53 protein-coding genes (2 of these 53 cut by a window edge) are annotated in these 57671 nt (G+C 64.0%); 19 read left to right on the top strand and 34 right to left on the bottom strand.

The annotated features are described in order from the left end of the window. Together H6851_18880 and petA are read right to left on the bottom strand one after the other, a co-directional pair. Positions 1 to 28, bottom strand: the 5' end (the start) of a protein-coding gene (locus H6851_18880) for a cytochrome b N-terminal domain-containing protein (protein MCB9945674.1). It extends 1268 nt beyond the left edge of the window; the window shows 28 of its 1296 coding nt (coding positions 1-28); the start codon lies at positions 26 to 28; its stop codon lies off the left edge, out of view. A 59-nt stretch (positions 29 to 87) separates the two neighbouring features. Continuing rightward, positions 88 to 636 carry a ubiquinol-cytochrome c reductase iron-sulfur subunit gene (gene petA, locus H6851_18875; protein ID MCB9945673.1) on the bottom strand — a complete coding sequence of 183 codons (549 nt, stop codon included), beginning with the start codon at positions 634 to 636 and terminating at the stop codon, positions 88 to 90. Between the two features lie 148 nt (positions 637 to 784). Here petA and H6851_18870 point away from each other — a divergent pair, with 148 nt between their 5' ends. Further along, positions 785 to 1231, top strand: coding sequence for a tRNA (cytidine(34)-2'-O)-methyltransferase (locus H6851_18870; protein MCB9945672.1), 447 nt, complete (start codon positions 785 to 787; stop codon positions 1229 to 1231). A gap of 99 nt (positions 1232 to 1330) precedes the next feature. On the opposite strand, the gene H6851_18865 is transcribed toward H6851_18870, so the two are convergent. The 11 genes from H6851_18865 to H6851_18815 form a co-directional block, all read right to left on the bottom strand. Then, complete coding sequence (locus H6851_18865; GenBank protein ID MCB9945671.1) at positions 1331 to 2092, bottom strand: glutamine amidotransferase; 762 nt, start codon at positions 2090 to 2092, stop codon at positions 1331 to 1333. A gap of 6 nt (positions 2093 to 2098) precedes the next feature. After that, a complete protein-coding gene (gene pyrC, locus H6851_18860; protein MCB9945670.1) occupies positions 2099 to 3151 on the bottom strand; it encodes a dihydroorotase in 1053 nt (350 codons plus the stop codon). Between the two features lie 113 nt (positions 3152 to 3264). Then, positions 3265 to 4182 carry an alpha/beta hydrolase gene (locus H6851_18855; GenBank protein MCB9945669.1) on the bottom strand — a complete coding sequence of 306 codons (918 nt, stop codon included), beginning with the start codon at positions 4180 to 4182 and terminating at the stop codon, positions 3265 to 3267. Then, complete coding sequence (locus H6851_18850; GenBank protein ID MCB9945668.1) at positions 4169 to 4870, bottom strand: ABC transporter ATP-binding protein; 702 nt, start codon at positions 4868 to 4870, stop codon at positions 4169 to 4171. Before H6851_18850 ends, H6851_18855 begins: the two co-directional genes overlap by 14 nt. Then, the gene (locus H6851_18845; GenBank protein ID MCB9945667.1) at positions 4864 to 5619 is read right to left on the bottom strand and encodes an ABC transporter ATP-binding protein; all 756 of its coding nucleotides are present in this window, start codon (positions 5617 to 5619) and stop codon (positions 4864 to 4866) included. Before H6851_18845 ends, H6851_18850 begins: the two co-directional genes overlap by 7 nt. Further along, on the bottom strand, positions 5616 to 6596 hold the full coding sequence (locus H6851_18840; protein MCB9945666.1) for a branched-chain amino acid ABC transporter permease: 981 nt from the start codon (positions 6594 to 6596) through the stop codon (positions 5616 to 5618). The genes H6851_18845 and H6851_18840 overlap by 4 nt, the downstream gene beginning before the upstream one ends. Continuing rightward, positions 6593 to 7507, bottom strand: coding sequence for a branched-chain amino acid ABC transporter permease (locus H6851_18835; protein MCB9945665.1), 915 nt, complete (start codon positions 7505 to 7507; stop codon positions 6593 to 6595). The genes H6851_18840 and H6851_18835 overlap by 4 nt, the downstream gene beginning before the upstream one ends. A 67-nt stretch (positions 7508 to 7574) precedes the next feature. Then, positions 7575 to 8741 (bottom strand): ABC transporter substrate-binding protein, encoded by a 1167-nt coding sequence (locus H6851_18830; protein MCB9945664.1) that lies wholly within the window; start codon positions 8739 to 8741, stop codon positions 7575 to 7577. A 106-nt stretch (positions 8742 to 8847) separates the two neighbouring features. After that, entirely contained in the window at positions 8848 to 9390 is a 543-nt protein-coding gene (locus H6851_18825; GenBank protein ID MCB9945663.1) for a 3-hydroxyanthranilate 3,4-dioxygenase, read from the bottom strand. A gap of 24 nt (positions 9391 to 9414) precedes the next feature. After that, the gene (locus H6851_18820) at positions 9415 to 10371 is read right to left on the bottom strand and encodes a dihydrodipicolinate synthase family protein (GenBank protein ID MCB9945662.1); all 957 of its coding nucleotides are present in this window, start codon (positions 10369 to 10371) and stop codon (positions 9415 to 9417) included. Continuing rightward, on the bottom strand, positions 10368 to 12572 hold the full coding sequence (locus H6851_18815; protein ID MCB9945661.1) for a xanthine dehydrogenase family protein: 2205 nt from the start codon (positions 12570 to 12572) through the stop codon (positions 10368 to 10370). The genes H6851_18820 and H6851_18815 overlap by 4 nt, the downstream gene beginning before the upstream one ends. A gap of 213 nt (positions 12573 to 12785) precedes the next feature. Between H6851_18815 and H6851_18810 the strand changes: the two genes are divergently transcribed. Next, positions 12786 to 13676 carry a LysR family transcriptional regulator gene (locus H6851_18810; GenBank protein ID MCB9945660.1) on the top strand — a complete coding sequence of 297 codons (891 nt, stop codon included), beginning with the start codon at positions 12786 to 12788 and terminating at the stop codon, positions 13674 to 13676. A gap of 21 nt (positions 13677 to 13697) precedes the next feature. Here the strand turns inward: H6851_18810 and H6851_18805 are convergent, their stop codons facing one another. Beyond that, complete coding sequence (locus H6851_18805; protein ID MCB9945659.1) at positions 13698 to 14717, bottom strand: agmatine deiminase family protein; 1020 nt, start codon at positions 14715 to 14717, stop codon at positions 13698 to 13700. 196 nt (positions 14718 to 14913) lie between these two features. Between H6851_18805 and H6851_18800 the strand changes: the two genes are divergently transcribed. From H6851_18800 to H6851_18780, 5 genes are all read left to right on the top strand, one after another. Then, positions 14914 to 15459, top strand: coding sequence for a RidA family protein (locus tag H6851_18800; GenBank protein MCB9945658.1), 546 nt, complete (start codon positions 14914 to 14916; stop codon positions 15457 to 15459). Between the two features lie 2 nt (positions 15460 to 15461). Continuing rightward, the gene (locus H6851_18795) at positions 15462 to 16604 is read left to right on the top strand and encodes an N-acetyltransferase (GenBank protein ID MCB9945657.1); all 1143 of its coding nucleotides are present in this window, start codon (positions 15462 to 15464) and stop codon (positions 16602 to 16604) included. 100 nt (positions 16605 to 16704) lie between these two features. Further along, complete coding sequence (locus H6851_18790) at positions 16705 to 17652, top strand: sugar ABC transporter permease (protein MCB9945656.1); 948 nt, start codon at positions 16705 to 16707, stop codon at positions 17650 to 17652. Continuing rightward, positions 17649 to 18512: a carbohydrate ABC transporter permease gene (locus H6851_18785; protein MCB9945655.1), complete on the top strand. Its 864-nt coding sequence runs from the start codon at positions 17649 to 17651 to the stop codon at positions 18510 to 18512. The genes H6851_18790 and H6851_18785 overlap by 4 nt, the downstream gene beginning before the upstream one ends. A gap of 28 nt (positions 18513 to 18540) precedes the next feature. Then, the gene (locus tag H6851_18780) at positions 18541 to 19860 is read left to right on the top strand and encodes an extracellular solute-binding protein (GenBank protein MCB9945654.1); all 1320 of its coding nucleotides are present in this window, start codon (positions 18541 to 18543) and stop codon (positions 19858 to 19860) included. Between the two features lie 46 nt (positions 19861 to 19906). Here H6851_18780 and H6851_18775 read toward each other — a convergent pair whose 3' ends face one another. Beyond that, on the bottom strand, positions 19907 to 21028 hold the full coding sequence (locus tag H6851_18775) for an acyltransferase (protein MCB9945653.1): 1122 nt from the start codon (positions 21026 to 21028) through the stop codon (positions 19907 to 19909). 22 nt (positions 21029 to 21050) lie between these two features. After that, positions 21051 to 21899 (bottom strand): class I SAM-dependent methyltransferase, encoded by an 849-nt coding sequence (locus H6851_18770; protein MCB9945652.1) that lies wholly within the window; start codon positions 21897 to 21899, stop codon positions 21051 to 21053. A 338-nt stretch (positions 21900 to 22237) separates the two neighbouring features. Here H6851_18770 and H6851_18765 point away from each other — a divergent pair, with 338 nt between their 5' ends. Further along, positions 22238 to 23494 (top strand): DUF21 domain-containing protein, encoded by a 1257-nt coding sequence (locus H6851_18765; GenBank protein MCB9945651.1) that lies wholly within the window; start codon positions 22238 to 22240, stop codon positions 23492 to 23494. Between the two features lie 3 nt (positions 23495 to 23497). Here H6851_18765 and H6851_18760 read toward each other — a convergent pair whose 3' ends face one another. From H6851_18760 to H6851_18735, 6 genes are read right to left on the bottom strand one after another with little or no spacing between them, the layout of a single operon-like run. After that, the gene (locus H6851_18760; protein ID MCB9945650.1) at positions 23498 to 24307 is read right to left on the bottom strand and encodes a peptidylprolyl isomerase; all 810 of its coding nucleotides are present in this window, start codon (positions 24305 to 24307) and stop codon (positions 23498 to 23500) included. Then, on the bottom strand, positions 24304 to 25017 hold the full coding sequence (gene narI, locus H6851_18755; protein MCB9945649.1) for a respiratory nitrate reductase subunit gamma: 714 nt from the start codon (positions 25015 to 25017) through the stop codon (positions 24304 to 24306). The genes H6851_18760 and narI overlap by 4 nt, the downstream gene beginning before the upstream one ends. A gap of 17 nt (positions 25018 to 25034) precedes the next feature. Continuing rightward, complete coding sequence (gene narJ / locus H6851_18750; protein MCB9945648.1) at positions 25035 to 25754, bottom strand: nitrate reductase molybdenum cofactor assembly chaperone; 720 nt, start codon at positions 25752 to 25754, stop codon at positions 25035 to 25037. After that, positions 25751 to 27274 (bottom strand): nitrate reductase subunit beta, encoded by a 1524-nt coding sequence (gene narH, locus H6851_18745; protein MCB9945647.1) that lies wholly within the window; start codon positions 27272 to 27274, stop codon positions 25751 to 25753. Before narH ends, narJ begins: the two co-directional genes overlap by 4 nt. 3 nt (positions 27275 to 27277) lie before the next feature. Beyond that, positions 27278 to 31012 carry a nitrate reductase subunit alpha gene (locus H6851_18740; GenBank protein ID MCB9945646.1) on the bottom strand — a complete coding sequence of 1245 codons (3735 nt, stop codon included), beginning with the start codon at positions 31010 to 31012 and terminating at the stop codon, positions 27278 to 27280. A 14-nt stretch (positions 31013 to 31026) separates the two neighbouring features. Further along, positions 31027 to 33756, bottom strand: coding sequence for an MFS transporter (locus H6851_18735; GenBank protein ID MCB9945645.1), 2730 nt, complete (start codon positions 33754 to 33756; stop codon positions 31027 to 31029). A gap of 251 nt (positions 33757 to 34007) precedes the next feature. Here H6851_18735 and H6851_18730 point away from each other — a divergent pair, with 251 nt between their 5' ends. Beyond that, entirely contained in the window at positions 34008 to 34706 is a 699-nt protein-coding gene (locus tag H6851_18730) for a helix-turn-helix domain-containing protein (GenBank protein ID MCB9945644.1), read from the top strand. Positions 34707 to 34739: 33 nt separating this feature from the next. Here H6851_18730 and H6851_18725 read toward each other — a convergent pair whose 3' ends face one another. After that, positions 34740 to 36437 (bottom strand): SulP family inorganic anion transporter, encoded by a 1698-nt coding sequence (locus tag H6851_18725; GenBank protein MCB9945643.1) that lies wholly within the window; start codon positions 36435 to 36437, stop codon positions 34740 to 34742. Between the two features lie 192 nt (positions 36438 to 36629). Here H6851_18725 and H6851_18720 point away from each other — a divergent pair, with 192 nt between their 5' ends. From H6851_18720 to H6851_18695, 6 genes are all read left to right on the top strand, one after another. Continuing rightward, positions 36630 to 38723 carry an FAD-binding protein gene (locus H6851_18720; protein ID MCB9945642.1) on the top strand — a complete coding sequence of 698 codons (2094 nt, stop codon included), beginning with the start codon at positions 36630 to 36632 and terminating at the stop codon, positions 38721 to 38723. 87 nt (positions 38724 to 38810) lie between these two features. After that, complete coding sequence (locus H6851_18715) at positions 38811 to 40022, top strand: ribulose-bisphosphate carboxylase large subunit family protein (protein MCB9945641.1); 1212 nt, start codon at positions 38811 to 38813, stop codon at positions 40020 to 40022. Beyond that, positions 40019 to 41392 (top strand): four-carbon acid sugar kinase family protein, encoded by a 1374-nt coding sequence (locus tag H6851_18710; protein MCB9945640.1) that lies wholly within the window; start codon positions 40019 to 40021, stop codon positions 41390 to 41392. Before H6851_18715 ends, H6851_18710 begins: the two co-directional genes overlap by 4 nt. Before the next feature lie 51 nt (positions 41393 to 41443). Continuing rightward, on the top strand, positions 41444 to 42289 hold the full coding sequence (locus tag H6851_18705; GenBank protein MCB9945639.1) for an NAD(P)-binding domain-containing protein: 846 nt from the start codon (positions 41444 to 41446) through the stop codon (positions 42287 to 42289). Between the two features lie 17 nt (positions 42290 to 42306). After that, the gene (locus H6851_18700; GenBank protein MCB9945638.1) at positions 42307 to 43593 is read left to right on the top strand and encodes a hypothetical protein; all 1287 of its coding nucleotides are present in this window, start codon (positions 42307 to 42309) and stop codon (positions 43591 to 43593) included. 79 nt (positions 43594 to 43672) lie between these two features. Continuing rightward, entirely contained in the window at positions 43673 to 44404 is a 732-nt protein-coding gene (locus tag H6851_18695) for a hypothetical protein (GenBank protein MCB9945637.1), read from the top strand. A 74-nt stretch (positions 44405 to 44478) separates the two neighbouring features. Here the strand turns inward: H6851_18695 and uvrA are convergent, their stop codons facing one another. Together uvrA and H6851_18685 are read right to left on the bottom strand one after the other, a co-directional pair. Then, positions 44479 to 47349 (bottom strand): excinuclease ABC subunit UvrA, encoded by a 2871-nt coding sequence (uvrA, locus tag H6851_18690; GenBank protein ID MCB9945636.1) that lies wholly within the window; start codon positions 47347 to 47349, stop codon positions 44479 to 44481. Then, complete coding sequence (locus tag H6851_18685; GenBank protein MCB9945635.1) at positions 47315 to 47530, bottom strand: hypothetical protein; 216 nt, start codon at positions 47528 to 47530, stop codon at positions 47315 to 47317. The genes uvrA and H6851_18685 overlap by 35 nt, the downstream gene beginning before the upstream one ends. 110 nt (positions 47531 to 47640) lie before the next feature. Here H6851_18685 and H6851_18680 point away from each other — a divergent pair, with 110 nt between their 5' ends. Both H6851_18680 and H6851_18675 read left to right on the top strand, forming a co-directional pair. Beyond that, positions 47641 to 48387: a YafY family transcriptional regulator gene (locus H6851_18680; protein MCB9945634.1), complete on the top strand. Its 747-nt coding sequence runs from the start codon at positions 47641 to 47643 to the stop codon at positions 48385 to 48387. Then, positions 48384 to 48980, top strand: coding sequence for a glutathione S-transferase family protein (locus H6851_18675; protein ID MCB9945633.1), 597 nt, complete (start codon positions 48384 to 48386; stop codon positions 48978 to 48980). Before H6851_18680 ends, H6851_18675 begins: the two co-directional genes overlap by 4 nt. A 52-nt stretch (positions 48981 to 49032) precedes the next feature. Here H6851_18675 and H6851_18670 read toward each other — a convergent pair whose 3' ends face one another. The 8 genes from H6851_18670 to rpiB are packed head-to-tail and all read right to left on the bottom strand — an operon-like array spanning position 49033 to position 54585. Further along, positions 49033 to 49914 (bottom strand): DMT family transporter, encoded by an 882-nt coding sequence (locus H6851_18670; protein ID MCB9945632.1) that lies wholly within the window; start codon positions 49912 to 49914, stop codon positions 49033 to 49035. Positions 49915 to 49954: 40 nt separating this feature from the next. Next, on the bottom strand, positions 49955 to 50905 hold the full coding sequence (gene thiL / locus H6851_18665; protein ID MCB9945631.1) for a thiamine-phosphate kinase: 951 nt from the start codon (positions 50903 to 50905) through the stop codon (positions 49955 to 49957). Next, positions 50902 to 51471: a transcription antitermination factor NusB gene (gene nusB / locus H6851_18660; GenBank protein ID MCB9945630.1), complete on the bottom strand. Its 570-nt coding sequence runs from the start codon at positions 51469 to 51471 to the stop codon at positions 50902 to 50904. Before nusB ends, thiL begins: the two co-directional genes overlap by 4 nt. A gap of 6 nt (positions 51472 to 51477) precedes the next feature. Further along, complete coding sequence (gene ribH, locus H6851_18655; protein ID MCB9945629.1) at positions 51478 to 51957, bottom strand: 6,7-dimethyl-8-ribityllumazine synthase; 480 nt, start codon at positions 51955 to 51957, stop codon at positions 51478 to 51480. Further along, positions 51957 to 52562 (bottom strand): riboflavin synthase, encoded by a 606-nt coding sequence (locus tag H6851_18650; GenBank protein ID MCB9945628.1) that lies wholly within the window; start codon positions 52560 to 52562, stop codon positions 51957 to 51959. Before H6851_18650 ends, ribH begins: the two co-directional genes overlap by 1 nt. 6 nt (positions 52563 to 52568) lie before the next feature. Further along, entirely contained in the window at positions 52569 to 53660 is a 1092-nt protein-coding gene (ribD, locus tag H6851_18645; protein ID MCB9945627.1) for a bifunctional diaminohydroxyphosphoribosylaminopyrimidine deaminase/5-amino-6-(5-phosphoribosylamino)uracil reductase RibD, read from the bottom strand. Continuing rightward, positions 53657 to 54124 (bottom strand): transcriptional repressor NrdR, encoded by a 468-nt coding sequence (gene nrdR, locus H6851_18640; protein ID MCB9945626.1) that lies wholly within the window; start codon positions 54122 to 54124, stop codon positions 53657 to 53659. The genes ribD and nrdR overlap by 4 nt, the downstream gene beginning before the upstream one ends. A gap of 5 nt (positions 54125 to 54129) precedes the next feature. Next, a complete protein-coding gene (rpiB, locus tag H6851_18635) occupies positions 54130 to 54585 on the bottom strand; it encodes a ribose 5-phosphate isomerase B (protein MCB9945625.1) in 456 nt (151 codons plus the stop codon). Between the two features lie 229 nt (positions 54586 to 54814). Here rpiB and H6851_18630 point away from each other — a divergent pair, with 229 nt between their 5' ends. Continuing rightward, positions 54815 to 55234 (top strand): SRPBCC family protein, encoded by a 420-nt coding sequence (locus H6851_18630; GenBank protein MCB9945624.1) that lies wholly within the window; start codon positions 54815 to 54817, stop codon positions 55232 to 55234. A 12-nt stretch (positions 55235 to 55246) separates the two neighbouring features. On the opposite strand, the gene H6851_18625 is transcribed toward H6851_18630, so the two are convergent. After that, positions 55247 to 57154, bottom strand: coding sequence for an ABC transporter ATP-binding protein/permease (locus H6851_18625; protein MCB9945623.1), 1908 nt, complete (start codon positions 57152 to 57154; stop codon positions 55247 to 55249). 147 nt (positions 57155 to 57301) lie between these two features. Between H6851_18625 and H6851_18620 the strand changes: the two genes are divergently transcribed. Continuing rightward, positions 57302 to 57671, top strand: the 5' portion of a protein-coding gene (locus tag H6851_18620; protein ID MCB9945622.1) for a hypothetical protein. It continues 161 nt past the right edge of the window; the window shows 370 of its 531 coding nt (coding positions 1-370); it begins with the start codon at positions 57302 to 57304; its stop codon lies off the right edge, out of view.

Below are 57671 nucleotides of genomic sequence, written 5' to 3'. Positions count from 1 at the left end.
ATACAGGTTTTTCGTGGCTTGCACTCATCGATGTTCCTCGATCGGCCGGACGGTTGATCGCCCGCCTCAAAGTTCTTGTTCCTGCCTTTAACCGATCTTGATCACGTCGTCGGACAGGAAGGTGTAAGGGGGCACCGGAAGATTCAAAGGCGCTGGACCCTTGCGAATTCGACCAGAGGTATCGAACTGGGAACCGTGGCAAGGGCAGAACCAGCCGCCGAATTCACCACGGTTGTCCGTGGGCAGGTTACCCACGGGAACGCAGCCAAGATGGGTGCAAACGCCCATCACGACAAGCCATGCGGGCTTTTCGACCCGCGACTCGTCGGTCTGGGGATCACGAAGATCCGCCACGTTGACGGTTTCGGCTTCCTCGATTTCCTCAGGTGTCCGATGCCGAACGAAAACCGGCGAGCCACGCCAGGTAACCGTGATGGCCATGCCCTCGTCGATGCCGGAGATGTTCACCTCCGTGGAGGACAATGCAAGCACGTCCGCCGATGGATTCATGCTGTCGATCAAAGGCAATGCCAGGCAGCCGGCACCTACCGCAGCCGACGACCAAGCCAACACCTCAAGAAAATCGCGGCGTGTACCGCCACCAGCATGATCCGACTGAGTAGCCGAAGCGGCCATAAGAACCTACCCCTCGTAGCGATGACGTCATATGGGGCGGAAAGTAGGGGCGCGAACGGGCTGGAACAAGCGACCTAAGGTCGCATAAAAGTGCTCTCCGGCAATGTACAACAGCCTTTTCGGGGATCCGGCCCCGCTCGGAGCGCTCATGATCGAGATTGTCATGTACCAGCCCGACATTCCGGGAAATCTGGGGGCATGCATGCGGCTTTGTGCCTGCCTTGACCTCGGTTTGCATGTTATCGAACCGGCCGGTTTTCCGCTCAGGGATGCGAGGCTCAAAAGGGCGGCAATGGATTATGCGGGCCGTGCCCGACTGTGCCGCCACGCGAGCTTTGAAGCCTTTCGCAACGACAGGCAGGGGCGGCTGGTGCTGCTGTCGACGACCGCGTCCGAAATCTACACGGGTTTCCGTTTCGAGCCGGGGGACCTGCTGTTGCTCGGTCGCGAAAGCGCCGGTGTGCCTCCAGAGGTTCACGGTGCCGCGAATGCCCGGTTGCGAATTCCCATGGCGCCGGGCGAGCGTTCCCTGAACGTGGTGATCGCCGCGGCCATGGTCGCAGGCGAGGCCCTTCGGCAATTCACATCGAAATGACCGGAAAAACGGGGGTGAGGATTCAGAGATGATGCGAGCAACTCCGATCGGGCCGGGGAATTTTCGTCCATGGTCATGTTTCGACACATGGGCGGGCATTCATCGCCATCGGCGACAGATATCCTGCCGTTGACGGAAGCGCTGGACGAAGCGGCGCAGAAGCAAATGGGCCCAGGGGGTATGTTCCTCGCGGACGGAGGCAATGAGGCGGTCGGCATCCGCGGGCGCGAAATAGCCGTGGTGACGATAGGTTTCGATGCGCAGGATGAAGCCTTCGGGGTCACCCTCGGGATGGAACTGGGTGGCGTAGACATTGTTCTTCACCCGGAACATCTGGACCGGGCAGGTGGCACTGGAGGCGAGCAGAACGGCTCCGGGCGGTGTCACGTCACAGGCTTCCTTGTGCCCGAGCAGGGCGCGGAAGGTCGGCGGGAAGCCTGCGAGCAGGGGATCGTCGCGGGCCTCATCGCTCAGCCTGAGGTCGACCCCGCCGACAGGTTCGCCAAAGCGTCGCGAGATCGTCGCACCACACCAACTGCCGAGCAGGCCATTGCCGGAACAGGCGCCGAGAAAGGGGTGGTCGTGTTCGACGATGCGGTCGAGGAGGTGGCTGAAATCCGCTTCGATGCGTTTCTGGACGGCACTTTTCTCGCGGGCCGGTGTGCTCACATCGAACGGGCTGCCGCCGACAATGATGGCACTGTATGCAAGCGGGTCGAGGTCTTCGGGGATGCCGGTGTACTCGATGCGGATCCGTACCGTCTCGCCGGCATCGAGCCCGCCATGTTCGAGGATCGCACGGTATTCGTCGTCGCTGGTGATGTCTTCAGGGCGCAACTGCAGGATGAGAAAGGGGCGCATGGAGGCTCAGGCCAGGGGTTCGGCGTGCCAGTATACAGGCATGCCGGGGTCGAAAACATGGACCCGGACATCGCCGGAACCGAGTTCGGCGGGGATGTTCACGGGTCTCGGGTGGCGGTTGAGGCGGATCCGCCCGGTGTGGGGCTGGAGTCCATAGAAGACGGGTCCGTTGAGTGAGGTAAAGGCTTCGAGGCGGCTGAGGGCGTGCTCGTCCTCGAAAACATGGGCGAGGTGGGCCAGAGCGTTGGTGGCGGTGTAGACGCCGGCGCAACCGCAGGCATTTTCCTTCGTGTGGACGGCGTGCGGCGCCGAATCGGTGCCGAGGAAGAAGCGGCGGTCGCCCGAGGTGGCGGCATCGCGCAGGGCCTTGCGGTGTTCCTCGCGCTTGAGGATCGGCAGGCAGTAGAAGTGCGGGCGAATGCCACCGACCAGCATGGCATTGCGGTTGAGGATCAGGTGGTGGACGGTCAGCGTTGCATACAGCCCATCATCGGCACTGCGGACGTAATCCACGCCGTCGCGGGTGGTGACATGCTCCATGACCACGCGCAGGCCGGGCAGCGATCGCCGTAGCGGATCGAGGACGCGGTCGATGAAAACTTTCTCGCGGTCGAAGATATCGATGTCGGGATCCGTGACCTCGCCATGCACCAGGAGCGGCATGCCACAGCATTCCATGGCCTGGAGAACGTCCATCACCCGGCCGATGTCCCGTACCCCGCTGGCCGAATTGGTGGTAGCGCCGGCGGGGTAGAGCTTCACGGCACGAATGAGGCCGCTCTCATGGCCGAGAATGATCTCCTGCGGAGACATGTCTTCAGTGAGGTAGAGTGTCATGAGGGGCTCGAACGGCCCGCTGCCGCCCGTCGAGGCAAGAATCCGCTCGCGATAGGCCCGGGCCATGTCGACGGTAGCGATGGGTGGAACGAGGTTGGGCATGATGATGGCCCGGCCGAAAAGACGCGCCGACTCCGGGGTCACCAGCCGCATCATGTCACCGTCGCGCAGGTGCAGGTGCATGTCGTCGGGACGGCGGATGACGAGTTCGTCGATGGTCATGCAAGATTCCCTCAAGGCGTGACATGCCGGCCGGCGGGTGGGTCGTGCGCCGTTTGCGATGTGCGATAGCACAGTCGAACGGGATGGCCCAAGAACTGTGCACGGGTGGAATGTCAGGCCGCCTGGTGGCCGGAAGTCACGAGATCGAGAAGGGCCCGTGCGAGCTGCGATTGCGGGTCGGCAAGATCGAGAACGACATCGAAATGGTTGCGACCGGCAATTTCCAGGAGGGAAGAGCTGACACCGGCGGCAAGCAGGGCCTCATGATAGGCCATCGACTGCCGTTTGAAGCCCTCGGCCTCGCTGGCAGCCAGCGCGACGGTGATCCGCATATGCGATGCCGCGGGCCGGACTGGGGGCTTGAGCAGAGGGCTCAGGTGGAGCACGTCCTCGCCGCTCAGCGACAGCCATGCCTGCGGGTGGCAACGGGCGATGGGACCCAGATGGAAGAGACCGCTCACCGGCAGGGCCGTGCGAACGGCGATATCCGGCAGACCGTATGCAACCTGCCAGCCCGGCTGTATGCAACTTGCCGCAAGGTGTCCGCCAGCCGAACTGCCGCAAAGGGTGATGCGTTCACGGTCGATGCCCAGTCCGGCACCGCGATGCCAGGTGAAGGCGAGGGCGGATCGGACATCGTGAACGATCTCCGCCAGGGAGGCATCGGGAGCGAGGCGATAGTCCGGAACGATGGTGGCGATACCACGATCTGCGAGCATGGAGGCCATGAAGCCCGAATGTTCCTTCGTCAGCGCACGCCAGTAGCCACCGTGGATGAACATGACGGCGGGGCGCCGTTCTCCGGGGTTCGTGCCGTAAAGATCGAGCCTCGGGCCGCCGCTGTCTTCTGAATACGGCAGATCGGCCCGCGCGAGACAGTGGATGCGGGCCGAAGCGGTCGCATCGAGATAGTCCTGCATGGTTGTGGCAAAGCGCTCGGGCGAAACTGTGGCCCGGGCATTGTATTCGATATCGAGCTGATCTGTATTCAGTTCGCCATCGAAACCGTGGAGAGGATCATATGCCGACATGGGCCTGAACGCTGTCGCGCTGTTGATGGAGATCGTTGCTGCTGCCGTTCCACACCGTGTACCCCTTTTCCAGGATATAGTGACGGTCGGCAAGATGTTCGAGCACTGCGAGATTCTTGTCGATCAGGAGGATCGACTGGCCTTCAGCCTTCAGGTGGCGGATGCAGTGCCAGATCTCGCCACGGATCACGGGGGCGAGCCCTTCCGTCGCCTCATCCAGGATGAGAAGGCGCGGATTGGTCATGAGTGCCCGGCCGATCGCCAGCATCTGCTGTTCGCCACCCGACAGTGTTCCGGCCGACTGGCCTGCCCGCTCTCGCATGCGCGGGAACAGCTCGAAGACCCGGTCCAACACCCATGGGTGCGGGTGGTTTCTCCGGTTCGCCGCCGTGGCAACGAGATTTTCACGTACGGTGAGTGTGGGAAAGACCTGTCTTCCTTCGGGAACAAGACCCAGGCCGAGACGGGCAATCCGTTCGGGGACGAGACCGGCAATCGGCTTGCCGTCAAAGGTGATGCTGCCGTCACCGGGGCGCAGCAGGCCCATGACGGAGCGGACGGTCGTGGTCTTGCCCATGCCGTTGCGGCCCATGAGCGTGACGATCTCGCCTTCACGGATCTCCAGCGACACATCGAACAGCACCCGGCTCTGTCCGTAGGCGGCTTGAAGATGCTCGATTTTCAGCATGCCCCGTCCTCTCCGCCGAGATAGGCCTCGTGCACCTGCGGATCGTTGCGGATTTCGTCGACAGTGCCCGTGGCGATGATCCGGCCGTAGACGAGCACCGATATCCGATCGGCGAGAGCGAAGACCGCTTCCATGTCATGCTCGACCAGCAGTACCGTGGCTGACCGGCGGAGTTCCTGCAGCCGGGCGACCATCTCCCGGCTTTCGGCATGCCCCAGTCCCGCCATGGGTTCGTCGAGGAGCATCAGGCGTGGGCGCCCGGTCATGGCCATCAGCAGTTCGAGCTGTTTCTTTTCGCCATGCGAAAGGTCGGCGCAAGGGGTGCCGGCACGCTCCGCAAGGCCGCTTTCAGCGAGTAGCGTGTCCGTCTCCTGCCAGAGGTCCCGGCGCCCCGCTCGACGATCCCAGATGCGGCCATTGTGGCCGAGCCGGGCCTGTACGGCCATGCCGACATTGTCGCGTACGCTCGATTGATCGAGCAGCGAGGTGATCTGGAACGTACGGCCGAGGCCCCTGCGAACCCTTTCCGCCGCAGGCAGGTCGGTGATGTCGCGGCCTTCGAGCAGGATTTGTCCATTGTCGGGGAACAGTTCGCCGCAAAGCTGGTTGATGAGCGTGGATTTTCCCGCACCGTTGGGGCCGATCAACGCGTGGATTTCCCCTTTTTCGATGGCAAGTTCGACATGGTCGGTGGCCACCAGACCGCCAAAGCGCTTCACCAGAGCCCGGGTTTCCAGCAGGAGGGTCACGATCGCTCTCCGCGCAACCGAAGGATGAGCCCCGAGAGACCGCCCCGTGTCCCCAACACCACGAGCAAAAGGACAATCCCGAGCAGCAACGACCAGTGTTCAGTCCACGAAGCGAGATAGTATTCAAGGACAAGCAATGCAGCCGCGCCAAGGATCGGCCCGAAGAAACTGCCGACACCGCCCAGGATGACCATGATCATCAGTTCGCCGGATTTGGTCCAGTACATCGCGTCGGGGCTCGCGAAGCGCAGGTAATTGGCCAGCAACGCGCCGGCCAGTCCCGCCCCCATGCCGGCGAGGATGAAGGCCGCGAGTTTGTAGCGATAGGTTGCGATACCCAGGGCGGTCATCCGGCGCTCGTTCTGGCGAATGCCGCTGATGATCTCGCCGAATGACGAATGGATCAGCCGCCACAGCGCCAGGAAGTAGACTACTGCCACGCCGAGGATGAAGTAATAGGCCACGGCCTTCTTGCGCATGTCGAGGCCGGGCACGCTGTTGGTCTGGTCGATGATGATGCCGTCCTCGCCGCCATAGGTCGAGAGCGAGACGAAGAAGAAGAACAGCATCTGTGCAAATGCCAGCGTGATCATGATGAACTGGACGCCGCCGGTGCGCAGGGAGAGTGCACCGATTGCAGCCGCGGCAAGGCCGGAGACGAGGATGGCCGAGGGCAGGGTCACGAGCATCGATCCGCTGCCGGGAATGATACCGAACAGGGCTTCTCCCGAGGCGAGATGATGTGCCAGAATGCCGACAGTGTAGGTGCCGATACCGAAGAAGGCGGCATGGCCGAACGAGATCATGCCGCCATAGCCGAGGATGAAGTTGAGGCTGGCTGCGGCCATTGCGTAGATCATCACCCTGGCAGAAAGGGTGACGAGAGAAGACTGTCCCGCGAGGGCCGCCAGTGTCGGCATGGCAGCGAACAGGGCGATGATGCACAGGGCCGTAACGAGGCGGCTCACGTCTTTCATGCCCCCTGGGCAAACAGGCCCTTGGGCCGGATGAGAAGGACGATGGCCATCAGCAGGTAGATGCCCATCGAAGCGATACCCGCTCCGAGCGAATCGGCCGAGGCCGGATCGAGGAAGGTGCGGAACATGCCCGGAAGGAAGGCGCGCATGGCGGTATCGAACACGCCCAGCGTCAATCCGGCAACGAATGCGCCGCGAATGGAGCCTATCCCGCCTATGACGACGACAACGAAAGTGGAAAGCAGGATCTGCTCACCCATTCCCACCTGTACGGCAAGAATAGGGCCGGCCATATAGCCGGCAAGCCCTGCCAGTAATGCCCCCAGTCCGAAGACAACAGTATACAGCATGCGGATATCGACACCGAGCGCGCGGACCATCTCGCGATTGGTCGACCCCGCGCGAACGAGCATCCCGATCCGCGTGCGGTTGATCAGAAGCCACAGCCCCGTGGCAACAAGCAGTCCGGCAGCGATGATCAGCAGCCTGTAGGACGGATAATAGAAACCTGGCAGGAGCTCGACCGACCCCGAAAACAGCGCAGGCAAGGGGGTGAAGATCGGCTGGCGGCCAAAGACCAGGACGATGATCTCATTGAACACGAGGATCAGCGCGAAGGTTGCGAGTACCTGGTCCAGGTGATCGCGGTCATAGAGCCTGCGTATGACCAGCGTTTCGACGAGAAGTCCGACGAGTCCCGCAGCCACCAGAGCCGCCGGCAGGCCCAGCCAGAACTGGCCGGTCCGTGTCGCCACCCAGGTGCCGGCGAAGGCCCCGATCATGTAGAGCGAACCATGGGCCAGATTGATCACGCCCATGATTCCGAAGATGAGCGTCAGGCCCGCAGCCAGCAGAAACAGCATCACGCCATATTGCAGGCCATTGAGGACCTGTTCGAGGATGAGGATCATCGACGACCATCCGCATGCCGTGGCAGGCGGGTGGTCGTTCCCGCTGCTGGTCGACCGTCCCCGTCCATTACATCTCGCACTGGTCGGCGTAGCTGTCGCCGTAATCTTCCAGCAGCTTCGACCTGGTCACGGCCTCGATCGTGCCATCTTCACCCTTGACGATGTCAAGGAGATACCAGTCCTGTATGGGGTGCTGGTTGCGGCCGAATTCGAACTTGCCTCGTACCGACTGGAAATCGGCCTTGCGCAGGGCTTCGCGCAACGCATCGAGATCGTCGACCCCGCCGGTCTGGGCGAAGGCCGAGGCAATCAGCCGGGCCGTGTCGTAGCCTTGCGTGGCGTAATAGGTGATCGGGCGGTCATAGGCCTCCTTCCATGCCGCCACGAACTCCTTGTTCGCCTCGTTGTCGAAGTCGATGTTCCAGTGGGCGGTGGCATGAATGCCGACAGCCGCATCGCCGACGGCGTTGAGGACGACGGCATCTGTCGACGGTTCGGAAAGCACCATCGGGATCTGCCCGAGCAGGCCCGCCTGCTGATACTGACGCAAAAAGGCAATGCCCAGACCGCCCGGCTCGAACTGGAAGACCACTTCGGGATTCGCGGCGCGGATCTGCGCCATTTCGGCGGCAAAATCGGTCTGATCGAGTTGTGTATACACCTCGCCGACGATCTCTCCGTCAAAAGTCCGCTTGAACCCGTTGATGGCGTCCTTGCCGGCCTGATAGTTTGGGGCAAGTGCAAAGGCGGATTTGAACCCCAGCTTGGTCGCAGCCGCACCGGCGGCCTCGTGCAGGGCATCGTTCTGCCACGAGACGACAAAATAGTTCTCGTTGCAGCCGGCGCCGGCAAGGTTGGAGGGTGCCGCGTTCGGGCTGATGTAGATGGCACCGTTGTTGACGATGTCGGGGACCGTGGCACCCGCGACGTTCGAAAACACGATGCCGGTGAGCAGCCTTATGCCCTCGTCACCCATGTATTTTTCGGCAATCTGGCGGCCGTTGCCGGGTTTCAGCCCATCATCCTCGACAAGCAGTTCGACGGGCACGCCGCCGAGTTTGCCGCCTTCCATCTGGATGGCAAGGAGGATCCCGTCGCGGATATCCTGGCCCAGATAACCGGCCTTGCCCGAAAGCGTGGTGACCATCCCGATCTTGACCGGATCCTGTGCCCATGCCGGAGCGGCCAAGAGGCCAGCCAGGCCGGCTGAAAGCAGCAGATGCCTGAATTTCATGAGGATCTCCCTTTGTGCACGCTTGTCGCTCGCGCCTGTTGAACCGTGTTTTACCGTTTCTTACAAGGGGGTAGCCGGTATCCGGGGAAGGTCCGGCATGGACCGTTCAGAGTTTTACCCAGCCTTCGGGTGGCTCCTTGCCCGGATGGATGCTGGTGCAGTTCGGACAGGTCCGTGCCTTTTGGTCGGCGTAGAATGCCTCGTAGATCGGCGGCAGGTCATCGACGATCGATTCAAGGTCGATTTCGGCGCGGTGGACGCGATGCCCGCACTCGAAGCAGTACCATTCGATGGCATCGAGCGCACCTTCGGGGCGCGGCGATTCGATGACGAGACCGATCGAGCCTTCCTGCGGCCGTTGTGGCGAATGCCGGACATGGGGCGGCAGCAGGAAGACCTCTCCCTCGCGGATGGGCACGTCGTAGAACTCCTTGCCGTCATACAGCTTGAGCAGCATGTCGCCCTTGAGCTGGTAGAAGAATTCCTCGACTGGATCGTCGTGATAGTCGGTGCGCCTGTTCGGACCACCGACCACCATGATGGTCATGTCGCTTTCCTTCCACACCGTCTGGTTGCCCACCGGAGGTTTGAGGAGATGCCTGTGTTCATCGATCCATTTCTGGAAGTTGAAAGCCGAAAGCCTGCCCATGATCTTCCTCTCCGTGCAATTTTCTCAAACCGTCTTCAGACCACTGTGTTCGAATGCCTCACGTGTGAGCCGCTTCTCATCCTCGGTCAGTTCGAGCAGCGGCCGGCGGACGTGACCGCCGCACTGGCCCAGCAGTTCCTGCCAGTATTTCTGGTGGCTGTGCGGCTTTTCCGCGGGTCGCGTGGTCTTGAGCGCGTCGCGGACCGGATCGAGGCTGCGCGAAACGGCGCGGGCCTCGTCATGCTTTCCCGCAAGGGCCAAGTCCGTATACAGCCGCATCCGCTTGTCCACAGCACTTTGCAGCAGGTAGGGCGGTGAGCTGCACAGGTAGAGCTGCCAGCCGAGTTCGATGATGTTGTCGAGCCATTCGTCTTCCGATGCCGTCGAAACGAGCAACCTGTCACCGGCCAGTTCGGTCAGCCTCGCATACATCTCGCGGGGTACGGAATACTTGATGGCCACGACCGTTTCGATATCCGCCAGCCGGTTGCACAATTCCGGGCTCATCAGGTAACCGCTGTCGGGGTGCGACCACAGGGCCATGCCGATGTCGACCTTGTCGGCGATGGTCTTGAAATATCCGGCAAGCGTCTGGTCCTGCGCCTTCTGGAAGTGCAGGATCGGGGCGTGAACGACAATCCAGTCGGCGCCGCAATGCTGGGCATGACGCGCGAGGTCGATGACCGTGTCCATGTTCTGGTCCGCGCAGGACATGATCGTCTGGACCCGTCCGGCGCAGGCATCCACCGCAATGTCGAACGCCCGCTTGCGCTCGTCGATCGACATCGAGAAAAATTCGCCCTGCTTGCCGGCGATGAAGAAGCCATCGATTCCAAGATCCGTGATCCAGTGCTCGATATTGCGGCGAAAACCGTCCTCGTCGATCGCGCCATCGGCCCTGAAGGGCATCAGTGCCGCTGCCCAGATTCCTTTCATTTGCGCAAATGCATGGGATTTTGCGTCTTTGCGACTGTAATTCATGGGTTGCTTCCTTGAGAGCGCAGGGCACGCCAGATCCTCTCGGGCGTCAATGGCAGATTGACCGTGACCGGCGACGAATGGAGATCCAGCGCATCGTGAACCGCGTTGAGCAGGGCAGCAGGCACCCCGATGCATCCCGCTTCACCGACCCCCTTGACTCCGAGCGGATTGGCCGAGGAGGGAACCGGCCGGCCTTCGATTCCGACGGATCGCGGCATATCGGTAGCCCGAGGCACGGCGTAGTCCATGAACGATCCGCTGAGCAGCTGCCCACGCTCGTCATAGACCATCTCCTCCATCAGTGTCGCGCCGATCCCCTGCGCCAGCCCTCCCCACAGCTGGCCTTCGACCAGCATCGGATTGATGATTCGCCCCGCATCGTCGATCCAGACGATTTGTTCGATGAAAGGTCGGCCGGTCTCCGCATCGATGGCCACAACGGCCAGTACGGCTCCGCTCGCCCACGCTTCCGCGGCGGTCTCGAAGCGCAACTGCACGACAAGTGGCGTTCCGTCGTTTTCCCTTCGTCGACGGGCCAGTTCAGCGAGGCTGATGAACTGCTGGCTATCGCTGAAGCCGTCGTCGTCGAGTTCCAGGTCGTGGGGCCGGCAGCCGAGCGCTTCCGCTGCGAAATTGAACAGCGTCGCCCTGAACATCCGGGCAGCCCGCAGGACGGCACTGCCGCCTATGGCGGTACTGCGGCTGGCCAGTGCACCGATCCCGTCTTCCAGGTCGGCCGTATGGGCGGTGCTGACTTCGATGGCTTCGGCGGGGATGCCGAGTTCGTCGGCGGCGATCTGCGCGGTGGCTGTCTCGCGCCCCTGGCCCTGGGCACTCGAACCTGTTGCGACACGGATCTTCCCGTCATCGGTCAGGGTGACCGAAGCCGTCTCGTAGCCCTGTCCACAGGGTTCGACATAGAGTGCGAGGCCGAGACCGACGATTTCGCCTGCCGCCCGCCGTTCGCCCAGCTCTGCATGCAGCCTGTCCAGGTTGGACACCTGCACCAGCCGGCGCAGCAGACCCTGGTAATCCCCTCGGTCGAGGATGACACCATTGCCGCGGTCGAGCGGCGGGCTGCCCGCGGGCGGGAGGTTGCGCAAGCGGATCGTGAGGGGATCGAGACCGGTCGCCCGTGCCGCGCGTTCCAGCAGTTGTTCCATCAGCAATGCCGCTTCGGGTCTGCCCGCGCCCCGGTAGATGTTCATCGCCGGGCGATCGCTGCTGTGGGTATGGAGGCGCGTGGCGTAGTGCCCGGCAGTGTACGGGCCCGGCAAGATGCGGCCGGCATTGCGTGGTGCCGCCCCTGCGGAGTAGGGAGTCCAGTGGCCGAGATCGAAGTCGAGGTCGGCTTCGAGAGCGAGAATGTGTCCATTGTCATCGATGGCCATGCGCGCCCGCATCGAGGCGCCACGCCCCTGTGTCGCGCTCTGGAAGTCCTCGCCACGGCTTCCGTGCCAGTGGACCGCGGTGCCGAGCTTCAGGGCGCAGGCGGCAACGACCACGTCTTCGGGCATGATCGAGGCCTTGCCGCCGAAGGCACCGCCGACGTCGACAGGGATGACCCGCACGTCGTTGCGTTCGAGGTCGAGCATCCGCGCGAGGTCATCACGACAGCGAAAGGGGGTTTGCGTCGACAGCCAGACCGATAGCGTCCGGCCGTCGAATGCCGCCCGTGCCGAGCGCGGTTCCATGGGGCAGGGGGCCACTCTCGCATGATCGATTGCAACCTCGACGACATGGGCGGCCCTTGCGAAGAGGGCGGCGACGGTCTCATCCCTGCGCGAGCCGCCGCGCCAGTCGCCGGCGAGGCGTCTCGTTCCCGCAGCGCCGGCACCATCCGTCTCGACCACGACCATTTCCGCCGCATCGCGTGCCATGCCGCGATCGCGGGCAACGACGACGGCAACGGGTTGTCCCACCGCGTCAACGCGTTCCCGGGCGAGACCGTTCATGGGAAGTGCCTCAAGCCCGTCGAGCAAGGGGTTGACGGATGACGGGCCGATGAATGCCAGGGCTCCGGCGTCGTAAACGGCAACCACGCCAGGGGCTCTGCGAGCTTCATCGAGACCGAGCGAGGTAATGTGTCCGCACGCGACCGGGCTGCGCACGAACTCCGCAACCAGGTCGCCGCCATGTCCGCAATCGTTGACGAACTGTCCCCGACCCCGGAGCAGGCGCTCATCCTCCCGGCGACGCATTGACCGCCCTGTATACAGGACCCGTTCGCGATGACGATCGATCGTACCGTGCAGTGCTGGTCTCCCTCGATCCGGTGCCGGGAGCCGAGCCCGGACCGGCCGGCCTCGAAGTGGATTGCCCCCTCGTGTCGATGGTTTCAGCAGGCCGGATTTTCGTTTATAAGACAAGTAGGATTGTTTATATCAATTTATAGGAAAAATGGATGAATAACCATGCGCATCACGTTGCGGCAGCTTCTGGCCTTTGTCACAGTTGCCGACCTCGGGCACTTTTCCAAAGCGGCCGCAGCGCTGGCGACCAGCCAGCCCGCCCTGTCGCAAAGCGTGCGCGATCTTGAAGGGGAACTGGGCGTAAGGCTGTTCGATCGCACGACGAGGCGGGTCGAACTCACTGCAGCCGGCCGTGATTTCGCTCAATCGACCCGCCAGGCATTGACGCTTGTCGAAGGGGCCATGGACAGGATGCGCGATCTTGCCCGCCTGCGGCGCGGCAGCGTGACCATTGCGGCGCCGCCGTTGCTGGCTGCGACCTTGATGCCGCGGCTCATGGCGCGGGCTGCGGAGATCCACCCGGGGCTCGCCCTGAACCTCGACGATGTCACCACCGATCTCATTGTCGAGAAGGTCCGCATTGGTGCAGCGGATATCGGGGTCGGTACGTTCAATACGGATCTCGATGGCCTGAGACAGCTTCCGCTTTTTCGCGACCGCTTGATGGCGGTGATGATAGCCGGGTGTTCCCTTTCCAGCCTTCGGGAGGTTCCCTGGTCGATGCTGGGAGACCACCCGGTCATTTCCCTTTCCCGTGAAAGCAGCCTGCGGCTGCTGACCGAAGTCGGCTTCGAGCGCGCCGGCGTTGCCTTCCGTCCCCACATCACCGTCCGCCAGATCCACACCGCGCTGGCGCTCGTTGCGGCCGGCCAGGGAGTGGCCGTACTTCCGGCGCATGCCACGGACGGCACGTCATTATCCGATATCACGGCCCGTCCGCTTGTCGACCCGCCCATGCAACGCGAGGTGAGCATCATCCACCCGGACGACCGCAGCCTGGCCCCGGCCGCTTCCGCCGTTGTCGAACTGCTGGTCCAGCTTGCCAGGGACTGACCTGCATACAGTGGTCGACCGTCATCCTTCGACAGGCGAGGGTTGTTGCTGGGTGATGCAGTGGATCCCGCCGCCGCCCTCAAGGATGCAGTCGGCTTCTATCTGGATGATTTCATGTTCGGGGAAACACGATTGCAGCCGCTTGCGGGCAGTGCTGTCGGCATAGTCGTCGAAGGCCGGCATGACGATGGCACCGTTGGCAATGTAGAAATTGATATAGCTGCGGGTCAGCTTGGCGCCGTTGGAACGCTTGCGTGCCGTCGGAACGGGCAAGGTGATGACCTCGATGTTGCGGCCCGCCGCATCGATGCTGTCGGCCAGCGCCCGCAGGTTGGCTTCGAGTCCGGGCCGATCGGCATTTCCCGCGGTTCCGGGGTCCAGCGTGATGACCTTGCCCGGAGCGGCAAAGCAGGCGATATTATCGACGTGGCCCGCCGTCTCGTCGTCGGTCAGTCCGTGTTCCAGCCAGATGGTCCTGTCGATACCCAATGTGCGGGCAAGCTCGGCTTCCACCCGGTCGCGCGTCCATTGCGGATTGCGGTTGGGATCGAGCACCGAGCCTGTGCACAGCAGGGCCGTGCCCTCGCCATCGCAGTGGATCGCGCCGCCTTCGGTGGTCAGCGACGAGGCAATCCTCTCCATTCCCAGATGGCCGGTGATGCGACCCGCCATGGCCTTGTCGTTGGTGATCTGTTCGTACACATTGCCCCAGCCGTTGAATCGCCAGTCGACGCCGGCCACGACACCGGTCTGCGTATCATGGACGAAGGTCGGGCAGGTATCGCGTGTCCAGCTGTCGTCATGATCGAGCGGCAGTATGCGTACTCCCTTGCCCAGTGCCAGAGAGGCATTGGCAGTGAGATCGGGTCGTGTGATCATGGTGACCGGCTCGAAGGCGGCAATGGTCGTTGCGACCTCCGCATAGGCCCGCCGGGCATCGTCCAGTCCGTCTCCCCACAGACTTTCCCGGCACGGCCAGGCCATCCAGCAGCGGCTGTGCGGTTCCCATTCGGCGGGCATACGGTATCGATGACTGGTCATTCGGGACTCTCGTGCGATTGCAGGCGTCGAATAGCCGCTGGTTGGTCATGAACAGAGCAGGGCCGGCGGTTGAGCAGCGCCGGTGGGACGTACGGCTGTTCCCCAGCTCGCATAGGTTGCGCGATTTTTGTCCGACACACAACAAAGAAGCGAGCACGGGGCCGATATGCGGAGTGGCAGGGCCTGCATACAGGACATGCGACGGGTTCACCTCGATCCTGCGGCCCGCTATGACTTGGTCTTGCAATGCAAGGCCAAGGAGGATCTGCCCGTGACCCACGATATCGTAGCACGTCTGCGCAAGGCGGGATTGAGTCTGCCGCCGGCGGCGGCGGCAGCCGGCAATTACGTTCCATGGACCCGTGCCGGCGGGACCGTCTACATTTCGGGACAGCTGCCGCTCCAGGATGGCAAGCTCCTGCATACGGGCCGGCTCGGTGATGGCGTCAGCCTCGAAGAGGGACAGGCGGCGGCAAGGGCCTGTGCCCTGAACATCCTTGCTCAGTTGCAGGCAGCGCTCGATGGCGATCTCGGCCGGGTCCGGCAATGCCTCAAACTCGGCGGATTCGTGGCATCGACCAGCGGTTTCCACGATCATCCCAAGGTGGTCAATGGCGCATCCGACCTCATGGTGCTGGCCCTGGGTGAAAACGGGCGGCATGCACGATTTGCGGTGGGCGTCGCCTCCCTGCCGATGAACGCGGCCGTGGAAATCGACGCGACCTTCGAGGTCGATCTCTGAGCTTGGGCGAAGGGAAGGCCTTGCGCATCGAGCTCGCGGAGGGGATCGACAAGGTCGGCGAAAGCCACTGGGACGGCCTGTGTCCTACGGCCAACCCGTTCGTGTCGCACCGGTTCCTGCGGATCATGGAGGAAAGCGGATCCGCCTCGTTGCGAACGGGCTGGCAGCCGGTCCATCTGTTGCTGCAGGACGACGAAGGCACGGTGGGCGCGGCGCCGCTTTATGTCAAATCGCATTCCTATGGCGAGTATGTGTTCGACTGGGGATGGGCGGACGCCTACGAAAGGGCCGGCGGGCGCTACTATCCGAAGTTGCAGTCAGCCGTGCCGTTTTCGCCGGTACCGGGGCCGCGGCTGCTGACGAGTCGTCACCGGGCCGAACTGGCCGCAGGGTTGCGTCAGGCGGCCGAGCAGATGCCGGTCTCCTCGCTGCACGTGACGTTCTGCGGCGAGAACGAGGCCGTGGCCCTTGCCGAAGCGGGGTTCATCCATCGCCGGGGCATCCAGTTTCACTGGCACAACCGCGGCTACGGCGACTTCGACGACTTTCTCGATTCCTTGAAGAGTGCCAAACGCAAGATGATTCGCCGCGAACGCCGGGAGGTTGCCGAAACCGGCCTGCGCTTCGAATGCCTTGCCGGTGATCGTATCACACCGGGGGTGATGCGCGAGTTCTATCCGTTCTATCTCGCTACCGTCGACAAGCGCTGGGGACAGGCCTACCTGACGCCCGAATTCTTCACCATGCTCGGTGCGCAGATGCCGCAGACCATCGTCCTGGTCGCTGTATACAGCGGTGAACAGATGGTGGCCGCCGCCTTGAACCTGCGTGACGGAACCACACTCTATGGCCGGGTCTGGGGGTGCCTCGACGACTACCGCTTCCTCCATTTCGAGACCTGCTACTATCGGGCCATCGAGTTTGCCATCGCTCACGGCATCGAGCGGGTCGAGGCCGGTGCACAGGGGCCGCACAAGCTGCAACGCGGCTATGAGCCGGTATTCACGCACAGTGCGCACTGGATCCGCGACCCGGGGTTGCGTCATCCGGTACGCCGCTTTGTCGAGAGCGAGTGGGCCGAGATGGATCTGCAGATCGGGGAATTGCGTCGCAGCCTGCCGTTCCGCAATGACGAAGACGCCTGAAGCCGCACGGTGTCGAACAAAGTCACCAAATGGCTTGGCAGATGGCCTCGGGTCCGTTAGCCCTTACAACAACGGAACAAGAAGATCGGGGAGGATGTTCTTGGCTGATGTCAAAGCGGCAGGCCCGTCAACGAATGGCACCGTCGAGCATGCCGATGTCTCGCGTTTGACATTGCTGCTCAATGATCGCCGGGTTCTGGCCTATCTCTTCCTCGCGCCCGCGCTGATCATCCTGAGTTTCACGGTCGTTTATCCGTTCCTGTCGGCGATATGGCTGAGTTTCAATGACAAGATGGCAGGCGCTCCGGCCACTTTTGTCGGATTGGCCAATTATCGTGAACTGTTCGGCGATGCGAAGTTCTCGCAAGTCATCTACAATACGTTCGTCTACACGATCTTCGCGGTGGCCATCAAATTCGTCATCGGTCTCGCCATGGCCATGGTGCTCGCATATGATCGGCCGCTGAACTTCATCTACAAGACGATCCTGTTCATTCCCTGGGCCGTGCCATCGGTGGTGGCATCGCTCAACTGGCGCTGGATCTATGACGATTTCAGCGGAATGCTGAACCATATCCTGTTCTCGCTTGGCCTCATCTCGGATGTCATTTCCTGGACCGGTGACCGCCACTATGCGATGGGCTCAATCGTGGCCGTTGTCGTCTGGTCGGGGACACCCTTCTACACGATGAGCTTCCTGGCCGGCCTGAAGGCCATTCCCAAGGAACTCTACGAGGCGGCCCGCATCGATGGCGCCAACCGGATGCAGGAGTTCTGGAACATCACCGTGCCGTCGATGCGCCCGGTCTTTACCGTCGTGGTGATGCTCTCGACGATCTGGACATCGACAAATGTGGTTTTCGTTCTCCTGCTGACCAATGGCGGTCCGGCGAACGCCACGCAGATCCTGCCCAATCTCGCCTACAAATATGCGCTGCTGGCGAGCAGGCTCGGCATCGGTTCGGCGGTGAACATGGTGTTCTTCCCGATCCTCGCCATATTGATCATCTTCCTTTCCAGGCGCATGCTGCAGGACCGTTTCAAATGAGCACGACCAGCTTCATGCCCAGTACCATCGAGGGGCAGTCACGCCTGTGGCGTTGGACAGGCCATCTCCTGTTGCTGGTCTTCATCGTCTGGACACTCGCGCCCTTCTACTGGATGATCGTCACCTCGCTGAAACAGCACAAGGAAATCTATGGCACGACGGCGACACTGTGGCCGCGGGAGCCGACTCTCGAAAGCTACAGGGTCCTGTTCTTCGAGACGGAATACATGCTGTTCTTCAAGAACAGCATGCTCACGGCCATCTCGACAACGGCGATAACCGTTGTCGTCGCCTCCCTGGCAGCCTACTCCATTGCAAGGCTCGATTTTCCCGGGCGCGCGATGATCGCCCGCGCGATGGTCTACACCTATCTCGTGCCGCAATCGCTGCTGTTCATTCCCTTGTTCACGATCATGGTGGCAGTCGGGCTCGACAATTCGCTTACCGGCCTTTCGATCGCCTATCTCGGCTTTACCGTGCCGTTCTGCACCTGGCTGCTGATGGGCTTCTTCATGTCGATCCCGCAGGAGCTGGAAGACGCAGCACTCGTCGATGGGTGCTCGCGGCTGGGTGTGCTGGTGCGGATCATCCTGCCGATCTCGCTGCCGGCACTGGCGGTCATCGCGTTCTTCTCGTTCACCCTGTCATGGAACGAGTATCTCTATGCGGTGGTGTTCAATTCCGATCCGGCCGTGCGCACGATCCCCACGGGCCTCAACGATTTCATCGTCGAGGACGTGTTCTTCTGGGGGCCGATCATGGGTTCCACGGTACTTACCGTGATTCCGCCGCTGATCGTCTATTTCATCTTTCAAAGATGGCTCGTGACGGGTCTCACGATGGGTGCCGTCAAGGGCTGAGCTGAACCACACGGGAGGTGGATTGAACATGACTGGACTTTCGAGACGCAGCACGCTGAAGCGCGGCCTCGCGGCATCGACGGTGATTGCCGCGCCGATGATCATCCGTCCCTACTCGGCCTATGCGGCGCGTGAACATCGACTGGTCTACTGGCATCAGCCGATGTTCACGCCGATTGCCGACCAGGAAGCGGAGGCCCTGTTCAACGAATATCTCAAGGTCGCCGGGGTCAAGCCGGAGGAGGGGTCGTTCATCACGGTCTCCAATGCCGACTTCATTCCGAAGATCAACGCCGGCCTCGAGACCGGCAGCCCGCCCGACGCCGCGCGTCTCTACGAGAGCTACGTCCAGCTCTACCGTGCCCAGGGGCACATGATGGACGTGACCGACATGGTCGAGGACATGAAGGCCGAGGAGGGCGGCCTGTTCGAGAGCTCGCTGCGGGCCGTCGCCAAGGACGGCAGCTATTGGGGCGTGCCCTTCGCCATCAATCCCTGGCCGATGCATGCCCGCAACGATATCCTGCAACAGGCTGGTCTCGCCTATCCCGCCACCTGGGACGAGTTCATCGAGACCTGCAAGACCATCCAGCAGCCGCCCTTCTACGGCTTCGGCATGGATCTGGGCCTGACCGCCGACGCCACCGACAACATCATGCAGCTCCTCTGGTGCTACGGCGGCTACACGACGGACGACGACGGCAACGTCGCCTTCGACAACCCGGGCAATGTCGAGGGCTTCAAGGTCATCGACAGGATGTACAACGAGCACAAGATCATCCCCAAGGGCGTCGTCGGCAACGCCGACACCGCCTGGAACAACAAGGCCTTCCAGTCGGGCCAGGTGGCCTTCATCAACAACCCCACCTCCGTCTATGCCTATTTGCTCGACAAGGACCCCGAGATGGCCGCGAATACCGGCCTGTTCGGCGTGCCGGCGGGACCGGCCGGGGCGATCAATCAGATCGATACCTGGTCGACGGGCATCTTCAACAGCACTGCCGAACCCGAACTGACCAAGGGATGGGTAGCCTACTACATGCAGCCCGACAATTACGCCCGGATGATCCTCAACACCAATGGCCGTTTCGTGCCCGTCTATCCCAAGCAGTTCGACGATCCATGGTGGACTTCGCGGCCCCAGTTCAACGAATTCCGCAAGATTGCCGAGACCGGGGTCCCGGTATCGTTCAAGAGTGCGCCCACGGCCGGGTCGGGCGAGGTCCTGGCGACTCACATCATTCCCGAAGCCGTCCAGCAGGTCATCGTGAACGAGGTGCCAGCGGCTGATGCGGTGGCCGAAGCGCACGCGAAGATCAAGGCGATCTACGACCGTCTCGAAGGCTGACGACTGCGGCGAATGCCGTGATCGACATTGAACCTGCGGGCGCCCGTCATGTCTGGATGGCGGGCGCCTCTCTCTTGCGCCGACGATTCATGTACAACTTTCGAATCGACTGTTGCGCCGGTCGTTCGATCATGTGGAATACCGCGAACGCCAGGGCGAGGACGGTCGAAAAATAGACGGTGAACAGAAGGGGGCTGCGGTAGTCAATCGGAAGGTCGAATCTTGTCATGATGAGAACAATCGCCAGTTGCATCGGGAAATGCAGCAGGTAGATGGCATAGGTCAGGTTGCCCAGACTTGCCGCCAGTCCTTCGGAACGGGCGAAAAATGGCAGCGGCAGGGCGGCGACGCCGACCAGCAGCATCGTCCATGGCAGATCGAACACCAGCCGTGGTGGCGTGATGGCCGTGAATTCGCGCACGACAGTGAAGGCCAGCAGAACGATGGCCATGAATGCCGCGATCCTCAGGGCATGGCGCGTCGCCAGATCCCGGCATAGGACGCGCACACTGCCGCCGGCGAAAAAGTAAAGCGCGCATCGGGCCAGCAGGTCCCAGCCCAGGAGGACGGACAGCTCGAGGCATGCGAGGACGGCGATGACGGTGCGGGCTCCCGCGGTCTGGCGGGCCAGTACAAAGAACAGCGCGTAGACCGGAATTTCGAGGGATACCGACCAGATCGGGGCATTGAACGCCAGCCCGTGCTGCAGTCCCCATTGGGCGGCAAACATCAGGTGAAGCATGAAATGGTAGGCGTTCTGGTAGATATTGACGAAATACTCACCGAATTGCCGATGGTAAATTCCCTGCATCAGGGCGACTGCGATGAGGGTAAGGATGTGCAGCGGGTAAAGGCGCGAGAAGCGATAGACCGCAAACGTGGTGAAGTCGACTTGTCGTGAAGCGATCCGCTCGTGGTAGCTCTGGAAGAAGATATAACCGCTGAGGCACCAGAAAACTTCGACGGCTCGTTCTCCCCAGAGGTAGAACGGTGCCAACAGTGCATAGAAGGGTTGGGCTTCGACTTCGAAACCGATCCCTCCGGCCCATGCGAAATGCTGATAGTGCCAGACGAGAACCGCACTGGCGGCAAAAAATCGCAGCCATTCGAGGCCGCCCAGCCGGTGCTGAGCCGGTTGCGGGCGGCCGGAACCGGCCTGGCCTTTCATCCCGCCGGCCGATGATCGCGAATTACTTGTCCCGGGGAACAATGGGTTTCGATCGCAGTTCCGCAATGTAGTATTTCCACATCATGCCGGTTATCCACGGCGCGTGCGTCTCGATCCAGCTTGCGCAGCGATAGAAAGGTGCCGCGATCGCATCATGGCGCAACAGGGTCCGGTCCTCGCAGCTGCCGATGGCTTCCCACGGGATTGTCCGGGTCTGGCAGATCGTGCGGAATCGCCGCCAGAACGAGCGCGGATGGGCGTGGTAATAGAGTTCGGGTGCATCCGTCGCACGTCGTTGCGGTTGTACGGAACCGGTCAGGCGGCGCACGACGGCCGCGATGTTCTTCAACAGCGACCTCGGGTTGGCATAGATGATGAGCGTGCGCCCGTCGGGCTTCATCGTGTCCAGCATGTTGCATACCGCACGTGCCTGCAGGTTCCTGTCGAGATGATAAAGCACATGCGAACACAGGACGGTGTCGTAACAGGCTGACGGCAGCCTGGTGTCGATGATCGAACCCAACAGGTAGTGATGCTCGGGACCAAGCTTCGCCTGGGCGATATCGAGGGCCCGGCCGGAGATGTCGAGGCAGGTGACCTCGCTGAACTGCGCTGCCGCGCGCACATGGCTTTCCGGCATGTCGCCGCAGCCGACGATGAGCAGACGCTGGCCATGACCGATCCGGGCCAGCGTACGGCGGGTGCTCTCTTCATGATAGGCCCGGTAGGCCCCGGAGAAGTTGCGGAAGAGGCGATCCTCGCCCTTTACGCCGTCCTGTTCCCGCCAGCCATACTCGTCATAGAAGCGGCGAACGGTATCTTCCGCCTGATTGGTGGCGGCGAGGCGGCCGCGGTGCTGGATTTCGAGCATGGGTTCTCTCCGGCGATCGATACAATCCTGCGATGTTTTCCATCGGGCAACTCAACCTGATTTTAAATCAACTAATACGCGATATAAAACAAGATTATTCTCGTTTTGGGAAATCATGAATGATCGGAAAACGCATTTTTGCGCCGCGCGGCCTGTCGCCACGGGGCTACCGGAGCTTGGGGTGTTGCCTTGACCGTGCCGGTATCGCCCGGTCATAAGGGCGAGATGAAAGCGCTGGTCGAATCCCTCGATTGTCAGAATGCCGGTTCGTTCCCCGATTGCCGTCACCGGCGACGGGCGAGCGTCACGGTTGATCCGCGATCGGCCCGGAGAGCTGCATGCTGCTCGTGACCGCAGCGGCCATTCCGATCCTGATCCTGTGTTCCGCCATGACTTCCGCCAGTGAAACGGCGGTGACGGCCCTGTCGGAAGCGCGAATCCGGCAGATGGCTCGCGAGGGCAACCGTCGGGCAGTTATCCTCGCGTCCCTGCTCGACGACAAGGAGCGGCTGATCGGGGTGCTGCTGATCGCCAACAACATCTTCAACATCCTGAGTGCATCGCTGGCCACCAATGTCTTCCTGCACTTGACCGGCGAGGTGGGAGTGGCGATCGCCACCGTCATCATGACCGTGTTGGTGGTGGTCTTCGCCGAGGTATTGCCCAAGACATATGCCATTCGCGACAGCGAGAAGTTCGCGTTGACGATGGCACCGTCCCTTCGCGCGCTCGTCATCCTGCTGGAGCCGCCGAGTGCGGTTCTCAAGCGGATCGTCCGGGCCATCCTCAGGCTGTTCGGCGATCGCGAATCGTCGTTCGGCGGTCATCAGGCCATGGACGAACTGCGTGCCCGGATTGCCGAGTTGCGCGGCTATTCGTCCAGATTCCGGCAGCGCTCGCAGATGCTGCGCGGGGTGATGGATCTCGAACGAATGACCATTGGCGAGATCATGACCCATCGTTCGATGATGACAACCTTCGATGGTGACCGCTTGGTCGGCGAGGCGAAGTCGGAGATCAATGATTCCCGCTTCAGCCGCTTTCCCCTTTGGCAGGGAGACCGCGACCGCATCACCGGTCTCCTGCATGTCCGTGATCTGCTGGCAGCCGATCCGGCGTCCCGGCTGGCGGACCACATGCGCGAGGTAACCTTCGTGCCCGAAACGGCCCGGCTCGAAAGCCAACTCGCGGCCTTCCAGGCCAGCCACAGCCATCTTGCCATGGTGGTCGACGAGCATGGAACGCTCAAGGGGCTGGTCACGCTGGAGGATGTCATGGAGGAAATCGTCGGCGAAATCCTCGATGAGCGGGACATGCCGACGCCGCTGCCGGAGCCGGACGCCGGCGGTGCCCTGACGGTCGAGGGGCGGGTGGCACCGCGCGATATCAACCGCCACATGGACTGGGACCTGCCGGAGGACGAGCCGACGATGGCAGCCCTGCTCACGGACCGTATTGGTCGCATTCCCGGGACCGGCCATCGTACCGAACTCGGTCGCCATACCGTGACGGTGCTCGAACGCCGCGGGCACAGGCTGACCCGCCTGCGCATCGATCCACCGCAACCGGGTGAGGACGGTGGTCTCAGGCTGTGATCGTCACCGGCCTTCGGGCTGGAAATCGAGCCTCACGCCCCGGATTTCGGCCGCGGCGATGAGGCGGGTGACCAACTCGTGCGACACACGGGTCCAGTTGACCTTCTCCATGGCCTCGGCGAGGCGCGGGCGTGCTGCCGCATAGGGAAGCTCACGCCCTTCGGCAACCGCATCGAGCCGGATGAGATGCCAGCCATGACGGGTGAGGACAGGGTCGGCCGTCACCTGTCCCTCTTCGAGGCCGCGCAGTGCCGCCTCGAATTCGGGCAGCGTGTCGCCCGGTCCGATCTGGCCCAGCGATCCACCCCGGCTACCTGATCCGCAATCGCTTTCCTCGCTGGCCAGGCGGGCGAAGGCTCCGGGGTCTGCACGCAATCGGGTTGCCAGTGATCCGGCACGAGCCAGGGCGTCGGCCTTCGCGACCGGATTCGCGGGATCGCAGGCGCACAGGATATGCGATACCTCCCATAGCGGGGGTGAGCGGAAGTGGGCGGGGTTTTTGACCCAGGCTTCGTGAAGCCGGGCCTCGTCCAGCGGAGTGCCGGCGAGTTCCGCCTCGATCAATGCGCGGATGAGCGCATCCTCGTCGGTTTCGCGTCGGCCTTCGCCGAGGTCATCCGGAACCGCCACGAGATCCTGCCGTCGCGCCTCCTGAATGAGGAGGGCCCTGACCGCGAGGGCCCGGGCCGCCGCATGCCACGCGAAGCCGGGTTTGCCCTTCGGGGCCGGGTGGAACTGGGCTTCGGCCGCGATGCTGGCCCGCGATATGGTCTCGCCGTTGACAACGACGTCCGGAAACAATGCCGTATTCATCGGTGCACCTCGGACATGCGGGCCTGGGACGGTGCCGCACGGCGCGAGCGTACGACCTGGTAGCCGGGCCGCCAGAGAAAGCGCACGGGTACGGAGAGCATGTGCACGAGCCGCGAGAACGGGAACAGGACGAAGATCGTCAGGCCGAGGAAGATGTGCATTTCGAAGATCACCGAAGTGCCGCGGGTGTAGCTGGCGGCTGCGGGATCGAAGGTGAAGATGCCTTGCGCCCAGCGCATGAACTTCACCATCTCTTCGCCGTCGAGATGCCCGGCGGACACGATGATCGTGGAGAGCCCGAGAACGAGTTGCAACAGGATGAGGGCGAGGATCGGGATGTCCATGGGGTTGGAGGTTGCGCGGATCCGCGGATCGGACAGGCGCCTGTGGATCAGCATGAGACCGCCTGCCAGTGCCATGACACCGGCCACGCCGCCCACGGCCATGGCGAGGACCTGCTTGGTCTCGTGCGGGATATGAAGCGCATCCAGCAGCCAGATGGGCGTCAGCAGCCCGAAGAAATGGCCGACGAAGATGATCAGGACGCCGACGTGGAAGAGGATGGATCCAACGACCAGCTGCCTGCGTCGCAGGAGCTGGGATGACGAACTCTTCCAGGTGAAGGGGTCCCGCTCGTAGCGGGCGATCGAGCCGACCAAGAGGACGGCAAGGGCGATATAGGGATAGATGCCGAAAATGAAGTGATGCATTGTGCGCCTCCGTTCCGTCAGTCCGCAGCCACGCCGTGTGCGGGAGTTGCGGGGAAGTTCATCCGTGCGAGCATTTCCCGGCCTGCGGGACAGCCGGCGTTCGGATCAGGGCCGAAGGTGACCTCGGTCTCCTCCCAGATCGCATCGAGGGCGTCGAGGTCGTCGGGATCGGCTTCCGGCGCGCGGAGCAACTCCGCAACGGCTTCGCGGTCGGCGACGTTCCCCGCCAGGCGGACAAGAGCGGAGAAGATTGTCGAGTAGGGACTTTCCCGTCGTGCCAGCCGAATTGCGAGGGCTTCGAGAATGTGGGCTGCATCCGCCAGGGTCTCCCTGGCCACAGATGCGGGCTGTGTGGCGAGGAATTCGAGCAGGAGCGGAAGATGGTCCGGCAGGTTCCATCCCGTCGGTTCGAAGCCGCCGGCCCTGTAGGTCTCCATCAGCGAAACCATGGCACCGCCGCGATCACGGCTTTCGCCATGGACATGCTCGAACAGATTGAGCGAAAGCGTGCGCGAGCGGTCGAAGAGTGCCACATAGGTCTCCTGCAGCTCGTAGATGTCGTCCCGTCCCAGTCTTTCGATCAACGGGCGCAGGTCACGCCGCATCTGGCCGGTCAGCCGGGACTCCGCTGCCAGTACCCCGCCGATGTCGGGCATCGCCTCCTGAAGTTCCACGGTGGGGTAGCTGAGCAGCAGTGAAAACGCCTTCAGCGAGCGATCATGGATATGGACCGTCATTTCATCGCCTCCGACATGTTCAACGGCCGCTTCGCACCGCCGAAAAGCGAGCCCTTCGACGTTCCTGAAGAACAGCCGTTGCAATTGGTGAAGCCCGAGCCGCCACGAAGGTCGTAGGCGTTCTCGACCTGTTCGCGGTGGGTGGTGGGGATCACGAAGCGGTCCTCGTAGTCGGCCAGCGCCATGATCCTGTACATGTCTTCAATCACGCGTCCGCTCAGGCCCACGCGTGCGGCAATGCTCTCGTCGACCACGCCATCGACGGTCATGGAGCGCATGTAGGCGCGCATGGCCATCATCCGCTCCAGTGCCGAGATGACGGGTGCCACGTCACCCGCTGTCAGCATGTTGGCAAGATAGCGTACTGGAATGCGTAATTTCTTCACGTCAGGTATCAGGCCATCGGTTCCGATCTTCCCGGATTCGGCAGCATTCTGGATCGGCGAGAGGGGTGGGATGTACCAGACCATGGGCAGGGTCCGGTATTCGGGATGGAGAGGAAAGGCCACCTTCCACTCCATCGCCATCTTCCAGATAGGGCTGTTGCGGGCCGATTCGATCCAGTCTTCCGGGATTCCCTCGGCGCGTGCCGCGGCGATCACCTTGGGATCGTGCGGGTCGAGAAAGACTCCGAGCTGGGCATCGTAGAGCTGTTGCTCGGATGGAACGTTCGCTGCCTGCGCGATCTTGTCGGCATCATAGAGCATCACGCCGATATAGCGGATGCGACCGACGCAGGTCTCCGAGCAGACCGTGGGATTGCCGCTCTCGATACGCGGATAGCACAAGGTGCATTTCTCGGATTTGCCGGTAGACCAGTTGTAATAGACCTTCTTGTAGGGGCAACCCGAGACGCACATCCGCCACCCGCGGCATTTCTCCTGATCGATCAGGACGATGCCGTCTTCCTCGCGCTTGTAGATCGCGCCAGAAGGGCACGAAGCGGCACATGCCGGGTTGAGGCAATGTTCGCAAAGTCGGGGAAGGTACATCATGAATGTATTTTCGTATTCCCCGTAGATCTCCTTCTGGATCCCGTCGAAATTGTAGTCCTTCGACCGCTTGTCGAATTCACCACCGAGGATCTCGTCCCAGTTCGGCCCCTTCTCGATCTTCTCGATCCGTTCACCTGTGATTTTCGAACGGGGTCTTGCAGTCGGGAATGTCTCCATTTCGGGAGCGGACGTCAGGTGATCGTAATCGAAATCGTACGGCTCGTAGTAGTCGTCGATCTCGGGGAGCGACGGGTTGGCGAAGATGTTGGCAAGAATCCGCCATTTGGCTCCCTGGCGCGGTTGCAGCCGGCCCGATCGGGTTCGCACCCAGCCACCTTTCCACTTTTTCTGATTTTCCCAATCAGTGGGATATCCCATGCCGGGTTTGGTCTCGACGTTGTTGAACCAGGCGTATTCGACACCGTCACGGCTGGTCCACACGTTCTTGCAGGTGACCGAACATGTGTGGCAGCCGATGCATTTGTCGAGATTCAGCACCATGCCGATCTGTGCGCGCACCTTCATGTTTCACGCCTCCTTCTGCGCCGCCGGCCGGTCGAGCCAGTCGATGTTCTGCATTTTCCGCAAGATGACGAACTCGTCGCGGTTGGACCCCACGGTGCCGTAGTAATTGAAGCCGTAGGCCAGTTGCGCGTAGCCGCCGATCATGTGCGTGGGTTTCAGGACGGCACGTGTGACCGAGTTGTGGATACCGCCGCGATTGCCCGTCAGTTCCGAGCCCGGCACGTTCACGATCTTCTCCTGGGCATGATACATGAACGTGGTGCCATCCTTGATGCGCTGGGAAACGACGGCCCGGGCGGTCAGCGCGCCGTTGGTGTTGTACAGTTCGACCCAGTCATTGTCGGCAACGCCGGCCTTCTTCGCATCATGCTCGGAAATCCAGATCACCGGCCCGCCTCGGTTCAGGGTGAGCATCAGCAGATTGTCCGTGTAGGTGGAGTGGATGCCCCACTTCTGGTGCGGCGTGATGAAGTTGAGCACCACATGCGGTGTCCCCTCGCGGGCATCACGGTTCACCTCGGTGGTGATCGACTTGAGGTCCACCGGCGGCCGCCAGGCGACGAAGCCCTCTCCGAATGCCCGCATCCAGAGATGATCCTGGTAGAGCTGCTGCCGGCCGGTCAGCGTGCGCCAGGGAATGAGCTCGTGGACATTGGTATAACCGGCATTGTAGCAGACGTGCTCGCTCTCCAGCCCCGACCATGTTGGCGAGGAAATGATCTTGCGCGGTTGTGCCGCGATGTCGCGAAAGCGAATCTTCTCGTCTTCCTTGGGAAGCGCCAGGTGGGTGTGATCCCGTCCGGTGATCTCGCCAAGGGCGCTCCAGGCCTTGACCGCAACCTCGCCATTGGTTTCGGGAGCAAGCATCAGGACCACTTCGGTCGCATCGATGTCGGTAACGATCCTGGGCGCTCCGCAGGCCGGACCGTCGAGCCATTCGCCATTGAGCTTGCGAAGTGCCTCGACCTCGTGACCGGTCTTCCAGCTGATGCCCTTGCCACCGTTACCCAGCTTGTCCATCAGTGGGCCGAGCGCCACGAAGCGGTCATGGATCGCGCCATAGTCGCGCTCGACGGCGATGTAGGCCGGGGCCGTCATGCCCGGAACGAGGTCGCACTCGCCGCGTTTCCAGTCCAGAACCTCGTTCTGGGCGATTTCGGCGGGAGAGTCGTGCTGGATCGGCAGGGCCACCACGTCGGTTTCCCGGCCCAGCACTTCCGATGCAACATCCTGGAAGGTTTTCGCGATGGTCTTGAAGATCTCCCAGTCCGACCGGCTCTCATAGGCCGGATCCACAGCTGCCTGAAGCGGATGGATGAACGGGTGCATGTCGGAGGTGTTGAGATCGTTCTTCTCGTACCAGCTGGCCGTCGGCAGCACGATGTCGGAATAGACCGCTGTCGTGCTCATCCGGAAGTCGAGGGTCACCAGCAGGTCCAGCTTGCCCTTCGGAGCCTCGTCATGCCAGGCTGCCTCCCTGGGCTTCTGCCGGCCTTCCTCGCCGAGATCGCGGCCCAGCACGCCGTTGTCGGTGCCGAGCAGGTGCCGCAGGAAGTATTCATGTCCCTTGCCGGACGACCCCAGCAGGTTCGAGCGCCAGACAAACAGGTTGCGCGGCCAGTTCTCCGGTGCGTCCGGATCCTCGCAGGACATCTGGAGTTCGCCGGACTTGAGCTTCGTGGCAACGTAGTCCTTCGGCTCCATTCCGGCAGCCTTGGCGGCCTTTGCCACCTCCAGCGGGTTGGTCTTCAGTTGTGGTGCGGAAGGGAGCCATCCCATCCGTTCCGCGCGGATATTGTAGTCGATCAGGCTGATGTTCCAGTCGCCCCTGGGTGCTGTGGGAGACAGGATTTCCTCGGCCGTGATCGTCTCGTAGCGCCACTGGTCGGTGTGGGCGTAGAAGGCGGAGGTGCTGTTCATCTGCCGGGGCGGCCTGCCCCAGTCGAGCGCGAAGGCAAGCGGCAGCCAGCCGGTCTGGGGCCGCAGCTTCTCCTGGCCCACATAGTGGCTCCAGCCACCGCCGGACTGGCCCACGCAGCCGCACATCACCAGCATGTTGATGACGGCGCGGTAGTTCATGTCCATGTGATACCAGTGGTTCATCCCGGCGCCGATGATGACCATCGACTTGCCGCCGGTCTTTTCGGCGTTGGTCGCGAATTCACGCGCGACATGGATGATCCGGCTGGCCGGCACGCCCGTGATCTTCTCGGCCCAGGCCGGTGTGCCGGGCACATCGGCCATGAAGTCGTTGGCCACCCAGTCGCCGCCCAGGCCCCGGTCGAGCCCGTAATTGGCGCAGAGCAGGTCGAAGACCGTGGCCACAAGGATTTCGCCGTCCTTCGTCGAAATTCGACGGGTCGGGACCATTCTGGTGAGAACATCCGGCCGGGTATCGCCGGTGGTGAAGGCCGCGCTGGCCTTGCCGCCGAAATAGGGAAAATCGACACCCGCAATTTCGTCGTGATCGGCGTCGCCGACCAGTGTCATCCTCAACTGGGTGTCATGGCCCGATGCCTTGGTTTCGAGGTTCCACTTGCCTTTTTCGTTCCAGCGAAAGCCGATCGAGCCGTTCGGAGTGACGAGTCCGCCCTTCGTTTCCTCGAAGGCAAGGGTCTTCCAGTCGGGATTGTTGCTTTCACCGAGTTCGCCATCGATGTCGGCAGCGCGCAGGAAACGCCCCGGCACCAGCCTGCCGTCCTGCATGTCGAGCCGTACCAGCATCGGCATATCCGAATACTTCAGGCAATAGTCCTCGAAATATTCGGCCTGCCGGTCGAGGTGGAACTCGCGCAGGATGACGTGCCCGAACGCGATCCCGAGGGCTGCGTCCGTGCCCGCCTTGGGATTCAGCCAGACATCGCCGAACTTGGCGGCCTCCGAGTAGTCGGGGCTGATGACGGCGGATTTCGCGCCACGATAGCGTGCCTCGGTGTAGAAATGTGCATCCGGCGTGCGGGTCTGGGGCACGTTCGAACCCCAGAGGATCAGGTAACCCGCATTGTACCAGTCCGCGCTCTCGGGTACGTCGGTCTGTTCGCCCCACGTCTGGGGCGAGGCCGGCGGCAGGTCACAGTACCAGTCGTAGAACGACATGCAGGTTCCGCCGAGCAGGCTCAGATAGCGCGCGCCGGCGGCATAGCTGACCATGGACATCGCCGGGATCGGCGAGAAGCCGAAGACACGGTCCGGTCCCCACGTCTTGATCGTATGGGCATTGGCGGCCGCAACGATCTCCGCAGCCTCGTCCCAGGATGCCCGCACGAAGCCGCCCTTGCCGCGGATCTTCACGTAGTCGTTGCGCAGTTTTTCGTCCGCCTGAATGGCTGCCCAGGCGGCCACCGGCGATTTCGTCTTGCGCATCTCCCGCCAGAGCCTGAGCAGGCGACCGCGAACCAGCGGCGTCTTCACCCTGTTGGCCGAGTAGAGATACCAGCTGTAGCTCGCACCGCGTGCACAGCCGCGCGGCTCGTGATTGGGCAGGCCGGCGCGTGTCCGGGGATAGTCGGTCTGCTGGGTCTCCCAGGTGACGATCCCCGACTTGACGTAGATCTTCCACGAACAGGAGCCTGTACAATTCACTCCGTGTGTCGAGCGCACGATCTTGTCATGTCGCCAACGGTTCCGATACGTCTCCTCCCAGTCACGATTCTCGGATGTCACCTGGCCATGGCCGTCGGAAAACTGTTCGAGCTCTTTCTTCTGGAAGAAGTTCAACCGATCGAGAAGCTGACTCATTGGGATTTTCCTTCTTATGCCGCCGGAGCGGCCACCAGCTGACCGCGTTCGATATCGAAAAGAAGTCCGCCGTGCCGGGTGTAGAAGACCCACGTCAGCAGGAGGCAGAGCACGTAGAAGACCAGGAAGCCCCACAGGGCGGCCACGGGCCCGCCGGTCAGGGCGATCGACGTTCCGTAGGCTTTAGGGATGAAGAACGCGCCATAGGCTGCGATGGCCGAGGTGAAGGCGATGATGGCCGCGCTTTCGCGCTCGACCTGCCGCTGGCGTGCCGGACCCTGAAGCCCGGGCATCAGCTTCGGGATCTGGCGACCCATGATGATCGGGATCATCTGGAACGTGGAGGCGTTGCCGATTCCGGTCAGGAAGAAGAGCGCCATGAACGATGCGAAGAAGCCCCAGAACGCTCCCGGCTGCTCCTTGATGCCAAGGAAGAAGATCACCGAGAAGGTCGCGGCGATCATGCTGACGAACGTCCAGAAGGTGACGCGGCCTCCGCCGAACCTGTCCGAGATCCAGCCCGTGCCCGCGCGGGAGAGGGCTCCCACCAGTGGCCCGAGGAAGACGAACTGCAACGCGTTCACCTCGGGGAACATCAGCTTGGTCAGCAGCGGGAAGCCTGCCGAATAGCCGATGAAACTGCCGAAGGTCCCGGTATAGAGGATCGACATGATCCAGTTGTCGCGACGCGTGAAGATGATCGCCTGTTCGGCAAAGCTCGCCCGCGCATCCGCGATGTCGTTCATCCCGATCCAGGCCGCGGCCGTCGAGAGCAGGATGAAGGGAACCCAGATGAAGCCGGCGTTCTGCATCCAGAGCCGTCCGCCATCGCTCAGGGCCTGAGGTTCTCCGCCCATGGCGCCGAAGACACCGGCGGTGATGACCAGCGGTACGAGGAACTGCATGACCGATACGCCGAGATTGCCCAGTCCCGCATTCAGTGCCAGCGCGTTGCCCTTTTCCACCTTGGGGAAGAAGAAGGCGATGTTGGCCATGGACGAGGCGAAATTTCCTCCGCCGAAACCGCACAGCAGGGCAAGGACCAGAAAGATGAAGTAGGGGGTCTGCGGGTCCTGTACCGCATAGCCGATGCCGATGGCCGGCAGCAGCAGCGAGGCGGTCGAAAGCGTCGTCCACAGCCGGCCGCCGAAGATCGGCACCATGAAGCTGTAGAAGATGCGCAGGGTCGCACCCGACAGGCCGGGCAGGGCAGCCAGCCAGAAGAGTTCGCCGGGGGTGAAGCTGAAGCCGATGGCCGGCAGTCTCGCCACCACGACCGACCACACCATCCAGACGCTGAAAGCCAGGAGCAGGGCGGGAATTGAAATCCACAGATTGCGCTGGGCAATGCTCCGGCCGGTATTCTGCCAGAATTGGGCATTTTCCGGATTCCACTCCTGCAGCACGCTGCGGTCGAGGGCCTCGGCAATCTCCGGTGTGTGGATCGACTGCATCTCGGGCAGTTCGGGCAAGGACATGCCCGTCGAGATGCGGGCTTCGCGCTCCATGACCCGGATCGACATGTGCATCCAGACCAGTGACGCACCGACGATAATGAACATGATCGCGAAGCACGACGTGTAGATGCCCGTCAGATCCAGTGCCGCGCCGAACAGGATCGGCAGGACGAAGCCGCCGAGACCGCCGATCATGCCGACAAGCCCGCCGACCGAACCCACATGATCGGGATAATAGACCGGAATGTGCTTGTAGACGGCCGCCTTGCCCAGGCTCATGAAGAAGCCGAGGCCGAAAAGGATGAGCACGAACGGTACGAGATCAATCTGCGTGGAGAAGGCGATCGGGCCGCCACGGCCATGGATCACATAGTCGGTCGACGGATAGGACAACATGAACAGGAAGAGTGCGCCGAAACCCAGGCTCCAGTACATCACCGCCCGGGCGCCGAAACGATCGCTCAGATGGCCGCCATAAGCGCGGAAGATCGACGCCGAGAGCCCGAAAAGTGCGGCACCGAGCCCGGCGGTGCGGATATCGACGTCGTAGACGTCGACGAGATAGTGCGGTGTCCATAGGGCCAGTGCGACGAAGCCACCGAACACGAAGAAATAGTAGAGCGAAAAGCGCCAGACCTGCAATTTCTTGAGCGGTGCGAACTGTTCGGCGAGGCTTGGCCCCTGCTGGCCGGAACCGCGCCGGGCCACGAGCTGCGGATCGTCCTTGGCAAGGACGAAAAAGACCACCGCCATCGCCGCCAGCACACCGGCCCAGATATGGGCAACACCATGCCAGCCCATGGCCACCATCACGAAGGGGGCGGCGAAGGTGGTCACGGCGGAGCCGACATTGCCCACGCCGAAGATACCGAGGGCCGTACCCTGCCTGCCGGCGGGGAACCAGCGGCTGACATAGGCCACGCCGACGATGAAGGAGCCACCTGCCAGACCGACGCCGAGCGCTGCCAGAAGGAACATCGGATAACTGGAAACGTAGGTCAGCGTCCATGTGGCGGCCGCCGTCAGCAACATCTGCAGCGAAAAGACCAGTCGCCCGCCGAGGCGTTCGGTCAGCACTCCCAGGAAGATCCGGCTCACCGAACCGGTCAGGACGGGGGTGGCCACGAGGATCCCGAACTCAAGGTCGTTGAGCGAGAGCTCCTTTTTGATTTCGATGCCGATGATGGAAAAAATCGTCCACACTGCAAAGCAGATGGTGAACGCAAGGGTGCTCAATCCCAAGGCACGGTTCTGTTCCGCACTGGGGACTGCTCCTCCGTTTTGCATGCCTACTCCTCCGTCAGGGGTGCTTCGGGCCGGGGCCGGAAAAAGCTTGGGCACATGTCTGAGCTACCCGGGCAAGTTGACTTGATTCAGGTCAAGGTTCCACGGGGGAACAGGCGAAATAAGTGAATTGAGGAATAATATCATGAGTCTGGATGAAACCTGCAAATCGCATGAACCATATACGAGATGCAGAGGGTTGACCCGCCCTGCCTTTGACTTGATATTTATCAATCATTGATCGGGAGGTATCCGTGCTGGAGCGGGATTTTCCGGAAGTACGTTCGCTTCCGTTGTTCGGCAAGGTCGAGACGGCGAACTTCGAAACGCTGATGCGGGGCGCTTATGTGCAGACCTTTCCGCCGCAGATCGAACTGCTGCGCGAAGGCGATCCATGCGATTTCCTGCATGTCGTGGTCGATGGACAGGTGGAGATGTTCGCCCGCTGGAATGGTCGCGAGACCGTGATGCAGACCGTGGAGCCCCTCAGCACCTTCATCCTCGCCGCCACGATCCGGGATGCCCCCAGCCTGATGTCGGCCCGGACCATCGGGCGGTCGCGGATCGTGCTGATTCCCTCTCAGGATGTGCGCGAGGTCTTCGACATCGACTCGGCCTTCGCCCGGGCGATCGTTCGCGAACTCGCCTCCTGCTATCGCGACGTGATCAGGCACACCAAGGATCTCAAGCTGCGCAACGGCCTGGAACGGCTGGCCAATTTCCTGCTTCGGCAACAGGAGGGAGCTGGTGGGGCGCCGGTCTTCGAACTGGCCATGGAAAAACGCAAGATCGCCCTCTACCTCGGCATGACGCCTGAAAATCTCAGCCGTGCCCTGCGCAGCCTTGAAGCCTATGGCGTCACCAGTGACGGCGCGATGATTTCCATCAGGGAAACCGCCGATCTGAAGAAACTCGCCAAACCGACCCCCCTCATCGACGACAGCACCCTGTAACTTGCCGGCCGCGGGTCCGGTCTGCGGCGACCGTCAGCGGGGCAGCCGCATGGCTTTCTCGTATGCGGTCATGACATCTGTGAGCGTTTCGTAGAATGCATCCCGGCCGAGAATCTGCACGAGTTGATGAAGGCTTCCCTGGTTGATGTCTTCCAGTACCTGGGTGGCGACCAGGCGGATGTTCCTCTCCCTCAGCGTCCGGTGGATCGAGCGCAAGGTCTCGGCTGCCGAGAAGTCGATGTCATCGACGGCGGAAATGTCGATGCAGAACCAGCGCAACGGCGGGTTGGCATTGCCGGTCAGTTCGTGGATTTCCTCACTCATGATGCTGGTATTGGCGTAGTACATGCTGTGGCTGAAGCGGTAGATCATCAGTCCCGGCAGCGGTTCGGTCCCGCTCGTGACCGGTTGTGCCCGCCAGCCACCGGCCATGGTCGGCTGGAGCAGGACGTTCTTGGGCCGGTAGCCGTGCCGGGTATGGCTGATCAGTGACATGACGATGGCCAGGATGATGCCCTGCTCGACACCGACCAGCACCACCGTCAGGACCGTGATGAGGGCGATCCAGAATTCCGCGCGTCGTTCGCCGTAGATCCTGCGCATTCCCTTGATGTCGATCAGATCGACACCGATGAGGAACACCACCGCCGACAATACCGCTTCGGGCATGAATGCCAGCAGGTCGGTAAGGTAGAGCAGGACCAGCAGCACGATGCCCGATGTGACCAGCAGCGAAAGCTGGGTACGCCCGCCGGCGCTGTCGACCATCTGCGTCTTTGTAGGGCTGCCGTTCACGACGAAGGTGCCTGACAGTGCCGCCCCGACATTGGCCATGCCCAGCCCGACCAGATCGGTATCCTCGCTGAAGCGCTCGTTGTAGCGGGCGGCATATGCCCTTGAGGTGGCGGCGCTCTGGGCCAGTATGACCACCGACATCGCAAAGGCGATCGGAACCAGCTTGATGACCAGTGGCAGGCTCCAGGGGATGTCCGGCAATCCGATCTGCGGCAGCCCGCCCGGCACATGGCCGAGAACATGCATGTAGCGCCCGAGGTCCAGCGCCCAGCTCAGGGCGATGGCTCCTCCCACCGCGATGAGTGCGCCGGGGATCTTGTGCGAGATTCTCCTCGCGCCGATGATGATCGCCAGTGTCGCCAGCGACATGGCGAGGGCGTGGATGTTGATCTGGCCGTATTGCTCGATCCCGTCACGGATCCTGCTCGTGGAATCGTGGCCACCGACCTTCAGGCCGAGCATGCCGGCAAGCCCGCCCGTGGCCACCTGCAGTCCGACGCCGGTGAGAAAGCCGATGAGCACCGTGCGCGAGAGGAAGTCGGCCATGAACCCCAGGCCGATGATCCGGGCAAGGAAGAGGAAGCCGGCGGCCATGAGGGCCAGAATTCCGGCGAGTGCCACATACTCGTCGGAACCGGTCGCGGCGATGCCCACCAGCCCTGCGGCAAGGATGGCTGCCGTCGCCGAATCCGCCCCCACCACCAGGTGGCGCGAGGAGCCGAAGATGGCGAACAGGGCCATGGGAATGAGGATGGTATAGAGACCCGTGATCACGGGCGTGCCGGAGATTCTCGTGTAACCCATCACTTCGGGGATCGCCAGGGCAGCCAGCGTCATGCCGGCGATGATCTCGGCGGGAATCTGCGATGCACTGACCGGTCCTATACCCTGGAGGATGGTCCAGCGCCGGTGACCCTCTTCACCTGTCTTTGTCATGAGCAGCTCCCCGAACCTCAACGGCAACTCGGCTGTCGCCCTTCCATCGTCACGCTGTCATGAGGGATAGCAGCATTTCGGTCCTCCACCAGCCCCGGGTGATCTGCATGGTCGCCACGCAACGCGCGTCCTGCCAGAATGCCTGTGCCGGCGACTGCCCGTCGGTCATTGATCAAGCGATGGAACGGCCCGGTGAAGGACAGCGTACCCCAGGAAATTCTCGATGCCCTGACGGATGTCGACATGCCGCGTCTGCCGCCGGAACGGCCGGCGACCGGAATGGTCGAGATTTCCGGCTACCGGCTGCCCGTGCATCGCAGCGGCTGCGTGGTCGTCGGGAGCGGTGCTGCCGGATGCCGTGCTGCCGTCGAACTCCACCGCCGCGGCTGCGATGTGACGATGATCACCCAGAGCGCCTTTGGCGGCACCTCGGCCTGCTCCGGGTCCGACAAGCAGACACTGCATACCGCCAACACCGCCGACCGGGGCGATGACTACCGGGCCATGGCCCGCGCCATTCGTGCCGGAGGCGCGATGGACCGGGACACCGCCTATGTCGAGGCGGTCGGCTCGTCGCGCGCCGTGGCCTCCCTGCAATATCTGGGGCTGCCGCTGCCGCAGGAGCCGCTGGGCGGCACGCTGCGATACCAGACGGACCACGACGAGGTCGGGCGTGCCACCAGTTGCGGCCCGCGCACGTCGAGGTTGATGGTCAAGGTGCTGGCCGAGGAGGCAATCCTGCTCGGTATCGCGTTCCACAATCATACCACGGCGGTGCGCATCCTGACGCGCGACGATGGCGGCGGGCCGCGCGTCTGCGGTGTTCTGGTGATCCGCGCGAAGGATCGCAGCGAGGTCAACCCGCTCGGGCTGGTCGTATTCCAGTGCTCCGTTCTCGTACTGGCAGCCGGCGGTCCGGGCGAACTCTATCGCGACAGCGTCTATCCCAACAACTGCTTCGGTTCGCTCGGGCTGGCACTGGAAGCCGGGATCGAGGTGGTCAACCTGACCGAAAGCCAGTTCGGCATCGGAACCCGGCGCGAGGGTTTCCCGTGGAATCTGTCGGGCACCTATGTCCAGGCCATGCCGCATGTCTATTCGCTCGATGACGAGGGCCGGGAACATCATTTCCTGGGCGGGTACTACCGTACGACGCGCGAGCTTGCCTCCAATCTCTTCCGCAAGGGCTATCAGTGGCCGTTCCATTCCACGCGCATGCTCGATTTCGGCTCCAGTCTCGTCGACCTGGCGATCCATCGCGAAACGGCTTCCGGCCGGCGGGTCTTCATGGATTTCAATCGTAATCCGCTGCCGGTGCCGGGCGACGAACCCTTCGACCTCGACCGGCTCGACGAGGACGTCACCCGCTATCTCGCACATGCGGGTGCAAGGCAGGCGATGCCGATCGGCCGCCTGCGCCACATGAATCCGCTCTCGATCGAACTCTACCGCCGTTACAAGGTCGACATTGCGGCCGAACCGCTGGAATTTGCCGTCAACAACCAGCATATGAACGGTGGAATCGCCGTGGATGTCTGGGGGCGGAGCAGTCTTGCCGGTTGTTATGCCATCGGAGAGGCGGCCGGGACCCACGGTGTCACCAGGCCCGGCGGCGCTGCGCTGATCTCGGGACAGGTGTTCGGTACCCGCGCAGCCGAGCACATAGCCGCCAGCGGTTGTGCCGGGGATGCGGCGAAGGAGGATATCGCCGGGATCGTCGAGCGGGCCGTGGCGCATGTGACCGGCCTGCTGCGGTCGGACAGCCCGCTGACCCCCGGATCGGTGCGCGCCAGCGTTCAGGCGCGCATGAGCGACAGTGCCGGCATGATCTGCACGCCCGGCGATGTTGCAGACGCGCTGGCGGAGGCGCGTGCGCTCAACGCCGAAATCCGCGCTCATGGTATTGCCTGCGAGCGGCCGGCCCTTGCGGCACAGGCCATCCAGCGGCAGCAGATGGCCGTGGCATCGCAGGCCGTGCTTGCCGCCCTCGACTATTTCATCCGCCAGGGCGGCGGTAGCCGTGGCGCTCGCGCGATTTGCGATCCGTCGGGCGAATCGGTGCCGCTTGCCGCTGGCGGTCCGCTGGAGGACTACCGCTTTCGCAGGGAGCGGGATGCGCACAGGGACGAACAGATTGTTGTCCGTCGGAACGACGATGATTTCGACATCGCCACCCGTGCCAACCGACCCTTCGACGAGGATGCGCGCTCCTTCTTCGAACGCGACTGGCCCGACTGGCTCACCGGCCGGATCTACAGTGCCGATCCCGGGGAAAATCCCGGATGACCGTTCATCGCCGCGTACCGTTGCTGTCGTCAACGTCCCGCAGCCCTGCTATACCAATGCCGTCGGTTGCAGCTGGGGGAGGGCGGCTTGACTGGGGTGGCGGACGAGCGGATCGAGGCGGACTATCTGATCGAGACCGGATACGACCCGGCGGTCGCGGCTGCCGTCGTGGCCGGGGAACAGTCGAGTGGCACCTTCGTGCCCGTCCCGGGGGAGACGCCGGAGCTGAAGGAGCGTTCGGCGGCACGGGTCGAGCGTCTGGAGGTGATCGGCGAGGTCGGGGAACCGTCGCTGCCGGGAGCCGGCCGTGACGGCAGCACGCCGTATCGCCGGGCGAGGATGACGCTGTCATGGCCGCTCGCCAATCTCGGCGCGAGCCTGCCCAATCTCGTTGCCACCGTCGCCGGCAACCTGTTCGAACTGAAGCAGGTCTCGGGTCTGCGCCTGCTCGATATCCGCCTGCCGGGGGCCTTCGCCGACCGTTATGCCGGACCGCGCTTCGGTATCGAGGGTACCAGGCGGCTTTCCGGCGTCGACGATCGGCCGCTGGTCGGCACCATCGTCAAGCCCTCGGTGGGCTTCGATGCGCGGCAGACCGCCGGGCTCGTGGACATGCTTGCGCATGCCGGCATCGACTTCATCAAGGATGACGAACTTCAGGCCGATGGCCCGGCCTGTCCGTTCGAAGAGCGTGCCCGGGCGGTGATGCGGGTCGTCAACGATCACGCCGAACGTACCGGAAAGAAGGTGATGTTCGCCTTCAACATCACCGGCGATCTCGACGAGATGCGTCGGCGGCACGATCTGGTGCGCGACCTGGGCGGCACCTGCGTCATGGCCAGCCTCAACTCCGTCGGCCTTGCCGGCATGATCGAGCTGGGACGCATGAGCGAACTGCCGATCCATGCCCACCGCAACGGCTGGGGCTACCTGTCCCGCCATCCGCTGCTCGGCTGGTCCTATGTCGCCTGGCAGAAGATCTGGCGGCTGGCGGGAGCCGATCACCTGCATGTCAACGGGATCGCCAACAAGTTCTGCGAGGATGACGGCAGTGTCATCGCCTCGGCGCGCACCTGCCTGACGCCGATGTTCGAGGACCGTCCGGCGCTGGCCATGCCGGTGTTCTCCTCCGGGCAGACGCCGAAGCAGGCGCTGCCGACCTGGAAGGCCCTGGGCTCGGTTGACCTGATCTTTGCCGCGGGCGGCGGCATCATGGCCCATCCGGGCGGTCCCGCGGCGGGAGTGCGGGCCCTGCGTGAAGCCTGGGACGATGCGGTGCAATCGGGAGTGCAGGCATGAGCCTGCCAGCAGGACCGCTGGTGGCCTTCTACGGTGACGACTTTACCGGCTCGACGGCGGTGATGGAGGTGCTGACCTTCAACGGCCTGCCGACCATCCTCTATCTGGGTGTTCCGACACCTGAGCAGCAATCCCGGCACGAGGGATATCGCGGCATCGGCATTGCCGGTGTCGCCCGCTCGCAATCGCCGCAATGGATGCGCGAGAATCTGCCCGGAGCCTATGCCTTTCTCGCATCGCTGGATGCGAAGGTCCGCCACTACAAGACCTGTTCGACGCTGGATTCTGCGCCGCATGTGGGGTCGATCGGCACGGCCGCCGAGATCGGCCGCGAGCATTTCGACGGGGCATGGATACCCTTTCTGGTCGCGGCACCGGCGATCCGGCGCTATCAGGCGTTCGGCAACCTGTTTGCGGACTATGCCGGCGACACATGGCGCATCGACCGTCATCCGGTCATGCAACGCCATCCGGTGACGCCGATGGACGAAGGGGATGTCCGCCTGCATCTGGCCCGCCAGACCCGCATGCCGCTGGGGCTCGTCGATCTGGTGTCGATGAAGGAAGGCCGTGCCGACATCAGGCTCGCCGCCGAACGTGCGGCCGGTGCCGGGATCGTGGCCCTCGACACCGTCGACGACGAGACGCTGCGCGAGGCCGGCAGGCTGATCTGGAAGGCTGCGGAAGAGCAGGGCGACGTGTTCTGCATCGGTTCCCAGGGGATCGAATATGCCCTGTGCGCGTGGTGGCAGGATGCGGGCCTGCTGCCGCACCCCCCGGCACCGCCACGAGCTGCCGCGCTCGGCAGGATCGCCGCCGTGTCGGGATCGGTTTCGCCGGTGACCGCAAGCCAGATCGACTGGGCCGAGGCGAACGGGTTTCGCGTCGTGCAGCTGGACGCGGCAGCAGCCGTGGACGGGACCGAATGGCAGGCCGCTGTCGGCCGCGCGGTGGACGCGGCGCTTGCCGGTCTCGATGATGCCGTCAGCCCGCTCATCGTCACCGCCCGTGGCCCGGATGATCCGGCCACCGGGCGCCTGCGCGACGCCGTCAGGAACGGCAATGTGACTTCCCAGCTTGTCATGGACCGCATCGGCGACGGGCTCGGCCGTGCCCTTGCCGCCATGATCCGCGCGACGGGCACCGGCCGCGCGCTGATCGCCGGCGGCGATACTTCGGGCCATGCCGCCATGGCCATGGGCGTTCACGCGCTCGAAGCCCGTGCCGCGATCGCTCCGGGAGCGGCATTGTGCCGGGCTTTTGCCGCCGATCCCGCCCTCGACGGGCTGGAACTCGCGCTCAAGGGTGGGCAAATGGGAGCGGTTGACTATTTTGGAGCGGTTCGCGCCGGAGGGCGGCCGGACGGCTGATTGTGCTGCAACGGTGCGCATGGAGCGGGCCGAACGGGGAGGAATGCTGGAATGACACGGATCGCGTTGCTGGGTGCCGGTGGCAAGATGGGCGTAAGGCTGGCCACCAATCTTGCCAGCTCTGATTACGAGGTCGACCATGTCGAGGTATCGGCCGGAGGCCGCGAGCGGCTGAAGAAGGCGCTGGCGGTGGACTGCGTGGACCAGGATGCGGCGCTGGCCCGTGCGGACGTGATCATCATGGCTGTGCCGGACCGCCTCATCGGCAAGATCCTTTCGACCTTCGTCGACAGCCTGAAGCCGGGAACGGCGGTCATCATGCTGGATGCCGCCGCGCCGCATGCGGGCGAACTGCCCCAACGCAGCGACATAACCTACTTCATCACCCATCCCTGCCATCCGCCGATCTTCAATGACGAGACGACGCCCGAGGGCAAGGGCGATTTCTTCGGCGGTGTGCATGCCAAGCAGCATATCGTCTGTGCGCTGATGCAGGGGCCGGAGGAGCACTACAAGCTCTGCGAGGACATCGCACGGGTGATCTACGGGCCGGTGATGCGCTCGCACCGTTGCACCGTCGAAGGGGTCGCCATCCTCGAACCTGCCCTGAGCGAGACGGTCGGTGCGACCATGGCGCTGGCCCTGCGCGAGGCCGCCGACGAGGCGATCCGCCGGGGTGTGCCGCGGCAGGCCGCCTTCGACTTCATTCTCGGACACCTGACCATCGAGCTCGCCATCGCCTTCGAGATCTTCAAGGAAGGCAAGTTCTCCGATGGCGCGCTGCATGCCATCGACCAAGCGAGGCCGGTCATCTTCAAGGACAACTGGCTCGAAGCCGTCTTCGATCCGGCCGCCGTGAAGAAATCCGTGCAGGACATCTGCAACCCGCAATCCTGACACCGGAGTCTCGGACCATGCTGAACCCGACCTTTCCGGCCGTGCCGATCCCCTCGCTCGGATCCGTGCCGCTGCCGGAGGTGGCGCGCGTGAAGTTGCGGCAGCCGACGGCTCCGGCCATCGGCGACATCGAGGGTGGCGTGCGCGCCGCCCTCGACCGGTCAGCCCGGCTCGTCTCCCTTCCGCGCGGATCGAGCGTCGCCATCGCCGTCGGCAGCCGCGGCATCGCCCATATCGGCCTGCTGGCGCGGACCGTCGTCGCATGGTTGCGCGAGCGGGGGCTCGACCCCTTCATCGTCCCGGCCATGGGCAGCCACGGTGGCGGCACCGCCGAGGGGCAGGCGGGCGTGCTGGCCCGGCTGGGAGTGGACGAGGCGCGCACCGGAGCGCCCGTGCGGGCCGGCATGGAAGTGGTCGAGTGCGGCCGCACCGCCAGGGGCGTGCCCTGCAATTTCGACGCCCTTGCCCATGCCGCCGATGCCGTCGTCATCATTGCCCGGATCAAGTCGCATACCAGCTTCGACCGGCCCGTCGAGAGCGGTCTCACCAAGATGGTCGGCATCGGTCTGGGCAAGCAGGAAGGCGCGCGCAACATCCACGGCATGGGACCCATGGGGCTGTCGGAGGTCCTGCCCGAGATGGCGGCCATCGCCATCGCCAACAGTCCGCTCGCCCATGGCCTTGCCATCGTCGAGAACGCGGCCCACGAGATCGTCACCATCGAGGGCGTGGAGCCGCAGGATTTCGCCGATGTCGACCGGCGCCTGCTGAAACGGGCGAAATCCCTGCTTGCCCGCCTGCCGTTCCGTCAGCTCGACGTGCTGGCCTGCGAGGAACTGGGCAAGGAGATCAGCGGTGCCGGGATGGATTATGCCGTCATCGGCCGCACCGACATCCGCGGCATGGCCAATCCCGACCATATCTTCATGGCCAAGCTTGTCGCCCTGCGCCTTACCGCCGCGACCCATGGCAATGGCGTGGGTGTCGGTGTCGCGGACTACATCCCGAAATCCATGGCCGACGGCCTCGACCTCAAGAGCATGTACGAAAACGCCATCACTTCGGCCATCAGCGAGAAATGCCGCATTCCCATGGTCATGGCGACCGAACGGGAGGCCCTGCAGGCGGCCCTTGCCACATGCTGGAACACCGACCCGGCCACGAGGCGCTACTGCCAGATCCGCAACACCCTTGCGCTCGATGAGATCCTCGTCAGCCGGCCGCTGCTCGATGAACTGGAGCAGGAGGGAGATCTGCAACCCATGCAGTTCGACGGCGAGGGCCGGTTGCTGACCTGCGTGTGAGGCAGAGGGAGACGTTTGCCTGCCCATAAAAGGAATTTTTTCCTTGACATGGGTACCGGATACAGGCAGGTTCGCGCCCATGTCGCCGAACCCCACCCCTGCCGCTTCCATCGCGCGCCCGTCTTCGGGGCCGGGGACGCGCGCGACTCCCCGGATCGGGCGCATGGCGCGCTGGGGTTGTGCGCGGCTGCTGCGATTCGCCTGGCTTCGCGCCACCGGGCGGGCAACGGATGCCGAAGCCGCGGACATCGTCGGCGATGCCGGACTGCCGGACCCGATCGCGGCCCTGATTGCCATCCTTCATTCCGTTGCCGGCGAGGGCCGTGACGGGCTGCGTTCCATGCTCATGCCGTGGGCGCGATCATGGTTTGCCGAGGTGAGCCAGCGGCTCTTTCACGCCGCCGGGCAGGAAAACCGCGACGAACTGGAGTGGCTCCGCTGGGCGACGCAGAGGCGCGGCCGCCGCCCGCTGGTAATCCTGCTGCAAGGCGTGCTGCGGCAGATGGATCGGCCCATGCGGGCGAGGCGGCCACGGATGGCTCCCCGTCCGCCGTTGTCGCCCGAACGCGTCCGCGAGCTGTTGCAGGACCCACATCATCAGCAGGCCCTGCAACGTGCCCGCGGTCGCCGCCGCCTCCTGCGCCAGCTCACGAGCCTTCTCCATGCCCGGTTGGCAGCCGCCGCAACGGCATGGGTGGAGGCCCGCCGGACGGAGCTGGAGACGGCGGACAGGGAAGGATCCGCCCCGTCATTGACGGACGGAATTTCCACGGTTGATGGCGTGTTCAATTTCGGGGATGCCGTCGCCTGAACGGTCGGCATGCGCCCGATTCCTAAAATTTTAGCCGAATTGAACGTTGTGCCGGCCAGATCCGGCCGTCCCGTTCAGGCCGAGCGCAGCACCGTCCCTCCGGATTCGGCCGACGATGCTGCACCGAGCATCCGTGCCAGGTAGCTGCCGGTATGGCTGCCGCTGGTGGCGGCGACCTGTTCGGGGGTGCCTTCGGCAACGATGGTGCCGCCGCCGGTGCCGCCGTCGGGGCCCATGTCGATGATCCAGTCCGCCGTCTTGATGACTTCGAGATTGTGCTCGATGACGATCACCGTGTTGCCTTGCTCGACCAGTCGTTGCAGGACTTCGAGCAGCTTGCGCACATCCTCGAAATGCAGGCCGGTCGTGGGCTCGTCGAGGATGTAGACGGTCTGGCCGGTGGCGCGTTTGGACAGCTCCTTGGCGAGCTTCACCCGCTGCGCCTCGCCGCCCGAAAGCGTGGTCGCCTGCTGGCCCAGCTTGATGTAGCCGAGCCCGACCTCCTTGAGGGTGCGCAGCTTGTTGTGCACGGCGGGCACGGCGGAGAAAAGGTCGGTCGCGGTCTCGACGGTCATGTCGAGGACGTCGGCGATGCTGTGCCCCCTGTACTCGACTTCCAGCGTCTCGCGGTTGAACCGGCGGCCGTGGCACTGCTCGCACTCGACATAGACGTCGGGCAGGAAATGCATCTCGATCTTGATGACACCGTCGCCCTGGCAGGCCTCGCAGCGCCCGCCCTTGACGTTGAAGGAAAAGCGTCCGGGCTTGTAGCCGCGCGCCTTCGCCTCGGGCAACCCGGCGAACCAGTCGCGGATGGGGCTGAAGGCGCCGGTATAGGTGGCCGGGTTGGAGCGCGGCGTGCGGCCGATGGGCGACTGGTCGATATCGACCACCTTGTCGACATGCTCCAGTCCGGTGAGGGCGTCATGGTCGCCCGGAACCTGCCGCGAGCCCATGAGCTTGCGCGACAGCGCGGGATAGAGCGTGTCCACCACCAGCGACGACTTGCCGGAGCCGGAAACGCCGGTGACGCAGACGAGGCAGCCCAGCGGGAAGCGGGCGACAACTCCCCGCAGGTTGTTGGCCCGGGCACCCTCCAGCGACAGCCAGCGGCGCTTTCTTGCCTTGCGGCGCCTGTCCGGCGTGGCGATATGGCGGCGGCCGGAGAGGTATTGCCCGGTGAGGCTCTCCGGTGCCGTCATCACCTCGGCGGGCGTGCCTTTGGCCACCACGAGGCCGCCATGCACGCCGGCACCCGGACCCATGTCGATGAGATAGTCCGCACTCCTGATGGCATCCTCGTCATGCTCGACGACAATCACCGTGTTGCCGAGGTCGCGCAGCCGTACCAGCGTTGCCAGCAACCGGTCATTGTCGCGCTGGTGCAGACCGATGGAGGGCTCGTCGAGGACGTAGAGCACGCCGGTCAGGCCGGAGCCGATCTGCGAGGCGAGGCGGATGCGCTGGCTCTCGCCGCCGGAGAGCGTGCCGGAATCGCGTGCCAGTGTCAGATAGGACAGGCCGACATTGTTGAGAAAGCCGAGCCGCTCGTTGATTTCCTTGAGGATCCGGGTGGCGATCTCGTTCTGCTTGTCCGTCAGCCGCGAGGACAGGGCGTCGAACCAGTCGCCGGCATCGCGGATGGAAAGCTCGGTGATTTCGGAAATGTGCCGCTCGCCGACTTTCACGCACAGCGCCTCGGGCTTGAGGCGCATGCCGTGGCAGCTCTCGCAGGGGGCCGCCGACATGTAGCGGCCCAGCTCCTCGCGCATCCAGTTGCTCTCGGTCTCGCGCCAGCGCCGCTGGAGATTGTTGATCACACCCTCGAACGGCTTGTTGGTCTTGAGCGTCCGCAGCCCGTCCTCGAACTCCATCGGTACGGGATCGTCGCCGGAACCGTAGAGGATGACGTCCCGGACCTTCTGCGGCAGGTCTTCCCAGGGCGTGTCCACGCTTTCGTCGAAGTGCTGGAGGATCGCCGCCAGCGCCTGCGGGTAATAGTGCATCGTCTGCGACGCCCAGGGCTCCACGGCACCCTGCCGGATCGTCTTCGTCGTGTTCGGCACGACCAGCTCCGGGTCCATCAGCATCCGCTTGCCGAGGCCGTCGCAGGACGGACAGGCGCCATAGGGATTGTTGAACGAGAACAGCCGCGGTTCGATCTCCGGCAGGGTGAAGCCCGATACCGGGCAGGCGAACTTCGCCGACATGGTCACGCGTTCGCCGCTGTCGGCATCCTCGGTGATGGCCAGCCCGTCGGCCAGCTCCAGTGCTGTCTCGATCGATTCCGCCAGCCGCTGCGCCATGTCGGGAGCCGTGACGAAGCGGTCCACCACCACCTCGATCTCGTGCTTCCTCTTCTTGTCGAGGGCGGGCACCTCGTCGAGCTCGTACATCTCGCCGTCGATCTTGACCCGCTGGAAGCCGCGCCGCATCAGCTCGGCCATCTCCTTGCGGTACTCGCCCTTGCGGCCGCGCACGATGGGCGCGAGCAGGTAGAGCCGCGTGCCATCGGGCATGGCCATCACCCGGTCGACCATCTGCGAGACGGTCTGCGCCTCGATCGGCAGGCCGGTGGCCGGCGAATAGGGGATGCCGACGCGTGCCCACAGGAGACGCATGTAATCGTAGATCTCGGTGACCGTGGCCACTGTCGAGCGCGGGTTGCGCGAGGTGGTCTTCTGCTCGATGGAGATGGCCGGCGAGAGTCCCTCGATCAGGTCGACATCGGGTTTCTGCATCAGTTCGAGAAACTGCCGGGCATAGGCCGAAAGGCTCTCCACGTAGCGCCGCTGCCCTTCGGCATAGATGGTATCGAAGGCCAGCGACGATTTGCCCGACCCTGAAAGACCCGTGATCACCACCAGCTTGAAGCGGGGAATGTCGACATCGACCGACTTCAGGTTGTGCTCACGCGCGCCGCGAATGCGAATGTGATCGTCCATGGGCCTGTTCTGGATCTTCCGTTCGTGAAAACAGTCGGCAAACGGCGGTCAGCGCCCGCATGCTCGCCGTGATGGCGCCCGCAAGCCGCATGTCCTTCGGGCCGCTGCCGGCCTTCTCCGGCGCACGACGCTCGATGTTGCGGTGCAGGTGGTCCGATAAATGATTGTACCAGGGCCCCATGTCCAGTCTCCCGATGCACGTTACCGGAGTCTTGATAAGCGACACCTGCTGCCACCATGGTGTCAGCAGACCTGTGACATGATGCGATTGTCTGCAAGGGGAGAGGATCATTGCGTCGTGCTGACCGATTGTTCGAGATCATCCAGATCATGCGCCGCCGCAAGCTCACGCGGGCAAGCGACCTGGCCGGGGAGCTTGAGGTCTCGTTGCGTACCGTCTACCGCGATATCGCTGACCTCATCGCCCAGCGCGTGCCGATCACCGGCGAGGCCGGCGTCGGCTACATGCTGGAGGATGGCTATGACCTGCCGCCGATGATGCTGACCCGAAGCGAGATCGAGGCCCTTGTCCTCGGCGTGCGGATCATCGAGAGCTGGAGCGATGCCGAGATGTGCGCGGCTGCCGGCAGCCTGCTGGCCAAGGTCGCAGCGGTACTGCCTGCCGAACTGCGGGCGGTGGTGCATACCACGCCGCTGCTCGCGCCTGCGGACCGGAGCGGGGTACAGCTCAGCATCGACGGGGCCGAACTGCGCCGGGCCATCCGCGAGCAACGTTATGTCGACATCGACTACAGCGACATCGACGGCAACCGCACCTGCCGGCGGATCCGGCCACTCGGGCTGGCGTTCTACGGCCCGGTGTGGCTGCTGTTCACATGGTGCGAATTGCGCGAGGACTTCCGCTCGTTCAGGCTGGACCGGATCTGCTCGATGAAGGTGGGTGACGAACGCTTTCCCAGTGAAACCGGTCGCCAGCTCCGGGATTTCCTGCACAACTGGCAACAATGGGTGGATGGCCTGCCTTCCTGCACGGAAAGCGGCGAAACCCGGGAACCGCAAGAAGGAACCACACCGTGAAATTCTACTTCTGTCCGCGCACGCGCGCCTTCCGCATCCTCTGGCTGGTCGAGGAGATGGGGCTGCCTTGCGAGCGGGTGCTCGTCGACATTCGCGACGAACAGGCCCGCAGCGATCCGGAGTTCCGTCGGGCCTCACCCCTGGGCAAGGTGCCGGCACTGGTCGATGGTGACACGCGCCTGTGGGATTCCGGTGCCATCGCGCTCTATCTGGCCGACAAGCATCCCGATGCCGGGCTCGGTGTCCCGGTGGGCCATCGGCAGCGTGGCGCCTTTCTCCAGTGGGTGATGTTCAACAATGCCGTGCTGGAACCCGCGCTCGGGGAGAAGTTCGCCAAGGTCGAGCCCAATTCCTCGCAGAGTGGCCATGGCAGCTTCGACCTGATGATCGGCCTGCTCGAAACCGCGCTGGGGCAGGGGCCATGGCTGCTGGGAGAACGGTTCACCGTCGCCGACACGCTGGTGGGGTCGGGTGTGCATTTCATGCAGCTTTTCGGCGCGCTGCCCAACAGCCCGGTCCTTGCCGCCTATCTCGACCGCTGCCGCGCCCGTCCGGCGTTCGGCCGCGCGATGGAGGCCGAGGAAGCTGCCTGACTGACCGGGGCCACGACCGTCGGGATCATTTCCGCGCGCCCTCCGGCCGCTGTCAGTGCCGTTCGGGCCTGTGCATGACGAGGGCGACGCCGAAGGCGGCCGTGGCCATGCCGAGCATCGCCAGCGTTTGCAGGCGTTCATCCAGGACGAGGAAGGCGACGAGGGCGGCGCCCGGAGGGACGAGGAAGAAGAGGGCGGTGACCTTCGAGGCCTCGCCGCGCCGGATCATCCAGGAAAGCAGGCTGATGGCGATGATCGAGTTGATGAGGACGAGGTAGGCGAGCGCCCAGACGAAACGTGGCGACCAGTCGATGGTCATGTCCTCGGTGAGGAAGGCCGCAAGCGCGATGGCGATGGCGGCGATGGTGAACTGGATGGCGCCGCCGGCGACGAGGTCGAAGCTCGGGCAGTAGCGCTTCTGGTAGAGGGTGCCGCCGGTGATCGCCGCGAGCGCGACGAGGGTCCAGGCGATGCCGGCCGGCGATCCCATCCCGGTCTGGAGCTTTTCGGTGAGGACGAGCACGACGCCGGCGAAGCCCAGGGCGAGGCCGAGCCAGTGGCGCGGGCTGACGCGCTCGCCGAGGAGGGGGCCGACGATGCAGGCGGTGACGATGGGCTGCATGCCCAGGATCAGGGCGACGCCGCCAGCACTGCCACCGGCGGCGAAGCCGACATAGGAGGTGCCGAAATAGATCGCCTGCATGATCAGCCCGGTGACGGCAATGTGCATGAAGTGTTGCGGATCGCGCGGATATTGCGAGCGCAGGAGCAGCGATGCGGGGATGAGGATGGCGGCGACAAGGGTGAAGCGCAGGGCGAGGAGGGTGAGCGGCGGCGCTCCGTCCAGCCCGATCTTGGCGGCGACGAAACCGCTCGACCAGAAGATGAGGAAGAGGACGGGGGCCAGTCGGTCGACCCGTGCCGCGCGGTTCATCGTGGCGGTTTCGGCGGAATGGGCGTGCGGGGCCATGGCATCAGAAATGCTGCCAGCCCCGGCGGGGTGTATCGACCGGACGGCCGCTTTCGTCCAGCACCCGCAGGCCGGGTTCGGCGTCGATGCGGCCGATGACGGTCACGGGGATGTCGGCGAGGGCGGTGACCTCGTCGAACCGGTCGGGGGGCAGGGTGAACAGGAGTTCGTAGTCGTCACCGCCGAAGAGGGCGGCTTCGAGGGCGCCCGGCATGCCTGCGGCATGGCGGGACAGGGGCAGGCGTTGCGTCGCGATGGTCGCACCTGCCTGCGAGCGTGACAGGATGTGGCCGAGGTCGGCAACGAGGCCATCGGAGATGTCGATGGCCGAGCTGGCGCGGCCGCGCAGGAGGGTGCCGAGGGTGGTGCGGGGGCGGGGCAGGCGGTATCGGTCCGCCAGGAACAGGCGGGCCTCGTCGTCCGCGGCGAGCCCCTGCAGGACACGCAGGCCGAGGGCCGAATCGCCCAGGGTACCGCTCACGAGCACCAGATCGCCCGGTCGGGCGCCCGAACGCAACAGCGCGGTGCCGGTGGGAAGGGTGCCGAGAATGGTGCAGCTCAGCATGGCCGGGCCGGCCGTCGAGACGGTATCTCCGCCGATGAGGTGGATGGGCCAGATCGACTGGTCGGCGGCGAAACCGGCAGCGATGGCTTCGAGCCAGTCATCGCCGCGCGATCCCGGCCGGGCGATGGCGGTGAGATAGGCGAGCGGTTCGGCTCCCATGGCGGCCAGATCGGAGAGATTGGTGCGCAGCACCTTGCGGGCGACGGTGTCGGGTGGATCGGCAGCGCGAAAATGGACGTCCTCGACCATCGCGTCCTTGGCGATCACGAGCGTGCGGCCGTCGCCCATCTCGACCAGGGCGGCGTCGTCGCCGAGATCCAGCGCCCCGTCGAAGCCGCGGCTCAGCGGCGCGAGGCAGGTCTCGATGAAGTCGAACTCGCTCCTGCTCAAGGTCCGGACCCAACTCCGTTCTCGCCGGCGCCGTCCTGCCCGGAGTCGCCGTCGCCGGAGCCGTCGTCGCTGCCGTCCGTCGCCGGCGGTCTCGTCCGGAGCACGGACACCAGGCGGTCGAGCACGGCATGAATGAAGCGGGGCTCGTCGCCACCCAGGAACAGCTTCGCCACCTCGACATATTCGGCGATGATCACCTCGGTGGGCACGTCGTTGCGCGAGGCGAGTTCGAATGCGCCGGCACGCAGGCAGGCGCGCAGGAGATAGCCGCAGCGTTCGAGCGTCCAGCCCGGTTGCAGGCAGCGGCCGATCTTCTCGTCCAGCACCGCCCGCTGCGACCAGGCTCCGGGAACCAGCAGCTCGAACCACGGAATGTCGACGTCGATGGCGGGTGCTTCGGGCATGAACGGCTGCAGGAGGCTCTGCAGCCGGTGCTGCTTGAATTCGGTGACCACGTGGCCGGCCAGCTGGTTGCTCTGCTCGATCTGGTAGAGGGCCTGCACGGCGGCCATACGCGCCGCACGACGCTTTTTCAGCACGGGTCTGGGTTTGGATTTGCGGGCCATGGTCGTTCAGCCCCTCACGCGCTGCTGGAGGTGACGGCGGATGTCGACCAGCGACATGGCGGCCAGGGCCGCATGTCCCCCCTTGTCCATTTGTGCGGGGTCGGCCCGTTCAATCGCCTGCGCCTCGTTCTCGACGGTGAGGATGCCGTTGCCGATGGCCATGGCGTCGCGCAGGCCGAGTTCCATGATTCCACGGCAGCTCTCATTGGCCACGAGGTCGTAATGGGTGGTCTCCCCCCGGATCACGCAGCCGACGGCGATGAAACCCGCAAACCGGCCGTGGTCGCGGTGCAGGGCGATTGCGGGCGGGATTTCCAGCGCGCCGGGGACACTCAGGACCTCATGCCGGCAGCCTCCGCGCGCGAGCATGGCGCGGGCTCCCTCGATGAGCATGTCGTTGATGGTGGCGTGATAGCGTGCCTCGATGATGAGAAAGCGTGTGCCGTCGAGGTCGGGAACGGGCAGGCCATGGGCAACGCCGGCCATCAGGCGGGTCCTTCCTTTTGCAGGTCGAGCTGGCGTGCGACGTAGCGCGCGAGCATGTCGGCTTCGAGATTGACGGAATGGCCCACCTCGCGGTGGCGCAGGTTGGTGTTTTCCCAGGTATGCGGGATGATCATCAGCGTTATCGAGGAGCGGCTCGCCTCGTTGACCGTGAGGGAAATTCCATCGACCGAGATGGACCCCTTGACGGCCACGAGTCCCGCAAGTTCCGTCGGGATCTCGACGACCACGCGGTGACTTTCGCCAATGGTGTCGATCCCGGCGATCCGCCCGAGGCCGTCGACATGCCCGAAGACCAGATGCCCGCCCAGTTCGTCGCCGAGGCGCAGCGAGCTTTCGAGGTTGATCGTGGTACCGGCCTGCCATGTGTCCATGGTGGTGCGGGCCAGCGTCTCGATGGAGGCGAACACGGTATGCCGGCCATCGCCCTTGCCGGTCACGGTGAGGCATATGCCGTTGTGGCAGACCGATGCGCCGATGGGTATGGCATCGAGATCGAGGTCGGACGCAATGGTGAGCTCAAGCCCGTCATTGCGCCGGTCGATGCCCTCCACCCGGCCTTGATGGGTAACTATGCCCGTGAACATGATTTCCTAGTTCTGTCGTTCGAGCACATCCAGCCGGTCGACGCCGATGGCCCTCGATTGTGTGCGTTTCCACCGGCCGGCCCGGTCGACCCTGTCGAGCCCGAGTTCGGCCACCGACGGCAGTCCGTCGCCACCGATCACCATGGGGGCGGTGGCAACGTGCAACCGGTCGACTTTCCCGGCTCGAAGAAAGGCTCCGGCGACGGTGGATCCACCCTCGACCAGAAGTCGGGTGATGCTTCGGCCGGCCAGCAGTGTCAAGGCGGCATCGACGCACGGGTCGTCCAGTCCGATCACCTCGATGCCCGCCGACTCGAGTTCCGTGGCCCGGGTCATGTGGCGGCTGTCGGTAATCACCCAGACCGGACCTTCCCCGAGCGTGCGGGACAGGGTGTTGCCGGGCCGCAACCGCAGTCGGCGGTCGAGGATCACCCGGACGGGCGAATCCTGCTCGCGCCCGGGCAGGCGGCAGGTCAGGGTGGGATCGTCGATCAGTGCCGTGCCGCTGCCCACCAGAATGGCGTCGTGGCTGGCCCGCAGGCGATGTGCCTCGGCCCGCGCCGGTGCGCCGGTGATCCACTGGCTGTGGCCGCTCGCCGTGGCGATGCGTCCGTCGATGCTCTGAGCCAGCTTGAGGCTGACCATGGGCCGGTTTTCGAGGACGCGGCAATAGAGCCCCCGATGCTGGGCCATGGCCTCCTCTTCGAGCAGCCCCACCTCGACCGGGATGCCGGCCTCGCGCAGCCAGGCGACGCCGCGGCCGTCGACTCTCGGGTCGGGATCGAGCGTGGCAACCACGACACGGGCGATGCCGGCATCGATCATGGCCCTGGCGCAGGGGGGAGTGCGGCCCCAGTGGGCGCAGGGTTCGAGCGTGACATAGGCCGTCGCGCCGCGGGCCGCTTCACCCGCCCGCTCGATGGCGATGGTCTCCGCATGGGGACGTCCGCCGCGGGCCGTGTATCCGCGCCCCACCACCCGGCCGTCACGGACCAGCACGCAGCCGACCGAAGGGTTCGGCCACGTGGTGCCGAGGCCGCGCTCGCCCAGTGTCAGGGCCGCGCGCATGTGGCCGATATCCTCGTCGCGCAAGCTCATGATTCCTGTTCGTCAGCCTCGGGCAGGTCGCGGATGAACTCCTCGAAGTCCTTGACGGTGGCGAAGTCCCTGTAGACCGAGGCGAAGCGCACATAGGCCACCTCGTCGAGCTTGGCGAGGCTCTCCATGGTCAGCTCGCCGATGCGCTTGCTCGTCACATCGTTCTCTCCCGTGGTCTCCAGCCGGCGCACGATGCCGTTGACGATGCGCTCGATCTGCTCCTCGCCGATGCCTCGCTTGCGCGCGGCGATGCGGATCGAACGGGAAAGCTTGTCGCGGTCGAACGGCGCACGCCGCTGGTCCGCCTTGATGACCGTCAGGTCGCGCAGCTGCACGCGCTCGAAGGTGGTGAAACGCGCGCCGCAGGCCGTGCACTGGCGGCGCCGGCGGATCGAGATCGCGTCCTCCACCGGCCGCGAGTCCTTCACCTGCGTGTCTTCCGAGCCACAGAACGGACAGCGCATGGTCCCTAATCCCGGTTCTGCGGGACGGACGACAGCTTCCCGACCCGCCTTGCATGACGTCCACCCTCATAGGGCGTGTCGAGGAACGCCGCGAGGCAGTCGAGGGCGACGCCGATGCCGACGATGCGTCCCCCCAGCGCCAGGACGTTGGCATCGTTGTGCTGGCGGGTCAGGCGGGCCGTGGTGACGTCGTGGCACAGGCCGCAGCGGATGTGCGGTGCCCGGTTGGCCGCGATCGAGATGCCGATCCCCGTGCCGCAGACGAGCACGCCGCGTTGCGCGCGCGCATCGGCGATGGCCCTCGACACCCGGTCGGCCATGTCGGGATAGTCGACGGAATCGGCGGAATGGGTGCCGAGATCGAGGGCTTCGAGGCCGCGCTCGCGAACCGCATGAACCAGGAGGTTCTTGAGCTCGTAGCCGGCATGGTCTGCCGCCAGCGCGACCGTGACGATGTTCATGGGGCTTTACCGGTAGGTGGAACCGCGATATCCGGCGTCCACCTACCACAGCCCGCACGGGGGCTCCACCCAGAAGCGTCGCCGTCGCCGGTGATCTTCGCCGCCCATGGTCTCCGGCACATCCCCCGGCCGGCCATGCCCCGGGCGCTTTCGCTTGCTGTGCCCGTCGTGGACGCCTAGTTTCACCGCCGTCGACAATCCATGCACCAAGCCAACCAGGGAGGCCAACATGCCCAAAGTGACCATGTCCACCAAGATTGCGGCGAACGCCGATCAGCTGTGGCAAGCCATCGGCGGTTTCGGCAAGATCGCCGACTGGCATCCGGCTGTGGCGAAGTCGAAGGTCGAGGGCGAAGGCAAGGGTTCGGTCCGCACCCTGCAGATGGTCGGTGGCGGCACCATGACCGAGCGCCTCGAAGAGGTGAATGCCAACGAGCGCATCTATCGCTACAGCATCGTCTCCGGCCCGCTGCCGGTGGCCAACTACGAATCCGAGGTTCACGTCACCGACAATGGCGATGGCACCAGCACGGTGCAGTGGTCGAGCAGTTTCGATGCCGCCGGCGTTCCCGAGAACGATGCGGTCAAGACCATCCAGGGCATCTACGAGGCCGGCCTGGAAAACATGAAGAAGATCTACGGACTTTGATCTGACGACCCGTCAGATCTGCGGACTTTGATCTGACCCGTTCCCGCCAGCAACCGGCTGCCGGTGGAGGTCCTCATCCTCGCCGGCGAGCTGGCGGCGCCACATCTCGGCATAGAGCCCGTCGAGCTCCAGCAGCCGGGCATGGCCGCCTCGCTCCACGACGCTGCCGTCGCGGAGCACGACAATTTCATCCGCATCCGCGATGGTCGACAGGCGGTGGGCTATGACCAGTGTCGTGCGTCCCCGGGCTGCCGCTCCCAGCGCCCCCTGAAGGGCCTGTTCGGTCTGGCTGTCGAGCGCGGAGGTCGCCTCGTCGAGCACGAGGATCTCCGGGTTCTTGAGCAGGACGCGGGCGATTGCGACCCGCTGCTTCTCGCCGCCGGACAGCTTGAGACCGCGTTCTCCCACCAGTGTCGAATATCCCTCGGGCAGTCCGGCGACGAAATCGTGGATCTGCGCCTGCCGTGCCGCGGCCTCGATGTCTGCCGGACTCGCCCCCGGCCGGCCATAGGCGATGTTTGCCCCGATGGTGTCGTTGAACAGCACGGTATCCTGCGGGACGAGCCCGACATGCCGGCGCAGGCTTGCCTGGGCGACGTCGCGGATATCCTGCCCGTCGATGGTTATGGAACCTGATCCCGTATCGTAGAAACGGAACAGCAGGCGCACCAGCGTCGACTTGCCCGAGCCCGATGGCCCGACCACGGCGAGCTTGCGGCCACTGGGAATGTCGAGGCTGACATCCTTCAGGATCGGCCGCTTGCCGTCATAGTCGAAGCTCACATGCTCCATGCTCACCCTGCCGCCGTCCAGCCGCAAGGGCGGGGCCTCCGGCCGGTCTGCGACCTCGGGAGCGAGCGACAGGAGATCGTCGATCCGCTCCAGGTCGGTGACCGCCTGGCGGACTTCGCGATAGACGAAACCCAGCATGTTGAGCGGCTGGTAGAGCTGAAGCATGAAGGTGTTGAGCAGGACCACGTCGCCGACGCTGAGCGTGCCGTTGACGACACCGTATGACGCCTGGATCATCAGGGTCGTCACGCCGATGGAGATGATGGCGGCCTGTCCGGTGTTGAGGAAGGCGAGGCTCGTCTCCGCCTTGACGGCTGCCGCTTCATAGGCGGCCAGCGACCTGTCCAGCCGCTGCCGTTCGAACCCCTCGTTGGCGAAGGCCTTGACGACTTCGTAATTGATCAGCCCGTCGACGGCCGCCGCGTTGAACTCGTTGTCGCGCAGGTTCATCTCGCGGCGGATGACCGTCCGCCAGTTGGTCGTGACGACCGTGAACGCCGCATAGGCGACGATCGTGAGGAAGGTGGTCAACGCGTAGGTCCACGGGTAACGCCAGAGCAGGATGCCGATGACGAGGACGAATTCGAGGATGGTGGGGCCGATGTTGAAGACCACCGAGCGCAGGAGATAGGAGAGACCCTTGACGCCACGGTCGATGGACCGCGCGAGCTCGCCCGTGCGCCGGTCGAGGTGATAGGCGAGCGACAGGCTGAAGAGGTGGTCGTAGACCGACAGGGCCAGTTGCCGCCCGGCGCGCTGGCCGACCTTGGCGAACAGGGCATCGCGCAATTCGCGGAACAGCATGGCACCCAGCCGGGCGCCGCCATAGCCGAGCAGGGCGGCCAGCGGGATGGCTGTCAGCCCGACCATTCCCAGCTGGTCGACCGCATCCTTGAGGAAGAACGGCACGGCGATGTTGACGAGCTTGGCGACGACCAGGAGCGCCAGGGCCGCTGCCATGCGCATGCGCAGGTCGAACGCGTCGCGCGGCCAGACATAGGGAAGGGCGAAGGCGATCAGGTGCAGCCAGCCCCGATCGTGCCGGCGGCCGCTGTCGTCGGCCGGGCCGGGGGCGGATGCTGCGGAAGGGGATGCGGTAGCGGATGGGGACGTGGATCGGGATGCCATGATCCCGAATTGGCCCAGCGCGGCGCGCAACGCAAGGGCTTGTGGGGATGCTGCCCGTCGGCAGTTGCAAAAAGTGATCGCCGGGGATGCCCCGAAGGCACGGCCGTTAGCATCTGGTTAACAAACGACCTGCATAATGGGCGATCGTTGACCTTCATCGAGGACCGCGCCCTGATGCCCGCCTGCAGTTCACCCGCCAGCAAGGCGTTGCCGACGCCCGAAAGCCTGCTTGCCGCCCTGCCGCGGCTCAGCGCGGAGGAACTCATCCCGGAGGTCAACAGCCTGGTGATCGACACGGCCGGCAACCTCGTGCCGCGCGCGCGCAGGCAGAACTACATCATCACCTTTTCGTACATGGGGCGGCGGGTCACGGCACGGTTCAGCGGCAACCGCGACGAGAGCATCACCATGGAGGTCGGCTGTCGCCTGATCCGGCTTCCCTACAGCGCGGAGGGACTGGCGCGGCGCAAGGCGCTGGTCGAGCGAATCCACAGGATGCGCGGTTTCAAGCTCGGGC

It is taken from the genome of Geminicoccaceae bacterium, assembly GCA_020638465.1.
Classification (GTDB): Bacteria; Pseudomonadota; Alphaproteobacteria; order Geminicoccales; family Geminicoccaceae; genus JAGREO01.
Note: the sequence above shows the minus strand (reverse complement) of the source record. Positions and strands in the feature narration are given on the sequence as shown.

Bases quoted from the DNA above. Each gene is read 5' to 3' on its own strand.
- petA (MCB9945673.1), bottom strand. From the start codon at position 636: ATGGCCGCTTCGGCTACTCAGTCGGATCATGCTGGTGGCGGTACACGC.
- H6851_18870 (MCB9945672.1), top strand. From the start codon at position 785: ATGATCGAGATTGTCATGTACCAGCCCGACATTCCGGGAAATCTGGGG.
- H6851_18865 (MCB9945671.1), bottom strand. From the start codon at position 2,092: ATGCGCCCCTTTCTCATCCTGCAGTTGCGCCCTGAAGACATCACCAGC.
- pyrC (MCB9945670.1), bottom strand. From the start codon at position 3,151: ATGACCATCGACGAACTCGTCATCCGCCGTCCCGACGACATGCACCTG.
- H6851_18855 (MCB9945669.1), bottom strand. From the start codon at position 4,182: ATGTCGGCATATGATCCTCTCCACGGTTTCGATGGCGAACTGAATACA.
- H6851_18850 (MCB9945668.1), bottom strand. From the start codon at position 4,870: ATGCTGAAAATCGAGCATCTTCAAGCCGCCTACGGACAGAGCCGGGTG.
- H6851_18840 (MCB9945666.1), bottom strand. From the start codon at position 6,596: ATGAAAGACGTGAGCCGCCTCGTTACGGCCCTGTGCATCATCGCCCTG.
- H6851_18835 (MCB9945665.1), bottom strand. From the start codon at position 7,507: ATGATCCTCATCCTCGAACAGGTCCTCAATGGCCTGCAATATGGCGTG.
- H6851_18830 (MCB9945664.1), bottom strand. From the start codon at position 8,741: ATGAAATTCAGGCATCTGCTGCTTTCAGCCGGCCTGGCTGGCCTCTTG.
- H6851_18825 (MCB9945663.1), bottom strand. From the start codon at position 9,390: ATGGGCAGGCTTTCGGCTTTCAACTTCCAGAAATGGATCGATGAACAC.
- H6851_18820 (MCB9945662.1), bottom strand. From the start codon at position 10,371: ATGAATTACAGTCGCAAAGACGCAAAATCCCATGCATTTGCGCAAATG.
- H6851_18815 (MCB9945661.1), bottom strand. From the start codon at position 12,572: ATGCGTCGCCGGGAGGATGAGCGCCTGCTCCGGGGTCGGGGACAGTTC.
- H6851_18810 (MCB9945660.1), top strand. From the start codon at position 12,786: ATGCGCATCACGTTGCGGCAGCTTCTGGCCTTTGTCACAGTTGCCGAC.
- H6851_18805 (MCB9945659.1), bottom strand. From the start codon at position 14,717: ATGACCAGTCATCGATACCGTATGCCCGCCGAATGGGAACCGCACAGC.
- H6851_18800 (MCB9945658.1), top strand. From the start codon at position 14,914: ATGCGACGGGTTCACCTCGATCCTGCGGCCCGCTATGACTTGGTCTTG.
- H6851_18785 (MCB9945655.1), top strand. From the start codon at position 17,649: ATGAGCACGACCAGCTTCATGCCCAGTACCATCGAGGGGCAGTCACGC.
- H6851_18780 (MCB9945654.1), top strand. From the start codon at position 18,541: ATGACTGGACTTTCGAGACGCAGCACGCTGAAGCGCGGCCTCGCGGCA.
- H6851_18775 (MCB9945653.1), bottom strand. From the start codon at position 21,028: ATGAAAGGCCAGGCCGGTTCCGGCCGCCCGCAACCGGCTCAGCACCGG.
- H6851_18770 (MCB9945652.1), bottom strand. From the start codon at position 21,899: ATGCTCGAAATCCAGCACCGCGGCCGCCTCGCCGCCACCAATCAGGCG.
- H6851_18765 (MCB9945651.1), top strand. From the start codon at position 22,238: ATGCTGCTCGTGACCGCAGCGGCCATTCCGATCCTGATCCTGTGTTCC.
- H6851_18760 (MCB9945650.1), bottom strand. From the start codon at position 24,307: ATGAATACGGCATTGTTTCCGGACGTCGTTGTCAACGGCGAGACCATA.
- narI (MCB9945649.1), bottom strand. From the start codon at position 25,017: ATGCATCACTTCATTTTCGGCATCTATCCCTATATCGCCCTTGCCGTC.
- narJ (MCB9945648.1), bottom strand. From the start codon at position 25,754: ATGACGGTCCATATCCATGATCGCTCGCTGAAGGCGTTTTCACTGCTG.
- narH (MCB9945647.1), bottom strand. From the start codon at position 27,274: ATGAAGGTGCGCGCACAGATCGGCATGGTGCTGAATCTCGACAAATGC.
- H6851_18740 (MCB9945646.1), bottom strand. From the start codon at position 31,012: ATGAGTCAGCTTCTCGATCGGTTGAACTTCTTCCAGAAGAAAGAGCTC.
- H6851_18735 (MCB9945645.1), bottom strand. From the start codon at position 33,756: ATGCAAAACGGAGGAGCAGTCCCCAGTGCGGAACAGAACCGTGCCTTG.
- H6851_18725 (MCB9945643.1), bottom strand. From the start codon at position 36,437: ATGACAAAGACAGGTGAAGAGGGTCACCGGCGCTGGACCATCCTCCAG.
- H6851_18710 (MCB9945640.1), top strand. From the start codon at position 40,019: ATGAGCCTGCCAGCAGGACCGCTGGTGGCCTTCTACGGTGACGACTTT.
- H6851_18705 (MCB9945639.1), top strand. From the start codon at position 41,444: ATGACACGGATCGCGTTGCTGGGTGCCGGTGGCAAGATGGGCGTAAGG.
- H6851_18700 (MCB9945638.1), top strand. From the start codon at position 42,307: ATGCTGAACCCGACCTTTCCGGCCGTGCCGATCCCCTCGCTCGGATCC.
- H6851_18695 (MCB9945637.1), top strand. From the start codon at position 43,673: ATGTCGCCGAACCCCACCCCTGCCGCTTCCATCGCGCGCCCGTCTTCG.
- uvrA (MCB9945636.1), bottom strand. From the start codon at position 47,349: ATGGACGATCACATTCGCATTCGCGGCGCGCGTGAGCACAACCTGAAG.
- H6851_18685 (MCB9945635.1), bottom strand. From the start codon at position 47,530: ATGGGGCCCTGGTACAATCATTTATCGGACCACCTGCACCGCAACATC.
- H6851_18670 (MCB9945632.1), bottom strand. From the start codon at position 49,914: ATGAACCGCGCGGCACGGGTCGACCGACTGGCCCCCGTCCTCTTCCTC.
- nusB (MCB9945630.1), bottom strand. From the start codon at position 51,471: ATGGCCCGCAAATCCAAACCCAGACCCGTGCTGAAAAAGCGTCGTGCG.
- ribH (MCB9945629.1), bottom strand. From the start codon at position 51,957: ATGGCCGGCGTTGCCCATGGCCTGCCCGTTCCCGACCTCGACGGCACA.
- H6851_18650 (MCB9945628.1), bottom strand. From the start codon at position 52,562: ATGTTCACGGGCATAGTTACCCATCAAGGCCGGGTGGAGGGCATCGAC.
- ribD (MCB9945627.1), bottom strand. From the start codon at position 53,660: ATGAGCTTGCGCGACGAGGATATCGGCCACATGCGCGCGGCCCTGACA.
- nrdR (MCB9945626.1), bottom strand. From the start codon at position 54,124: ATGCGCTGTCCGTTCTGTGGCTCGGAAGACACGCAGGTGAAGGACTCG.
- rpiB (MCB9945625.1), bottom strand. From the start codon at position 54,585: ATGAACATCGTCACGGTCGCGCTGGCGGCAGACCATGCCGGCTACGAG.
- H6851_18630 (MCB9945624.1), top strand. From the start codon at position 54,815: ATGCCCAAAGTGACCATGTCCACCAAGATTGCGGCGAACGCCGATCAG.
- H6851_18625 (MCB9945623.1), bottom strand. From the start codon at position 57,154: ATGGCATCCCGATCCACGTCCCCATCCGCTACCGCATCCCCTTCCGCA.